This window comes from Bacillus sp. FSL L8-0193 (assembly GCF_037976065.1).
GTDB lineage: Bacteria > Bacillota > Bacilli > Bacillales > Bacillaceae > Bacillus > Bacillus paralicheniformis.
On the sequence record NZ_CP150261.1, the window covers coordinates 4271766 to 4329436 of the forward strand.

Consider the following 57671-nt stretch of genomic DNA (forward strand, 5'->3'; position numbering starts at 1 on the left):
TAAAAATTTAGACAAATTAAATGAGATAGCACCTACTGTTACTTATACATGGGGGAAAGTAGATTATTTAACTCAACACGTGGAAATTGGCAAGCTACTAAACAAAGAAAAAGAAGCCCGAGCATGGGTTGACGACTTTAAGCAGCGGGCAGAAGAAATCGGTGAAGATATTCGCACAAAAATCGGCAAGGATTCAACTGTATCTGTTATTGAAGCATATGGGAAAGATCTTTATGTTTACGGTAATAACTGGGCGCGCGGTACAGAAATCTTATATCAAACGATGAAACTAAATATGCCTGAAAAAGTAAAGAAAGACGCATTAAAAGCAGGGTATTATACGTTATCAGCTGAAGTGCTTCCAAAATATGCGGGAGATTATGTCATTTTAAGTAAGTACTCTGATGCGAATACATCTTTCCAAGAAACAGACACATACAAGAACATTCCAGCTGTCAAAAATGGACATGTCATTGAAATGCAAGGTGAAGGCGCATCATTCACTGACCCAATCACACTTGAAAAGCAACTAGCATTCTTTAAAAAAGCGTTTCTAGGAAACTAAGACTAGAAAAGCAGAGGTCTATTGAAAGGGGTTGGCCAAAGGGCAGCCCCTTTCCCATTCTAAGAAAGGAAAATGATGAGCTTTATGATAAGAAAAACTCAATCTTTTACCTCATTTGCCTTCAAACTCATCTTAGGAATTCTAGTGTTTATTGGTATGTTTTTTATGGCAATGGTATTTGGAGCTGCAGACGTTTCAGTTGAAGATGTATGGTTGGCTCTTTCGTCTTCTGCAACCGGCGATCATATTTCGATTATCCGTGATATTCGGTTACCTCGTGAAATAGCTGCGATTTTTGTTGGCGCAGCTCTTGCTGTCTCTGGTGCAATCATGCAAGGTATAACAAGAAACCCACTTGCTGATCCAGGTTTACTCGGATTATCTGCCGGGGCTTATGCAGCATTGGCTGTTACGATCGCTTTCATTCCATCAGCCAATTACTTTTTGACGATGGTTGCCTGTTTTATTGGAGCCGCACTCGGTGCCTTGTTGGTTTTTGGAATCGGTTCGATGAAAAAAGGCGGATTCTCTCCTTTCCGTATTGTATTAGCGGGTTCTGCTGTTTCCGCCTTTTTATACGCCATTGCTGAAGGGATTGGCCTTTATTTTAAAATTTCTAAAGATATCTCGATGTGGACAGCAGGAGGGATGGTTGGAACAACTTGGAATCAACTGCGAATCATCGTACCTTTTATTATCATTGGAATTGTTGTTTCCTTTTTCCTCTCGAGACAACTTACCATTCTCAGCTTAAATGAAGAAGTTGCCGTTGGCTTAGGTCAAAATATCATCAGAATTAAAATCCTTCTATTTATTATCATTATCATTCTCGCGGGAGCATCTGTTGCTCTGGTTGGCAATATGACCTTTATCGGTCTTATGATTCCTCATATTGTTCGGGCAATTGTTGGAACCGATTATCGTTTTATTTTACCAATGTCTGCAACTTGCGGAGCTACTTTTATGCTATTTGCTGATACACTTGGCCGTACCTTAAATGCACCATATGAAACACCTGTTATAGCCATTGTCGCTATGCTTGGTTTACCGTTCTTCCTGATCATTGTCCGAAAGGGAGGAAAAACACTCTCATGATACATTCAACATTAATTAAAAAACAGCGAATGATTTTATCGATTTCTCTCATACTCATCATAGCTACAGCTATTATTGGGATGGGAATAGGGTCTGCTAGTTTATCTTTTGACAGACTCATCCACACTCTATTAGGTCAAGGAACCTTTAAAGAGGAATTTATATTTTATTCTATTCGATTGCCTCGAATATTGATTACTTTATTAGCTGGGATGGCACTTGCTATATCAGGTGCTATTTTGCAAGGAATCACAAAAAATGATTTAGCTGATCCAGGCATTATTGGGATTAATTCCGGTGCTGGGGTTGCCATTGCCGTTTTCTTTTTATTTTTCCCGACTGAAGCTGGATCATTTGTTTATATGATTCCAATTGTTGGCTTTATAGGAGCGATTATAACGGGCTTCTTCATTTATCTGTTAGCCTATAACAAAAATAGTGGTATGCAGCCTATAGGCTTAGTCCTCATCGGGGTCGGATTCTCAACTGCACTTTCCGGAGCGATGATTGTCATTATTTCTTCTACTGAACGGACAAAAGTTGATTTCATCGCCAAATGGCTGGCAGGGAATATTTGGGGTACAGATTGGCCATTCGTTGGAGCGCTCCTGCCTTGGTTAGTCATCTTGATTCCGTTTACTTTGTACAAAGCAAATCGACTAAATCTATTAGGATTAAGCGAGCCTGTAACCATTGGCGTTGGGGTTTCCATTGAAAGGGAGCGGATCGTTTTACTTTTAACAGCTGTCGCATTAGCGGCTGCTGCCGTTTCTGTCACAGGAGGTATTTCCTTTATCGGATTAATGGCCCCACATATCGCCAAAACTTTAGTAGGACCCAGAAATCAACTATTTATCCCTGTTGCTATTCTACTTGGCGGTTGGTTCTTATTATTCGCCGACACAATCGGACGTAATATCATTGAAACCACTATACCGGCTGGAATCATGGTCTCATTAATCGGGGCACCTTATTTTATTTATTTGCTATTGAAAAAGTAAAATCCATAAAAACGAGGCTGTTCCAATGAGTCTCCAAAAATTCATTTCAAAATGGACCCATTAAATCAAACCCTTTGGTAGTCCATTTTGCAGAGGTGGTATGAAAGGAAGGCGTTTTCTCTTTTCAGACGACCTCTTTTATCTATTAGAGTGAAAATCTAAAAAAACCTCATTTACTTATGATACGCTCCCCACCTGATTCTCCATATCATGATAAATTGTTCTAGCAACACTTCTTCCGCAGCTCACAGTCATGTTTAATTCTTTGATCCAATGCCGTTCTGATCTGATTAACAGCCACCTTCTATCGAGGCTTGGCTACTAAGTTTTATTTCAACAAAAAAACGCTTTGTTATAGCTGCTTCCTTGTCATCATAGAGTCCGTGACAACCGCACGCCGCTTTTTCTGACTCTTTCTCCGGAAAATATTTGCATACTTATATCAATAGGCTGCCATAAATATGGTACTATTATTTTAAAAAAAGAGATTCAGAGGCTGAAACAATGAATGAACTTGTGTTTGAAAAGAGAGAATTTACTTCAGATCATGTCAATGTTGTAAAAGCAATGCATATAAATAACTATCCGATTGTGTACATCCTTTATAATGAGAAAAAGAAACCGACTGCATATATTGGGCAAACGGTTCAAGCTGCACGGCGTTTGAAGAATCATATAGATGATGAAAAGCGAAAGAAATTGAATCGCTTTATATTAATCGGGCATGAGAAATTTCATCAGTCTGCGACATACAATATTGAATCAAATTTAATTAACTATTTTATCGCCGATAACCGCTATCAGCTGCAAAATGTGAGCCAGACCAGGTCTAGGGAAATGCACAATTACTATCAGAAACCCTTTTATAATGAAAATATCTTTCAAGTCATTTGGGAGAAGCTGAGAAAAGAGAAAATTGTGAGCGATTCTCTTGAAAACCTTAGGAATAAAGACATTTATAAGTTATCTCCTTATAAGGAGCTCTCCCCTCAGCAGCTTGATATTAAAAATAAGATCCTTAATTTCTGTAAAGAACGTATACAAAAAGAAGGAAATCATGTCATTGTTATTGAAGGAGACGCCGGCACAGGGAAAAGTGTCCTGTTAAGCTCTCTGTTTAATACAATTCAAGATTTGGCGAAGAGCGAAGACTCTTTTTTGGAAGAAACAGATAATTACTTGCTGGTAAATCATAGCGAAATGCTGAAGACTTATAAAAGTATCGCCAACAGCTTACCGAATTTGAAGAAAAAGAGTCTCATGAAGCCAACACCTTTTATTAACGAGAAAACAAAGACGGGAGCAACAGCGGATATCGTATTAGTAGACGAAGCTCATCTGCTTCTGACAAAGGAAGATTCCTATAACAATTTCCGCTACCAAAACCAGCTGGATGAGATCATTAAGCGAAGTAAAATCACTGTTGTGATCTTTGATCCAAAACAAGTCTTAAAGATTAAAAGTTATTGGAACGATAGATTGCTCGAAGAAATCATCAATCAGTATGATGCGAAAACTGTGAAACTTACAGACCAAATGAGAATGAATGCCAATCCAGAAACGATGAAGTGGATTGACAGCTTTGTTGAAAAGAAAATTCTTTCTTTGCCGACTGAAGACTCCTCCTTCGAGCTAAAAATATTCGATGATGCTGCTGCGTTTAAGAAAGCCATTGAAAGTAAAAACAACAAAGACGGGCTCTCTCGGATTGTCTCGACATTTGATTATTTACATAAAAAAGATAAAAAGACGTACATCGTTGATGAAGAAGGGATTAACATGCCCTGGAACAGCACCCAGGATAAAGTGACATGGGCCGAAAATCCGACTTCAATTAAAGAAGTCGGCTCCATTTATACTGTTCAAGGGTTTGATTTAAATTACGTCGGCGTCGTTCTCGGCCCTTCCGTAAGCTATGATGAAGACAACGACGAACTGGTAATTAATACTTCCAAATACAAAGATACAGGGGCATTCATTTCTCGTACAGATTTGTCGCCAGAACAGAATGAACAAGTTAAAGAACAAATTATCTTAAATTCAATAAATGTCCTGATGAAACGGGGCATTCACGGCCTCTATATTTATGCGACAGACCCTAAATTAAGAAAAAGACTACTCGAGTTAGAAAGGGGAAAATCATCATGAGTGATATCCAAAACCTAATCAACGCAATCAACGAATTCAGAGATGAACGAAACTGGAGACAATACCATAACCCAAAAGACCTCGCCATCTCAATCTCCATCGAAGCAGCCGAGCTGCTCGAAGACTTCCAATGGATCAGCAGTGAAGAAGCACTCAAAGCCAATAAAGAAAACATCCGTGAAGAAATCGCAGATGTTTTAATCTACTTATTCATGTTATGTAACGATCTTGGACTGGATGTAAAAGAGATTGTGGAAGAGAAGATTGTGAAGAATGGGAGGAAGTATCCGGTTAATCATAATGGTTGAGACTCTCCTTTTAAGTAGAGAGAGCTTCTTTCCCAATTGAAGACCGCTCTCTCTATCTCCATGATGCGTTGATGATGATGGCGCTCTGCTCGTTTACTTACCGTAATCTCCCCACTTCATTTGCTTTTTAGCACCGTTCGCTAGCTCCCTGTTATTTTTTTAAAAAATGACATTTGTCACCCGATTTTCATGACATCACTTACTAAAATCCGCCTCCCTCAGCTTATACAATGGAATGAGTAAATCAGGAGGTGGTCTGTAAGCCATGAGCGATGTTGTGAGCTTGACGAATGTGACAAAGACATTCCGCCAAAAAACGGCGGTTAATCAGATAGATTTTTCAATTAAAAAAGGAGAAATTATAGCCATTCTAGGGCCAAACGGCGCCGGGAAAACAACAACGATTTCTATGATATTGGGGCTGTTAAAACCGACGGCAGGCAATATCACATTATTCGGTTCCATGCCGCATGAAAAACGGGTGCGTGAAAAAATCGGCACGATGCTGCAGGAAGTCAGCGTCATGCCTGGTTTGCGTGCAGGTGAAATCATCGAACTCGTTAGGAGCTACTACCCAAAGCCTCTATCCTTTCAAAAGCTTAGAGCGTTGACAGGTTTGACAGACAAGGATTTAAAAACACAGGCGGAAAAGTTGTCAGGCGGGCAAAAGCGGCGTCTCGGCTTTGCCTTGGCGCTTGCCGGTGATCCAGAACTGATGATCTTTGACGAACCCACGGTCGGAATGGATATCACTTCAAGAAACCGCTTTTGGCAAACGGTTCAAACGCTCGCAGAGCAAGGAAAAACAATCATTTTTTCTACACACTACTTACAGGAAGCAGATGATGCCGCGCAACGAATCTTGCTGTTTAAAGACGGCAGCATAGTAGCTGACGGGACGCCGCTCCAAATAAAATCAAGAATATCGAAGCATTCAGTTTCATTTATAGTCGATCCCGAACAGTCGCTTGAAAAGCTGTATCAGCACCCGGAAATCAAACAGATTTTTCGTAAAAACAACCGGGTTTACATCGACACGGCCAATACTGACAAAATATTGGAACTCATTTTCGCAGAAAAGATCGCCGCTTATGATATTCAAATTGAACGCGGAAACCTTGAAGAGGCGTTTCGCCAGCTGACAGGCAAAGGAGACGATGTAAAATGAATGTATTTCAGATGCAATGCAGAATGGAAATCAAAAGAATGCTTCGAAACCGATATTTTGTCTTTTGGTCATTGGCCATGCCGATTGCTTTTTATTATATTTTTACAAATGTCGTCAATACGAATGCTCCGGACCCTGCGGCTTGGAATGCGCATTATTTAATGTCAATGACAACATTCAGCATCATGGGCTCTTCGATCATGACGCTTGGCATCCGCATGGTTCAAGAACGGACCCAAGGATGGTCGACGTTCATACGTGTAACGCCTCTTCCCGACCATATTTATTTTATCGCTCAAATGGCGGGGCAAAGCGTCATTCATATTCTTTCGATTACAGTCATCTTCTTAGCCGGCGCCTTGATTAACGACGTTTCTTTATCCCCGTTGGAATGGTTCCTGTGCGGATTGTGGGCCCTGCTGGGCTCGCTCCCCTTCCTGGCGATTGGGACATTGATCGGGATGATGAAAAAGGTGGATACAGCAGCCGGAATCAGCAATGTGTTGTATATGGGGCTCGCTGTATGCGGAGGGATGTGGATGCCGCTTGAAATTATGCCAAAAATGATGCAGAATATCGGCTATTGGTTGCCGTCCTATCATTATGGCAGCGGTGCCTGGGAAATCGCTCAAGGTCAAATGCCAAACTGGAAAAGTATTCTCTTTCTATTAGTCTATTCAATCGTTGTTATGCTACTATCTAAATATATAAGAAGAAAACAAGAAGCGGTGTGAACAAGAATGAAAAAAAACTTCAGCATGTTTCCAAAACGGTACGGCTTTTTTCCCTATATCTTTTTAATCTATTTACTGCTGCCTATTTCTTATTTGACGAATCAGACCTCGGGGATCAAACAGCTGATCGGTTTTGGACTCGTGCTGCTTTTCTTAGTGACGTACCGCCAGCTTTTTTTTATTTCGCCGCAAAAAAAATTATTTACTTATTGGCTGGCCATCCAGCTTTCGATCATTTTGATCTACACTGTATTTTATGATATCAATTTAGTCTTTTTAGGCTTTTTTTCAGCGAACTTCATCGGCTATTACAGGGAAAAAAAGATATTTCGGCGCGGGCTTGCCAGCCTGGTTGTTGTATTGGTCGCCCCTTTTATCTATCATCTGCTGAAAGATCCATCCCTGCTAAATCGGCTCTTTTATTTTCTGCCCTTTCTTGTGATTATGCTCATTTCACCATACGGCATCCGCTCCATGAACCGCCGCATGGAACTGGAACAAGAGCTTGATGAGGCAAATCAGCAAATTAAGGAACTGGTCAAACGCGAGGAGCGTGTACGAATTGCCCGTGATCTGCATGATACACTTGGCCATACTCTCTCACTGCTGACATTAAAAAGCCAGCTTGTCCAGCGTACCATCGCCAGCGACCCCGAACGGGCGCGAAAAGAAGCAAGAGAAATGGAAACCACATCAAGAGCAGCTTTAAAACAAGTCCGGGAACTCGTGTCTGATATGAAAACGGCAACGATCGCAGAAGAGCTCATCCACATCCAGCAAATCCTGCGGGCTGCAGACATCACATTCGAATACATGGGAGGTTCCGATTTTTCAAATATCTCTCCTGTCACACAAAACATTGTCAGCATGGGTATACGCGAAGCCGCCACAAATATCGTCAAACACAGCCGCGCCACCCATTGCACCATTTCCATCTCTCAAACAGATGATAAAATAAGCATTACCATCAAAGACGACGGAATGGGGATGGATCAGCAAACACCATTTGGTAACGGCTTGCGCGGAATGAAAGAAAGACTTGCATTAATCGACGGCGCTCTCGACGTTTCAACCCATAACGGTACAGTTTTAAACATCACCGTTCCGATTGTAAAGAAAGCTGAACGAAAGGAAACAATCCAATGATTCGTTTATTTATTGCCGAAGACCAAAGAATGCTGTTAAGCGCGCTGGGGGCCTTGCTTGATCTTGAAGAAGACATGGAAGTGATCGGCCAGGCGACAAACGGCGAAGAAGCGCTCACCGCCATTCTCAAACTAGAACCGGACGTCTGCCTCATGGATATCGAAATGCCCGTCAAAAGCGGCTTAGAAGTGGCAGAAGAGCTGATGAAACGAGGCTCAAAAAGTAAGGTTATCATATTAACAACATTTGCCCGCCCCGGCTACTTCGAGCGCGCCGTCAAAAGCAATGTCCACGGCTACCTGCTCAAAGACGGAGAAATCGACGACCTCGCAGACGCCATCCGAAAATGCACGGAAGGCAAGCGAATCTTCAGCCCGGAACTCACCTTTGATGCCATCCGCAAGGTAAACCCGCTATCCGAACGCGAGCAGGAAATCCTGCGATTGGCGGCTTTAGGAATGACGACGAAAGAAATTGCCGCCGAGTTATTTTTGTCAGCAGGCACCGTCCGGAACTATATTTCTGAGATTATGCATAAGCTTGGTGCGAAGAACCGGACGGAGGCGGCGAAGGTTGCTGAGGGGGAGGGGTGGATTTGAGTGTAGTCTTTCTACACAACAAGAGAGAGGATTGATCAGTAATTGATTAATCCTTCCCCTAGTGTTTAACTGTTTCTTTATTGAATAAAATGGATCGAACTCCTCCGTAAATATGAATGGATAAAAGAATTAAACTCATTAGAGAATCACAGTAAAATTAACACGATGAAATGAAGTGCAACTCTTACTTATTCCCACAGGCAACCTCACAGATAATTGTATATCACTATAGATCGAGTACGAATGCTGTTATAAAATATTAGATTATTTAATCCGATATGTATCTGGGGAAAACCAGTACTTTTTCCTAAGATGTAATTATCAAAGTATAATAACAAATAAACACCGTTATATTATACTATGACTAAAAATATAGTTTACTATGAAAATTTCATTTTTCTAGTTTAAGCTTATATTTACGAGCATATCTAATCTTAGGGTCTATTATCTTATATAAGGTTCCTCCTGCTCTCTTTCTATCCAATGCTTTTACTAAACCTATTCTCTGCATACTAGTAATATAATTTTGCGTTGAGCTTCCTGTACCAGCTTCAGAATTTAACTGGTTTGCTGTAAATTCGTCACTAGTTAATTTTATTAAGTGATTAGAATACTTATATATATCCATAGAATTAGATCTTGCATTTTTAACTCTTGGATAATATTCAAAGTAATTAAATTCTTTAACGTATTTTTCCATTGCTAATTCAATATTTTTATTTTCTAATTTATTTTCATGCCAATTATTTAAAAATTGCTCTCTTAACATATAATTGAATATATGCCATAAATCCCTAGGGTTTTTATTTGACAATTCTTTAATTTCAGGAGTTATTTCAACATCTTCAAAAAAATCCTCAAATTTTATTGGATTACCATCTGTAAATACTTCAATTCTTTTATTAAAAACATGAACAAGCTCTTCATCTTTCCATTCAAGATCATAAAATTTATATTTCTGTGTTCTAACCGCGTGTTTGATATAATTAAAAGGTATTTTCCAAACAGAAGTTACTAATTGTATATCCTTGTTTTCTTGTAAGTTACTGCTACTCAACAAGGGCTTTATAAAATTTGCGATTTCTTGTGCATCACTCTCAAATCTAGTGTCCTCATCCAACTTATCCAAAAAAACTATTATTCTATCAAATCCTATTTTGTTCACTAACTTACAAACTCTTTTCAAAAAACTAAATCCTTTTTCAATATTATTGAAATTTTTTTCAACTTGGAATTCTAAATACGGAAAAATATTTTTCATTTGTTTTTCGTTAATTTGTGGTAACTTAGGATAGTGGGCGGTAATTATTGCATTTAAGGAACTTGTTGCTGCTTCTACACCATAATTCGCAAATAAGTGTATTATTTTACTGAATTTATTGGCTAATTTTTTCAAAAAGCTGAGTTGAATATTTTCTATTTTTTCAACTATTCTTTCTTTTGTTACTTCATCTAAGAATTCTGAAATTAAATATGAAAAGAATATTTTGTCATCTTCGCTTAATTTTCTTATTGCTTTCTTTTTAGCTATAGTATTTTCTACAAGTTGTATAGTAATCTTTTTTGCAATTAAATAATAATATTCGGATTCGTTTATTTCAGTCGTCGATTTTTTAAATTTAATTTCTTCAAAATTATCTATATAACAAATTAGTTTTTTCGAACGATCTAAAATCGATCTATCCAACTCCATTAAAACTGCTGTTTTACCTGTTCCTCTATTTCCAATTAAGGTTAATGTTTCACCTCTATCGAAAGTGTCTTTAATTAATGAATAATCAGCCTGTTTAACAAATAATTTTGAGCTAAATTCCACTTCTTTTTCACTTGTGTATTTATCAAATGGATAACTTTTTAAGTTATATTTTTTGTAGAAGTCTGAAAAGTCGATCAATGTATAAAACACCTCATTGACAAAAAATTTTATATACAATATTAATTTGTGAAAACCTAACTTAATTGACTTTCTCACCTCTATTATATCATTGCTAAAGAGAAGAAACTACTCTTTGGCAAATGGAAGTCTCTTATTTACATAAAAGGAAAGGAAGTAATAGATATGATGATTACTTCCCTTTATATTGTTAAAAATCCTGTCTATTTATGATAAGGCTCCCCCCGATTAATCCGAAACGCCCGATAAACCTGTTCCAGCAAAATCAGCCTCATCAGCTGATGCGGGAACGTCATCCTTGAAAACGACAGCTTTTCATCTGCGCGCTTCAGGACGGCGTCGCTCAAGCCGAGTGAGCCGCCGATGAGGAAGGTTACCTTGCTCTTTCCATATGTGGCGAGTCTATCCATATTATCGGCTAATTCTTCCGAACTTTTCATTTTTCCTTCGATTGCCAAGGCGATGACGTGGGCGTCGGGGCTGATTTTGGAGAGGATTCGTTCGCCTTCTTTGTCTTTGACGATTTTCATGTCCTGGTCACTTAAATTTTCCGGCGCTTTTTCGTCCGGCAGTTCGATGATGTCGACTTTTGCGTATGCCGAAAGCCGTTTGATGTATTCGTCAATTCCTTGTTTTAAATATTTTTCTTTTAGTTTTCCGATTGCTACGATTGATATATTCACAGGTCATCCCCACTTTAAGAACAAGTTATTCAGATGCATTATCCACAATTGTGGATAAAGGTTGTGTATTTAGTGTCCGATCATTCGTTCCCCACTATATATACTGCAGGCTTATCGCACAATTCACAGGTTGTGGATAAACTGTGTGTATGTTCGATTTTTCTGATTTCAGGGGCCAATTCTTCTTCATCCACATACATGTCAATGACGGTTTCAATATGCTCTTCGCAAGACTTCATAAAAGTCCCTCCAATATCTGTATCATTGGGCTCTTTTATAAAAAAAGCTCCTTATTCAATATACCCTATTTATGCACATGTTAGTAGGTTTTAGCATGACTTCGCGCGGTTATCCACAAGCTTTTTATATTCCTCTGGATAACTCTGTTTTCCCTAAATAAAAAACACCAGCTACCCTCGCTGATGCTCTAATCTTTTTTTATACTACTTCTCTTTTTTCCTGAACAACTAAAGAATGCTGATTCGTGATATGCTGCAAATATGAAACGTTAAGAATGAAAGTCCAAAACCCGTTAACCGGCTTTTTAGACAACCTCATAAACGATTTTCTAACCTTAAATGCACTAACTAGATTTATCGTCCAAAAAAGGAGAAATGAGAGCTGCGGGAGGAAGCTGTGTCCGGGGCGCAGCGGGAGAAGCAAAATGCTGTTGCTGTATGGCAGCAACTCTTCTCTTTGAAATGTGATTGAGTAAAAAGTCCAAAAAGGCTCCAAAATTGAAAAGACGCTTAGCAGCAGCGTCACTTTAATGGCGACATAGGGGAGCTTAATTTGGCATCGTTCTAAATTCTTTCTTCTTGAAAGAAACCAGTACGGGATGTATATGCCAGACGTTATGATTGTTAATAACACCGCATATATGGCTTTTATTTTCGGAAATTCTTCTAATTCCTTACTCATGCTGAAACACTCTTCTTTCCTTAAAACTGTTCTTCCAGGTCTTTTTATCCTTGTCATCTATACTTTTCCACTTTCCATATCAAAATGTACTATATTGAATGCAATAAATCAAAATCCATTGAAGTGTCAAATTGGGATTTTCTTAGGTATATGGATTCTTTTTTTTGACCTGAATAAAAAAACTATATCATTTTACCTAATCCTTATTTCGTGTTCACCTGCAGAAATTCGACAATCAATAGGACATTATTCGTCATATTTTTACCTTTGTAATATGCAATCTGTCATTGCGTAACATAAAGGGGTTCATTCGAATCATTTTGTCTTTTTTTCTTTATTTCCCACCTCTCTCAAATAGGAATAATGACATACTGTGTTTCATGTGGAACATTGGACATGAAAAAAGATCAAAGCTTCACAGCCTTGATCTTACAGCCTCTTGCTCATATGCAAATCCGTCGTCTCAAAATTCATTTTTTCATAAAGCCGCTTCGCCTTTTTATTATGGGCGAATACATGCAGGGACAGCTTTTGGACTCCTAATTGCTTTGCCTCTTCTTCTAAGACGGCTAAAGCCTGCTGGCCGATTCCCTGCCCTCGATACGCTTCATAAAGCCCGAAATCGTAAATAAATGCTTCCTTTTGAGGATGGTGCGGGTCAGCGTAGAGCCAAAGCCAGCCTGCGGCATCCTCGCTGTCTTCCTTGATTGACCATAGATGATGGTTGTTCGTTTCAATGCCGTTTGGCAAAAGAGCTGCAAATTGCTCTTCTGCTTTCTCCATCGCTTCCGCCACTGTCCATGTGCCCGCTTTTACTTTCTCCATGGCGTAATGCTGGATGGAATAGGCATGGTATGTCTTAAAGTCTTCTTCCGTCATTGGCATTAAACGGATTGCCGGTTTTTTTCTCGGTTTGTTTAAGTCAATTTTAATTTTTGATTTCAACATCAAATTGTGCTTCACTTCCTTGTTTATTGATCATGATGCTTTGCTCAGCCATTCGCTTTTCGGCTCGGAAAGTTTATTGATTCTGTGCTGAATGTAAATGACATTCAAAAGGAACGCAAAAATGGATCCATTCGCAGGTTCTTTGCCTGAGAGCTTGTTTAATGAAGCGGTCACCACCAGTGCGCAGTAAATCAAAACACCTGCGGACAGAATCAAAATCACGCGGTCGAGCAGCATATAAAGGCTGTAATGCATGTCAGGAAAAGCGATTTTTGCTGATATTCTAATTGGAATCGAAAATAAATGATAAAATATGATAGCTTTTAACGTGGTGTAGGGAATATCATGATAAGGCAGCAAATCGAAGCTTTTTTTCCTGGATAGAAACCAGTATGGTATGTAAACCCCCAGTGTGATCAGACATAGCACAAAAACGGACACGATACTTCTGCTCTTTACATTAGACAGCGTTTTCAACGCAGTCTGCACATTGTCGTTCATATCATTCCTCCGGACACTCGTTTTCCAAACAAATGAATTGAATGAATTTTTTCATAGCAGCGGCACACCCCCTCAATATATTCTTTTCTCCGCTTTTAGACAATATGACTTAGGTACCAATATGACAAATGTACTATTTTTTAAAAAGGATTGCCGCCTTCTCGATTAGCTGAAAAATGTGTGACAACCGTTTTTATGTCATAAGAATGAAACAAAAAACAAAGAGCCTGATTGGAATTCAGGCTCTTTTGTTTACCGCTGTATACTTTTTTGAAGAGAAATCTGCCAGTTGATGCCGGTGCCAATATGGTGTGTTTTGGCAAAGGATCCTTGATTGAGGGCAATACCCAGGCGGTCTAATGAATTGATATAAACAACCGGCTTACCGACCGGCATATCAGCAAACGACCGTCCAAAAGCCATCGTTTGCTGATAGACTTTGGTGTCCTCGTGTTTGATAACCACTTCCACAGGATCTCCGTATTGAACGTCAAGTGACTTGAACAGTTTACGGCTGATATTTGTCCAAAGGTTTCCAAACCGGATATCTAAAATGTCGATCGTTCCGGTTATCCAATCATTTTCGATATAAGCTTCCATGACCGGAAGTTTGACGATGGAATCTGTTGAAACTTCAGGACCGATCCGGTCGAAGCTGAGAATCCCGGCTGCCAGTCTTGCCCCGGTGTAAGCGTAAATGTCGCGTCCATGGAAAGTATGTGATTCGCCTGATCTCGGAAGCCTGTTTTGCGCTTCATCAAGATAGCGCACTTCGACAATCCCATTCTGCCGGCTGATATGGGTGAGTGTTCCGTTGTCCGGTGTGATGATATATTGATCGGAAGAGGTTCTGACTGCGACGCTGCGGCGTTCCGAACCGACACCTGGATCGACGACAGACACGAAGACAGTGCCTTCAGGCCAATAAGAAACGGACTGCAGCAGCCGATAGGAAGCCTCCCAAATGTGAAAAACGGGAATGTTGTGCGTCAAATCAAAAATCCGGAGTGAACTGTCAACTGAATAAGCCACACCGTACATCGCATTTACCGCCCCGTCATCAAGGCCAAAATCAGATTGTAATACAAGTGCATGCTGACTCATCCTATCTCCCTTTCCGCCCTGATTTTCGCAGTGAATCTGCCTTTGCCAAAATGTTTAAATCATCATATCGTACGCGAAATTGAAACGCAATATGATGTTTTGTCCATTTTTTAGAAACTCTCATTTTTATTGAAGCAAAAACCTCGATTTCACACCCTAAAAACCCGATTATTCATCCGGAAAGTCTTATTTTCCTCTCTAACTATCCCATTTTTGACTTTTGACGATCATTCCTCAGACTTGGCATAATAAAAAAACAGCCCGGCCGTACCGGCCAGACTGTCTTTATCAGCTTCCCAATTTGGATCGTGACAGCTTTACTTCTGTTGTTCTTTCTTTTCCGCCCCGCAGGTATTTGATTTTCACCTTATCGCCGACGTTTTTGGTGTAAAGCTTTTTACGCAGATCAACGATATCGTAAACGCGGTCACCGTTGAATTCGACGATGACATCAAGCTCTTTCAAACCGGCTCTGCCTGCAGGAGACACCGGCTGAACGCCCATTACAACAACCCCTGATGTTACGTCTTTCGGCAGTTTAAGCGTTTCCTGCCAGTGGTAGCTTGCAATATCGCCAAGTGATTTCATCTCAATTCCGAAATACGGCCGTCTTACTTCTCCGTACGTTTCCAAATCTTCGATAACCGGAATGGCAAGGTTGGCAGGGATGCTCAGACCGATGCCTTCGACGGCTGATTCAGCGATTTTCATCGAATTAATGCCGATGACTTTTCCATCAATATTAAACAGTCCGCCTCCGCTGTTGCCCGGGTTAATGGCAGCATCCGTCTGCAATACTTCGGCATTCCAGTCCGGCTGTCCGTCTCCGTTTGAATCGACCGGAACAGCGCGTTCGGTTCCTGAGATGATTCCTTGTGTAACAGACCCTGAAAACTGCAGGCCGAGCGGGTTTCCAATCGCGATGACAGGCTCGCCTGTCTTCACTTTATCAGAATCTCCGAATTCAGCAGCCGCTTTTATTTTATTGCTGCTGACTTGCAGGACGGCCAGATCCATCAGTTTATCACTGCCGATCAGTTTTGCCGGAATCCGCGTTCCGTCATTCAGACTGACTTCAATTTGGGATGCCCCTTCAATGACATGGTGGTTGGTCACAATGTGGGATGTTTTGCCGTCCTTTTTATAAATAACGCCCGAGCCTGTTCCCGCTTCGCTGTCTCCATCCCATACACCGGTTTTTTGGATGTTGATAACGCCGACAACAGAATCAGAAACCTTAGAGACCACTTGTGTGACTTCATTGTTCACGTTGACGGATACATTGCGGACCGCACCGCCCTGCTGAGCTCCTTGACCTCCGCGCGCTTCAATGACTTGCAGATTGTACGGCAGCCATCCCTGCTGCGAGAGATACGGCAGGGCAAACACTGTTAAAAGAGCGCCGATAACGGCGCCGACCAGGCTTGAAAACAAAAAGCTTCTCCAATTTCTCACCGGCTTTTCCCGAACGAATTTTTCCTCATCATGATTAAACTCCACTATATTCAAATCCTTTCAAGGAACGATATATGTATATAGTGTGGATCATCTGCCCGCAGATTAATCATTCAATCAGTAAAATTTACACCGCTACAAGAGGTGTCGGTTTCTTAGGATCGGTATCATATAAGTCAAACGTTTCTCCCGCTGCAAATCCTTTGGCAGCCAACGTTTGCTGGACGGACATTCTCGCCAGCTCTTTCATGTTGTTGTCCTGGCTTAAATGAGCCAAATAAATTCTCGATGTCTCATCACCGATTACATCAGTCATTGCGAGTGCTGCGTCCTCATTGGATACATGTCCGACGTCGCTTAAGATCCGGCGCTTGATGTTCCACGGATAGCGGCCCATTTGCAGCATGCCGACATCATGATTGCTTTCAAAAACAAAAGCGTTTGCCGAGCGGATAATGCCTTTCATTCTGTCGCTGACATAGCCCGTATCCGTAATCAAAGCGAGCTTTCGGCCATTGTAATGAAAAACATAAAACATCGGCTCTGCGGCGTCGTGGGATACGCCAAACGATTCGACATCGAGGGAGCCGAACGATTTGACGGTTTCCATTGGAAACACGAATTTTTGGCCGTTATCCATTTTGCCGATATGCCCTTCCATCGCCTTCCACGTTTTTTCATTGGCGTAAACGGGCAGCTCATATTTTCTTGCCAGCACACCAAGTCCTTTTATATGATCACTGTGCTCATGCGTAACAAAAATGCCGTCAAGCTGATCAAGCTTTCGATCAATTTGCGCCATCAGCCCTTCCATCGCCTTCCCGCTAAGTCCTGCGTCAACTAAAAAAGCGTGGTCATCGGTTTCCAAATATAAAGCATTACCGGTACTCCCGCTCGCAAGTACGCTAAATTGCAGGCTCATGGTTTCTCACTCCATTATGATTTTTCCTTTTTCTCTTGTGATTGAAGAAGCGCTCCATCCCGTGCATCCACGATAAATTCTTCGTGAATGGTTTTATCGTCCGTTTTGCGCTCCACTTCGATCCGCCAAACGGGCACGAAAATTTGCGCGCTTGCCAGCGGATACTGCGTGAAATAGCCAAGCTCGGCTGATTTAATTTTGCTGTACTTCTTCAAATAATCCGGATAGTACAAAGCTTCAACCGCTCCGACTGCGGAGATCAAACTTTCCGTTTTGACTTCTTTTATATCCTGCAGCATCGACTGCTTATATGAAACAACTTCGTTTTTATTATTCAGGTACAGAACGACTTCGCCCATCTCTGTGTTATCATCGTTTTGCCGATCCTGAAAAATGTAATTTCCATTATAGGTTTGGAAGAAAACGATCTGTTTTCCCGATTTATCGACTTTCCAAAGCTTGTACTTGTTGCCGTCGATAATCTCTTCGTTCACGATTTCCCTTGCTTTTGTCTCCATATCCGCTTTCGGAAGTGCAATGGGTGTTTCAAATTCCATTTCTATTTCCGTCAAAGCGTTCTCTTTTGCGGTATTCATTAACGCCTTCGGCTTTTGCCCTTTTAACGATTTAATCTCGCTTTGCTTAAAGACTCGCTTTTGTGCAGAGATTGAGGAACCTTTTGACGTCTCTTTAGACAAGTTGCCATATGAAATGTGGTCTGCTTTCATATCTTCCTGCAGCGTTGATTTTTCTAAAATCGGAAACTGATTGTTGCTGCGCTTATCAAAGTATTGAAAGGCCAAAAAGATATCAAGGATGAGGAAGACGATAATGAAGATTGTTTTTGTTCTATTCCACTCCACTCTCAATGCCCTCCTTCACCGCTGAATCTTTCTTTGATACCGGCTTTATCGTACCGTTTATTTTAATGCACCAAGTCGGTACAAGTTTTACAAGAGGGTCTTGTTCCTCTGATACTGAGACCATTTCATAGGCAGGAAAGATTTGCTCAATCTTATCAAAGTCATACTCTTCATTGTCTTGCAGGAACTGAATCAATTCTTCTCCGCTCATGATTTCTTTATCCTTTTTGCTGACCGGATTAGCGTTTGCGCCCAAGACATATGTTGGGTGTTTATAATCCAATATGTCGTTGTTTGCCCAGCGAAGTTCAATCGCTGTCGTTCCGAAAGGCTGGTTTTGGCTGTTAACGACCGGCAGCTGATCCATAAACAGATTAAAGTTGATCTGCTGATTTTCATTCAAGCCGAAAAATTGATAATCATCCGTCCAGCTTCCCGTGTCGTTTAAATATTTAAAGCTTTTATTGATCAGCTCTCCATTTTGATAAGCAGAACTCGGTTCCAGGTTGCGGTGCTGGAACTTAATCTGCCTGTTGTTCGAGTAGACCTCCAAAAGGCTTGTTCCATCCGTATATACCGGTCGGTTTAAGTTGGTTTCCTGCCGGACGGTTTGCGGATCATCAAATAAAGCTTTTTTAAAACGCGTCGGGCTGATCGTTTCTGTAAAATACTCTTTTTCAGACAGCTTCAGCCTATTAACCGGAAGCAAGACATCTCTGCGAGAATTGATTGCAAAGTCCTCGTAAAGAGGCATCTGCGATTTTTCTTTTTCAATGTCTGCAAGGATGTTGCGGTAATTTGCCGATTCAATCACCGCTTCAACAACCGTCTCTTTGCTGAAGGATACAAAGTAGATTTTTTTCATGCCCCGTCCTTCATTGAAAGGAAGAACGATTCTGTCAAAAGAGTTGTATTCATAAGAGTTGGCGGACCATTTGAAAAGCAGCTGCAGCACATCGATTGGAATATTGTCGCTAAAAACGAGATCCAATTTGGAGTCTTTATTTTTAGCGTACAGCCAGTTTTTGAACTGCTGCCTGTCAAATTTGTCCGAGATATCCTTTAACGATTTGACTTCCCATCGGCTCATGTCGTCCCAGAGCTGAGAATAGAGCGTCGTATCATTCAGCAAATAATGCTGTCCATTCTCATGAATGAACATTTGCTGCGGTTTGACGGCTTCATTTAGCAACTTTGTCTGATTTGTAATCGGCTGTTTATCGCTGACCTGAGCCTGTGAATCTTCCACTTTTTCGTAATTCCCCTGAAATCCCCAAATATTAAAAGTAAAAAGAAGACTGATCAAAACCAAAAGGGACAGTATTATCGTTTTAATTGTTTCACGCTTCATCCCAATCATCCTCTTGTTCTTCTTTATATGGCAGGGTAAATGTGATCGTTGTTCCTTTTCCTTCGATACTGTCGGCCCAAATGTCGCCGCCATGGGCTTGTACCATTTCTTTTGCGATCGCAAGACCAAGCCCCGTACCGCCGAGTCTTCTTGTTCTGGCTTTATCGACACGGTAGAAACGCTCGAAGATCTTCTCCATGTCTTTTCTCGGAATGCCGACACCTTCGTCTTTGACACTGATATAAAGAAGCTCTTCTTCTTCATTTACATCAACAGAGAACGTGATATGGCCTCCTTCAGGGGAATATTTCAATGCATTTGAAATGATATTATCCAGCACTTGCGTAATCTTGTCCGGATCGATTTCAACATACAATTCTCTATCCGGCAGATTGCTGATAAACTCAACATGCTGCTCTTTCGTCATTTCAAAGCGCTCAATAATCAATGAGAAGAAACGGATAAAATGAATCCATTCTTTATTGAATTGGTAGTCCTTGCTGTCAAACTTAGAAAGCTGCAGCAAGTCGTTGACAAGTCTGATCATGCGCTCTGTTTCATTCTGTGTCACATTCAAGAAGCGCGGCGCAATGTTTGGATCCTGCCACGCGCCTTCCGCAAGCGCTTCTAAATAGCTGCGCATTGTGGTGAGCGGCGTTCTGAGTTCGTGGGAGACATTTGCCACAAATTCTCTCCGTTCTTGATCGATCTGCTCTTGTTCTGTGACATCGTAAATAACCGCAATCAACCCATCAATCTTTCCGTGCTCTTTTTGGATGACCGAGAAATTGACGCGAAGCACAGACGTCCGTTCTTCCTGTTCAATTTCAAGAAGGAGCGAGTCCTGCTGTTCAACCAAATCTTCGAACGTGTATTCATCTTCAAGGCCGAGCAGTGAGGTGATCGGCATTTCGAGAGCCGTTTCACGTGAAACATTTAAAAGCTCCAGTGCCGGCGTATTAAGCAAAATAATCGCGCCATTTCGGTTTGTCGCGATAACCCCGTCTGTCATATAGGCAATAACAGAAGATAGTTTTTTTCGTTCGCCTTCTGTCATGGATTGAGCTTCTTTCAGCTCTCTCGTTAAATAATTAAACGTTGTGGCCAGCTGGCCGATTTCGTCGTTTCCGTACTTCCTGACTTTTCTTGAGAAATTTCCTTTCGCCAGTTCAATGGCCTGCTTTCTCATATCTGACAGCGGATGTGTAATCGTTCGCGCGACAAAAATTCCGAGGAATGCAGTGATTCCAAGCGCAATAAAAGTTCCAGACGCTAAAATGGTGTTGATCGTCCGGATTTGATTGTAGACATTATCCATCGATGCCACGACATAAATGGCCCCGATCGTCTCTTGATTCGATTTTTTAATCGGCGTGACTGAAATCCGCACTTTGCTGTCACGCTCCGGGTCGAAAAATTTGTTTTCGTACGGAATACCGACAAGCAGTGTCCTTTTAATAATGCCCTCTGTTGTCTTTTTCCCCGCCACCTCCCGGTTATAAGGATTGGAGGTCGCGATGACTTCATAGCTTTTATCAATCAGACTGACTTCGAGAATTTCGCCTTCCTTGCTGAAATCATTTAGAATCCGCTCTGCGTCTTCTTTCAAGGTAGTCGAGGAAGACGTGCTTCTATCCTTCGTCATTTCCTGTTCCAGATAATACGAGAGGTTGTTCACCCGCTGGTCAAGAGAGTCATTATATGATTTAAGAAGTGACTTCTCCATCTCATTGACAAAGTAGACGCCGATAATCTGCATGGCAACGATAATCAGCAGAACGTATATTAAGGTAAACTTAAAATGAATCGAGCGGAAAAAACTGACTTTATTCATTTCGGTATTAGTCCTGTTCCGGATTTCTCAAATAGTAGCCGACACCGCGCCTTGTGACGATCCAGCTTGGGTGACTCGGATTATCCTCGATTTTTTCGCGAAGGCGTCTGACCGTAACGTCAACTGTCCGGACATCTCCAAAGTAGTCGTATCCCCACACGGTTTGCAGCAGATGCTCACGCGTCATGACCTGCCCGATATGTTTAGCAAGGTAATGCAGCAGTTCGAATTCCCGATGCGTCAGTTCGATTGTCTCGTCTCGTTTTGAAACGACGTAGGCATCCGGAAAAATGACGAGCGATCCGATTTGAATTTCGTTTGAAGACGATTCTTCTTCGGCAGGAGCCGCTGTGTTCTGTCTTCTCAAGTTCGCTTTGACACGCGCGAGCAGTTCGCGAGTGCTGAACGGTTTTGTCACATAGTCGTCAGCTCCCAGTTCAAGACCGATGACTTTATCGATTTCCGAATCCTTTGCTGTCAGCATAATGATGGGCATATCATATTTTTTGCGGACTTCACGGCACACTTCCACACCGTCCTTGTTCGGAAGCATGATGTCGAGCAGAATCATATCAGGGTTGAGATCCTCAACCATCTGAAGCGCTTCATTGCCGTCGTATGCGCAATGGACTTCATAGCCCTCTTTTTTCAGATTAAACTCTAAAATATCAGCAATCGGCTTTTCATCATCTACAACTAGTATCTTTTTTTCCATTATTCGTTCCCCCTGGTTCAGAGTTTGGATACAATACAGCCAGCGGATGGCTGCCTAAGTTTTATATCAAGTACACTGCATGTCTTCATTAAAAAACACTTTCTAGAAAATAGATTTCTTATACATTATAACGTTTATGAAGCAAAAGTTAAAAAAATAGTTCAAAGGAAAACGTTTGGAAATTAAATCCACCTGCTATTTTTCCGCTTTTATCACAACAATTAAATTTTTGTGACTTTTTTTACTGAAAAATGAAACATCTTCCCCTTCAAGACCGTCTATATAGTAACGTCTTCTTCTTCGGCCGGGTTACCGGCCTCCCTTTTTTCCCCTTTTTATTCCTTCAGCATTTTATTTCCTTGTTTTCAGCTAAAAGAAAACGCATCTGCTTAAAAACAGACGCGCTTTAGAGTGGCTCGGGACGGAATCGAACCGCCGACACACGGATTTTCAGTCCGTTGCTCTACCAACTGAGCTACCGAGCCAGGTATGTAACTTTTTTAAAATGGCGGTCCGGACGGGACTCGAACCCGCGACCTCCTGCGTGACAGGCAGGCATTCTAACCAACTGAACTACCGGACCTTGCATATTTACAGTACCTGCTTCGGAGAAGAATCGTGGTCTCCTCCGGAGCAAGCGGGGATTTAGCAATTACGCTAAAGTAAATCAATGACCCGTACGGGATTCGAACCCGTGTTACCGCCGTGAAAGGGCGGTGTCTTAACCGCTTGACCAACGGGCCAGGGAAATGGTGAGCCATGAAGGACTCGAACCTTCGACCCTCTGATTAAAAGTCAGATGCTCTACCAACTGAGCTAATGGCTCAAGATTAAAATACACCCTTAGATTTAATCTGAAATAACGACGTCCACATCTCAGGAAGCTTTTTCGAGATGTCTCTCGATGTGTACGCTGAAGCGAATTCTCCGAAGCTTATTCGGACGTGCTCTACCAACTGAGCTAATGGCTCGTTTCGTTGTTTTCGCAACAACGAGATTTATATTATCATAGAACGAACAGAAGTGGCAATATATTTTTTTATTTTTTTCTATTATTTTTTCCCTTCGTGATGATACTCCGCCCCTTCGCGGTTCAGCCAGTGCATGATTCCGTTCGGATGGAATACAGACAGCAGCCGGTCAGCTTCATGAAGCGGCATCCACTTGGCTTCAACAATGTTCTCGTCAAACGTGATGCCATCCGGACGATCGGTGATCCGGGCTCTAAAGACGATGAAATATACATGCTCGCCGCCGATAATCGCTTCATTTATAGCTAATATATCAAGAGGCTGAATTCCATAGCCTGTTTCTTCCTTCATTTCTCTCGCCGCGGCTTCTGTTAGCGATTCTCCAGCTTCCACCTTGCCGCCCGGCAGCGTCCACGATTGATTTTTCTTATTTTTCACCATCAGGATGTTTCCGTTCTCTTCCACGAATGAATATACAACATCGACACGTTCCACCCGTTTGCCCTCCTTGTCCTTGAAAAACAAAGCCCCTGCGAACTGCAGAGGCTCTTCTGGAATTTAGTTCGGACGATAAACGCTTCTCACCACATTTGTTTGAGAGCGGTCAGGACCGACTGAGAAAATAGAAAGCGGAATGCCTGTCAGCTGAGAAACTCGCTCTAGATAATGGCGGGCATTTTCAGGCAGATCGCTCAAGCTTTTCGCTCCTGTGATATCTTCTGTCCAGCCCGGCATTTCTTCATAGACAGGCTCACATTCAGCGAGCGCTTTTAAGCTTGCCGGGAACTCTTCGAGGATCTCGCCGCGGTATTTGTAAGCGACACAGATTTTCAATGTTTCAATACCGGTCAATACGTCAATTGAATTTAATGAAAGGTCGGTAATTCCGCTGACGCGGCGGGCATGGCGGACAACCACGCTGTCAAACCAGCCGACGCGGCGCGGGCGCCCTGTAGTTGTTCCGTATTCGCGGCCGACCTCACGGATTTGGTCTCCGATCTCATTGTTCAGCTCTGTCGGGAACGGCCCGTCTCCGACACGCGTTGTGTAAGCTTTCGATACACCAACGACATGCTGGATTTTTGTCGGTCCCACACCTGAGCCGATCGTTACGCCGCCGGCGACAGGGTTTGAAGATGTAACAAACGGATATGTTCCTTGGTCGATATCAAGCATAACCCCTTGCGCCCCTTCGAATAAGACGCGGCGGCCGTCATCAAGCGCGTCGTTTAAGACGACGGACGTGTCGCAGACATATTGTTTGATCTGCTGGCCGTACTCATAGTATTCGTCTAAAATGTCTTCTATTTTAAATCCTTCCGCATCGTACATTTTTTCCAGCAGACGGTTTTTTTCTTCTAAATTGCGGGCGAGCTTTTCTTCAAAGACTTCTCTATCCAGCAGATCGGCGATGCGGATTCCGACGCGAGCGGCTTTGTCCATATAAGCCGGGCCGATTCCTTTTTTCGTCGTGCCGATTTTATTGGCCCCTTTCCGCTCTTCTTCGACCGCATCAAGCTTTAAATGATACGGCAGAATGACATGGGCCCTGTTGGAGATTCTCAAGTTGTCCGTGCTGACGTTCCGCTCATGAAGATAAGCCAGCTCCGTCACCAATGCTTTCGGATCAACAACCATTCCGTTGCCGATCACACACGTTTTATCCTTATAAAAAATACCGGATGGAATCAAATGCAGTTTGTACGTTACCCCGTTGAATTTAATTGTATGTCCTGCGTTATTTCCGCCTTGGTACCGTGCGATTACCTCTGCGTTTTCGGAAAGAAAATCGGTGATTTTGCCTTTTCCTTCGTCACCCCACTGCGTACCTACAACAACTACTGAAGACATATCCGTGCACCTCCGTTAACCTTTTCAAACGATATCAATATCAAACACATTCAGTTTATCAGTGTCATCCCGCAAAGTCAATCGGAAATCCGAACATTAATTTTAACACCAAACACATTTGTTCGTTATTATAAAGCAAATTTCATATATTTTCTTTTTAATAGACAGTCTGTAAGTCAAATCTTAAAAATAAGCGTTTTTCTTGGACAAAGACACATAAAAAACCGGCAACACAAATATTCAATAAGTAAGGAGGGAGATGCCGATGGAGACGGTATTAATTTTTGCATCTGTTTTATCGCCGATTATTTTGGCGCTGGTCGAATTGGTGAAGAAGACGTTCAAGGTGCCGAAAAACTTGATTCCGCTCGTTTCACTCTTGATAGGTTTGCTGATCGGGGCCGCAGCATATCCTTTTACAGACCTTGAACTCGTGCTCCGTTTATGGTCCGGAGGACTTGCCGGATTAACCGCAACGGGGTTATTTGAAATCGGTAAAAACCGCAATGCAAGAAAAAAGAAAAATCCCTGAGAGCATGTCTCAGGGATTTAAGCACCAGGCGCAACACCCGCGTCATCAAACCGGCGTTCCAGGTTGACGAACTTATTGTATTCTTTTACAAAAGCGAGTGAGACGGTCCCGACCGGGCCGTTCCTTTGTTTTGCAATAATGATTTCAATGATGTTTTTATTCTCAGATTCTTTGTCATAGTAATCATCGCGGTACAGGAACGCAACGATATCGGCGTCCTGCTCGATACTTCCCGATTCCCGGATGTCCGACATCATCGGACGCTTGTCCTGGCGCTGCTCGACGCCCCGGGAAAGCTGTGAAAGGGCGATGACTGGAACTTCAAGCTCCCTCGCCAGCGCTTTCAGTGCACGGGATATTTCCGACACTTCCTGCTGACGGTTGTCACTTGATCTGCCGCTTCCTTGGATGAGCTGCAGGTAGTCGATTAAAATCATGCCGAGGCCGTTCTCCTGCTTTAACCGTCTGCACTTGGAACGGATTTCGCTGACGCGGATCCCCGGTGTATCATCGATGAAAATACCGCTGTTTGATAAGCTTCCCATCGCCATTGTCAGCTTGCCCCAATCTTCTTCCGTCAGGTTTCCGGTCCGGAGATTCTGGGCGTTGATGTTGCCTTCCGCACAGAGCATCCGCATGACCAGCTGTTCGGCGCCCATCTCAAGGCTGAAGATCGCGACGCTTTCATCGGTTTTAGTCGCCACGTTTTGGGCGATGTTTAAGGCAAAAGCAGTTTTACCGACTGACGGACGGGCGGCTACGATGATCAAATCGTTTCTTTGAAAGCCCGCCGTCATTCGGTCAAGCTCGGTAAAACCTGTCGGGATCCCGGTGATGTCCCCTTTTCTGTTGTGGAGCTGTTCGATATTATCGTAAGTTTGAACGAGCACATCTTTAATATTTTGAAAGGCCCCGGAGTTTTTGCGCTGGGCGACTTCCATAATCGTTTTTTCTGCTTCGCTTAAGAGGTCTTCGACTTCATCCTCCCTTGTATATCCGTCTTGAGCAATCGTCGTTGCCGTACGGATCAAGCGGCGGAGAATCGATTTTTCTTCCACGATTTTCGCATAATACTCTATATTAGCCGCTGTCGGCACAGAATTTGCAATATCCGTCAAATAAGAAATACCGCCAACCTCTTCCAAAAGGTCCGTGTTCGCAAGCTCTGATGTCACCGTCACCAGGTCTACAGGCTCGCCGCGGTCTCCAAGAACAAGCATGGCGTTATATATTTTTTGGTGCGACATTCTGTAAAAATCATCTGGAATCAAGACTTCTGACGCCAAAGTTAAAGCTGATGGTTCTAAAAAAACAGCACCTAACACGGCCTGTTCGGCTTCGATATTTTGCGGCGGCAGCCTGTCATTCAGAAGATCTGTCATGTTAAGCACCGTCCTCCCATTTAAAAATAATCCAACGTCTATTTTACCATTTTTACAGAAAAAAAGTAGACTCGCTTTTTGTAGAAATATTTTCATAGAAAGGGAGAACGACAATGAGGATGTTTGCTCCCCTGATTTATCCGGGAAAACAAATCAATAACATGTTTGGGGAGGTTGTTTTTCATGAAGGTCTATATGGTGACACCAAATGCCGAGACGGACGGATGGTTTTTGAAACTGGAAGATACGGCGCCTGTTGAGCTTTATGACACAAGGACAGAGGCCGTAGAAAAAGGAGAAGAGATGGCGAAAGAGAATCGTCCTGCGAAGCTTGTCATCTATGACCGGCAGGACAACAAAGAAGACGAACGGTCTTATTAAACACCTCGGCCGAGGTGTTTTTTTATTCCACTATTAATCCAGCCGGCTGTTCCAATTGTTTTTCAAAAGCATGCTGACCATCAAATCGGTCGCATGTTGGTACAAATCCCATTCTTCATAGGCCGCAAATTTCATCCGCAGCGTTTGCAGCACATTGCGCATATCTTTGTATTCTTCAAATGTGTAAAGCCCTTTCGCTCTGATCTGCTGTTCATACAATTTCTTTTTCAGCACAGATAATGTCGAATTCAAGACGATCACCTCCTCTTTATTTATATCGCTTTTTTCTTTTTCTTCCAACTCACTTGTCATATGATGTTACAATATATATCGGAGTCAATATTCACTGTTGCGTACTCTGTACGCTGGGGTACAATATAAAATGGAGGACTTTATGAAACCTTTACAAATATCTGCCGAAACGGCGCAAAAACTTTCGGAAAGCTTAAATCTTCCTCTTGAACAAATCATGCATATGCCGCAGCATATCCTGCTTGCGAAAATTGCCGAAATTCAGAAGCAAGATCAAAAAAGTAACCTTGGATGATGTTCCGGGTTTCTTTTTCATGTCACTTTTCCACCTGAAAGCAAAGGAGAATACAGCATGCATTACATTGACGCTCGACGCCCCCGTTTGAACAATATCTTATTGATTGCAGGAATCATATTTATCGCTTTTAATTTAAGACCGGCTATTACATCTGTCGGGCCATTGATCAGTTCGATCCGCTCGGATATGGATTTGACGAACGGCATGGCCGGCTTCTTGACGACGCTGCCGCTGTTATCTTTCGCCGTCCTGTCCCCCATCGCCCCTAAGCTCGGACAGAAGCTGGGCAATGAGAGAACCCTCTGGGTCGGATTGGTCATCTTATTGATCGGGATTTTGCTGCGCTCTTACGGAGAAGCTTTCACACTATTTGCGGGAACCGCATTGATCGGAGTCGGCATCGCCATCTCCAATGTGCTCTTGCCCAGCCTGATCAAACATAAATTTCCTGACAAAGCGGGAATTATGACAAGTTACTATACGACAGCCATGTCGATTTTTGCGGCGCTCGCCTCAGGGATCAGCATTCCGCTGTCGCACGGTTTAGCGTGGGGATGGAGCGCATCGCTTATGGTCTGGGCCGGTCTCGCGTTTGTTGCGATTTTGATCTGGGTTCCCCAGCTCCGCTATCATGATACGGGAAACCGTACGGTCAGCTTAAAGACGGACGGCCAAACGGTCTGGCGCTCGAAAATCGCCTGGCAGGTCACATTCTTTATGGGCATACAGTCGTTCTTGTTTTACTGCACGATCGCCTGGCTGCCTGAAATTCTCCGTTCGCATGGGATGAGCATGTCGCTTGCCGGCTGGATGCTGTCGCTGATGCAGTTTGCCAGCCTCCCGTCGACATTTTTGACTCCGGTTCTTGCCGGACGGTTCCGAAACCAAAAAAGCATCGTGCTGGCCCTTGGCATCCTATACTTGGCGGGGATGTCAGGGCTATTGTACGGAGGCAATACAGCGATGCTGACGCTGTGGGTCATTTTAATCGGAATCGGACAAGGATCCAGCATCAGTTTAGCCTTGACTTTAATCGGGCTGAGAAGCGAAAATGCCGATCAAGCAGCGGCATTATCAGGAATGTCGCAATCAGCCGGATATTTGCTGGCAGCGATTGGTCCAAGCTTTGTCGGTTTTCTTTACGATCACATGCACTCATGGAACGGACCGATTTTACTGTTCATCGGTGCGCTGGTCGCTTTAATCGGTGCAGGACTCGGTGCGGGAAGAAATCAATATATTTATGCTAAAGCAGCATAACGAAGCCGGCAGATAAGCCGGCTTTTTTTTGGAACATAACCTGACAACACAGCGGCTAAATGAAGTGTGATGCTGTATGATCAGATTTGACAAAAATAATTCTCTTAATGGTCTAGACAACTAGAGTTGTAATGTTCTATACTGATGATAACGTTTTCAAGAAAGGACTTTTGACTGTGAAAACCAACCCATCCCAACGCTATATGTTTAAACATCTTCATATTTACAGTGAAAATGGAATGATAGAAGACGGATTTCTTCTGACGAACGGGGAAAAAATCGAGGCTTACGGACCAATGACTGATATTCCCGCTTCCGCCGCAACAGCAGAACAACTGACATTTCCGGAGAACTTCAAAGTGCTGCCGGGCATGATTGATGTTCATATTCACGGAGCAAACGGCGCAGATGTCATGGACGGAACAGCCGAGGCTTTGCAAACAATGGCCGAAGCCCTGCCGAAAGAAGGAACGACAAGCTTCCTGGCGACGACGATGACCCAGGATAAAGCCACGATCGAGCATGCGCTGGCAAACGTTCACCGCTATAAGGAAGCAGGCGGCCAGCCCGGGACCGCCGAAGTATTAGGCGTTCACTTAGAAGGCCCTTTTATTTCAGAAAAGCGGTGCGGCGCCCAGCCGCCGGATGATATTATCCCGCCGGATCTTTCGTTATTTAAAGAATGGCAGCGCATCTCCGGGAATAACATTAAATTAGTCACACTTGCGCCAGAGCTGGAAGGGTCTTTGGAACTAATTTCCTTTTTGAAAGAAACAGGTGTCACGGCTTCCGCCGGCCACTCCGACGCCGGACTCAAAGAAATGGCAGACGGGATTAAGGCCGGCATCTCCCATGTCACCCATTTGTTCAACGGCATGCGGGGGCTGCACCATCGCGAGCCGGGGACGGCCGGAAGCGCCCTTCTGCATGATGAACTGAAGGCCGAAGTCATAGCCGACGGCATTCATGTTCACCCTGCGGTCGTCAAGCTGGCATTTCAGCAAAAACAGAAAGAAGGCATCATTTTAATTACGGATGCCATGCGCGCAAAATGCTTAAAAAATGGAACCTATACATTAGGCGGACAGGAGGTGTTCGTGAAAGGCGAAAAAGCCGTCTTAGAGGATGGTACGCTTGCCGGCAGCATCTTGAAGATGAACCAGGCTGCTCTGAACATGATGGATTTTACAGGATGTTCACTCGAAGATATCGTGTACATGACAGCGGTCAATCCCGCCAAGCAGCTTCATGTGTTTGACCGAAAAGGCAGCATACGAAGCGGGAAAGATGCCGATTTGATCATTTTAAATGAAAAAAATGAAGTTGTGATGACGCTTTGCAAAGGCGTGATTGCTTTCAGCAAAAGGGAGGTTTCACCATGAAAATCATTGAAGCTAAAGATTATCAGGACATGAGCCAAACGGCCGCCCGACTCATCATCGAGAAAGTAAACCGCTTATCTGCGCCTGTTCTCGGCCTTGCAACCGGAGGAACGCCTCTCGGCACATATCAGGTTTTAAGGGAAGACCATGCGCATAACAAAACGACTTACAAGCACGTCTATACCGTTAACTTAGACGAGTATGTCGGCGTTTCTCCGGATTATGAAAACAGCTATACATTCTATATGAAAAAACAGCTTTTCGATCACATTGACATTCCGCTCAGCCATACCCATCTTCCGGACGGAATGGCTTGTGACCTGGACGCTGAATGCAGCCGCTATGAAGCGCTGATCGAGCGGCTTGGAGGCATTGATCTCCAAGTGCTCGGCCTCGGCTTGAACGGCCACATCGGATTTAACGAACCGGGCACCCCATTTTCATCGAAAACGCATACAGTCGAACTGACACAATCAACGAAAGAAGCCAATGCCCGTTATTTTGATTCTTATGACGCCGTCCCGTCGCAAGCCATAACGATGGGCATTTCCACGATCATGAAAAGCAAGCAGATCCTGCTGCTCGTTTCAGGAGAGAAAAAAGCGGGCATCCTGGCGAAGCTTCTCAGTGAAGAACCAAATGAAGACACGCCCGCTTCTGTCTTAAAAACACACCAGAACGTCGTTATCATAGCGGACAGCGATGCTTTATCAATCGTGAAAGAAAGGGGTATGGCCTTTTGATCAAAAAAGATTCCCACATTCCGATTTACTATCAGATTGAGACCGAGATTAAAAAGCTTGCCGAAACAAAAGATTTGAAGCCCGGCGACCTCATTCCTTCTGAAAGAGAGTTTGCAGAAAAATATGAGGTAAGCAGGATGACCGTCCGGCAGGCAGTCAACAATCTCGTCAATGAAGGCATCCTCGTCCGACAGCGGGGAAAAGGAACATTTATTGCCGAGCCTAAAATTGAGCAGCCTCTCAAAGGATTGACAAGCTTTTCCGAGGACATGAAATCAAGAGGCATGAGACCCGGCACAAAAATGCTCGGCTTCGGCGTCATTCCGTGTGACCAGAGCACAGCGCGCAAACTGGAGATACATGAAGGGGCTTCCGTCTATGAAGTCAAACGAATCCGTCTCGCCGATGACATCCCGATGGCTTATGAAATCTCCTATTTGCCCGCCGACCTTATCAACGGCCTGACAGAAGACATTATGAGCGCATCTTTGTATGACTATGTCGAAAATACGCTCTCCCTTACGATTGACCGAGCCGCACAAACACTCGAGCCGGCGATTGCCTCTCCGGCAGAGAGCGAGCCCCTCGACATCGAGGAAGGCGCACCCGTCCTGCTCATCGAACGTTTGAGCTATTTGGACGACGGCAGACCGTTTGAAGTAGTCAAATCCGTTTACAGAGGCGACCGCTATAAATTCGTCATCGATATGAAGAGGGAAGAACAATGAAGAAGACAGAGGACACGAACGACAAAAGCAAAGCACTTGATGAAATGAATGCTTTAGATATCGTCACCTTGATGAATGAGGAAGACTATACAGTCCCTCGCGCCATTACGCCCTGCCTTCCCCTGATCGCTGAGGCGGCGGATACGATTGTCAGCCGTTTTAAGCAAGGCGGAAGAGTGTTTACAGCTGGCGCCGGCACAAGCGGCAGAATCGCAGTCCTTGATGCCGCAGAACTCTCGCCGACATTCTCTATTGACGAAAGCCGTTGGACCGGCCTGATCGCCGGCGGATATGACGCGATGTGGACGCCTCTTGAAGAAAATGAAGATGACCATGAAAAAATCGTCGCCGAACTGAAAGCGCAATCATTCTCGGAAGATGACGTCTTAATCGGCGTCACAGCGAGCGGCTCGACACCTTATGTCCTTGGCGCATTATCCTATGCCAAACAGCTCGGAGCCGCGTCTGTTTCGATCAGCTGCAACGCGGATACAGAAGCGGGCAAATTAAGCGATATCGCGATTGAGGTGCAAACAGGACCGGAAATTATCCGCGGTTCAACGCGGCTGAAAGCAGGAACCGCTCAGAAGATGATCTTGAACATGCTGTCAACAGCTGCAATGGCGAGGCTTGGCCGCGTCTACCAAAACGAGATGGTGAATATGAGGCTGCTCAATCAAAAATTGGCCGGGCGAGCTGTCACCATTCTGATGAATACCACCGGATTATCACAGAATGAGGCCCAGCAAGCTTTAAAAGAAAGCGGCAATGACATCAAGGCAGCGATCTTTATGGTGTTGACAAACGGAACACTTGAAGATGCCCGCCGCTGTTTATCCCATGAAAATGGACATTTGAAAAAAGCGATTCAATATTACCGAAAGGGGTTTTAACTATGTTGGGATTTCTTCAAAATATCGGCCGCGCGCTCATGCTGCCGATTGCCGTTCTTCCTGCTGCGGGCCTCCTGCTCGCCTTGGGAAGAGAAGACCTGTTAAACATTCCGTTTATCGCCGCTTCAGGACAATCGATTCTTGACCAACTGCCGATCATCTTTGCGATAGGCGTTGCAATCGGTTTGTCAAAGGATGGCCACGGGGCCGCCGCACTATCCGGAGCCATCGGTTATTTTGTCCTGACAGGCGGCTTAGCAGCCATCAATGAGAACCTGAACATGGGCGTTCTCGGCGGAATTATTTCAGGTGTAGTCGCCGCCGTCATGTATAACCGCTTTAAAGATGCAAAACTGCCTGACTGGCTCGGGTTTTTCGGCGGAAAACGAAGCGTTCCGATTATGACTGCCTTCTGTTCCATTATTCTTGCAGGGATTTTCGGCTTCGTCTGGATTTACGCACAGCAGGCCATTGACGCCATTGGCGGCTGGATTATCCATGCTGGGGCATTGGGAGTCGGCATATTCGGTCTTTTAAACAGACTGCTCCTGCCGCTCGGCCTTCATCACATTTTAAACAATATGGTTTGGATGGTCTTTGGAGAATTTGCAGGCAAAACGGGTGACATGAACCGGTTCTTTGCCGGAGATCCAAGCGCCGGCGCATTTATGACAGGGTTCTTCCCGATCATGATGTTCGGTCTTCCTGCGGCATGTCTGGCAATGATCGCGGCCGCGAAAAAGCATCGCCGCAAAGCAACGGCCGGATTGCTGATCGGATTGGCGTTCACATCATTTTTAACAGGTATCACGGAGCCGATTGAGTTCACATTCATGTTTTTATCGCCGCTTCTCTTCGGTATTCACGCCTTGTTAACCGCAAGCGCCATGACCGTGACCAATATGCTCGGTATCCACCACGGCTTTACCTTTTCAGCCGGGACGATCGACTACCTTTTAAACTTTGGAATCGCCACAAAGCCGCTGCTTTTGCTGCCGCTCGGTCTTGTATACGGCATTATTTATTTCATCATCTTTTATTTCCTTATTACGAAGCTCAATTTGAAAACGCCTGGACGAGAGGAGGACGATGACCAGGAAAACACACCTGTCAGCCCTGACACAGGATCGTCCAAATACGATACCCTTGCGGACAAATACATCGAAGCGCTTGGAGGAAAAGAAAACATCGAGACGCTGAACAATTGTGTAACCCGCCTCCGTCTCAAGGTCCGCGATGCTTCCAAACTGGATGAAAGCACGATGAAAGCCATGGGAGCAAAAGGATTCGTGAAGCTTAATCAGCACGATGTACAGGTGATCATCGGTACAGACGTTGAATTCTTGGCCAATGAAATGAGAAAACGCACTGAATAAAAGATAAGCCCCTTCTGCACTTTGCATGAAGGGGCTTTGTTATTTTATGATTGCTCTTTCACGTGAACTTTCAGTGTTGCTTGTACTTCTGGATGGAGTTTCACGGGAACATTTGTATATCCCAATGAGCGAATCGCATCGTTTAATTCGATTTTACGTTTGTCGATTTTTAACTGGTGGCTTTTTTGCAGCGCGTCCGCGATTTGTTTGCTTGTCACGGAGCCGAATAGACGGCCGCCTTCTCCGGACTTGGCTGAAAGTTCCACCGTGATGTCCTCAAGTTGTTTTTTCAGCTCTTTCGCATGTTTCAGTTCTTCAGCCGCTTCTTTCTTCTCTTTTTTCTTCTGGCCTTCAAGCGCGCTGATATTGGATGATGTCGCTTCAACAGCCAGCCCTTTTTTGATCAAAAAGTTGTGCGCGTATCCATCCGCTACATTTTTTACTTCGCCTTTTTTCCCTTTGCCTTTAACATCCTGTAAGAAAATTACCTTCATTTCTGAATGCCTCCTTCGAAATACTCGTCAATCGCTTCTTTCAGTCGGCGGAGCGTTTCTTCAACCGTGATATCGGTCAGCTGTGTCGCGGCATTGGTTAAATGACCGCCGCCCTCGAGCGCTTCCATGATGATTTGAACATTCACTTCGCCGAGCGACCTCGCACTGATGCATACCGTATTCTCGTCTCTTCTCGCCACAGCAAATGACGCTTCGACATCACTCATGGACAGAAGAGAATCCGCGGCTTGCGCAATGATAACCTGGTCAAAATATTCGTCCGCCTCATCGTCCGGCAGCGATGCGATGGCGATGCCGTTTTGATAGAAAACGGTATGCTGAATCAGCTTCGCCCTTTTAATATAATGATCGGCTGTTTCTTTTAAAAACTTTTGCACCAATACGGTGTCAGCGCCTTTTGCGCGCAAATATGACGCCGCATCGAACGTACGGGAACCGGTGCGCAGCGAGAAGCTCTTCGTATCGACAATAATCCCGGCCAAAAGGGCTGTTGCTTCGATCATGTTAATTTTTAAGCGCTTCGGCTGGTACTCGAGCAGCTCTGTCACAAGCTCTGCTGTAGATGAAGCGTACGGCTCCATATAGACGAGCAGCGGGTCTTTAATAAACTCTTCCCCTCTTCTATGATGATCGATAACGACGATATTTTCAATTTTATTGACCAGCCTTTCTTCAATGACAAAGGAAGGCTTATGTGTATCAACGATCACGAGCAGCGTGTCGTCTTTCGCAATCTCAAGCGCCTCTTCCGGCGTAATAAACCTGGACCACAGTTCTTCGTATTTTTTAATTTCCCCGATCAGTCTTTGAACGCTTGAACCGATCTGATTGGAGTCGATCACGACAAAACCGTCTTTGCCGTTTGCTTGAGCGACCTTCAAAATCCCGATGGCTGATCCGATCGAATCCATATCGGGAAACTTATGACCCATGATAATCACATTGCTGCTTTCAGAGACAATCTCCTTGAGAGCGTGTGAAATGACCCGGGCTCTGACGCGCGTCCGTTTTTCCATCGGATTCGTCTTGCCGCCGTAAAACTTCACTTTCCCGTTCGGCTGCTTGATTGCCACCTGATCTCCTCCGCGTCCCAGCGCCAGGTCAAGGCTGGATTGCGCCAAGTCGCCAAGCTCTTTCAATGATGCAACAGATGCACCGATTCCGATGCTTAACGTCAAGGAGATCGTATGAACGGATGTCTTCTCCCGAACTTCATCAAGGATCGAAAACTTTGATGCTTCAAGCTCGCTTAATATGTGTTCGTTTAATACACCGATAAACCGCTCAGAGGAAACCCGTTTTAAGAAAATGCCGTACTCTTGGGCCCACTGGTTCAAAAGCGATGTCACTTCACTGTTTATCGAGCTTCTTGTCTGGTCATCAAGCCCTTGTGTCACATCGTCGTAATTATCGAGAAAGATGTAGGCAAGGACCGTTCTTTCATTTTCGTATTGTCTCTCAATCTGCGTCTGCTCTGTGACATCGAAGAAATAAAGCAGCTTTTCTTCCCGTTTGATAACCACATTAAATTTCCGCTCATTCAGCGTAATCGTTTCTGTGTCCACTTCCTGCTTAATCAAAGGGACGACAGATTCACAAGTATCATAAAGCGACCGGCCGACGAGCGTATTTTCATTAAAGCATGACGCCATAAAAGGATTGGCCCACTCGATATAGTACTGATCGTTAAACAGCATGATCCCGATCGGCATTTCGAGCAGCGCCTCTTCCCCGACTTTTTTCAGACGGTAAGACAGCGTCGATATATAATCGTCCAGCTCTTTTCTGATTTGGGAGTCCGCCCGTCTCAAAAAGTACAATATGACACCCAGAATCAGAACGCCGGCCGCTCCTGCCACCCAATTAAAATAAATGTTGATGAGGACAGAAATGATTGTGACGACGATTAAAGAATATATGGGGTATCGAAATAACGGTTTTTCATAAAAACTTGGCACTCAAATCAACTCCTCACCATTGGAGAACATCGTGGCTACGATTTTTTTACTCTTTCTCTCAAGTTAAAGCCTATGTCAATTATACCTAAGATGCGAACAAGGTACATCAGGGGCGAAAACAACCCGATAATTAAAAAAAGAACCGGCAGGACAGTTGGCAGTTTCTTGGCATGGCAAAAGTAAAACACAAATGAAAACCCTTGAATGATCAAGACAAAGCCCATGATGAGACTCGCATTTAGCAGAATGGAGTAATATATGCTGCCCTCTTCAACGGGAGCCAGCGACAGAAGAATCGTCAATAAATAGATCCAAATCATGCTTTGCGGAAGCCTCATATCCCTGAACGGTTTCAAAGACGGTATTTGGATGATGCGCCGAAGCACCGGCTTGGCGAGCAGGTGATTCAAAAACGCGGTGATTCCGGAAAATATCACAATGGCTGTCGGATATAAATATTGCGCCTGTTTGAATTGTTCATTCAGCAATTCGATCTGTTTAGCCGCTTCTTTATCATTTCCAAACTGTTTGATACTTGATTCAAAGGTTTTGATTGTTTCATTATATGCTTGATTGGCCGTCTCTATTAAGTTTAACCCGAGAAACTGAATGCTGATGAAAAGCAGCAGCACGATCGAAATCATGTATGTAACAGCTGATGCAGCAATCGCTTGGGCTGGCTCTTTTCTTCTGTAGAAAAAGCCCATGATCACACCCGCAGCACTTACTGGAATAGCAAACATCAGCCCGCCTAAGGAACCGGCAATCAACGAAACGGGTAAACTGACCAACCCTACCGAAATCCCGGGCTTTAGACCGTGCCTGATTGTTTGAACCATGGCAGGCAGCGGCAGCGTCAATAAAAGAATGGTTCCGATAAAAGGCATATAGAGGCTGATCATCAGCAAAACGGCAAAAATACTGACCATGATAGCGCCTTCTACTAAAGCTCTTGTTTGTTTCACTTGTTCACCTCGTATGTTTAAATGTCATGAATCAAAAAGAGCAGCATAGACGACTGCTCTTTTCTAACGCCGAAAATTTCATTTTCAAATAAAGACGATGAGATGAGCAGGTCTCGGCCTTTTCTCATTGTTTCTTTATTCTAACATAAGGTCAAATCGCAAGTAAAACGATCATAAGGCTTGAGAAAACGAGTAAATGTTCCATGTGAAACACTGTCAGTCGAGAAACCCCGACTTCTCTTTATTTTTCTTTCTCGCTTTTCTGATCAACAACAATATAATCAAAATTGCGATCAGAAGCGTCACGCGAAGCCCGCCACTCAAGAATAGAAAAAAGTCCTTCAACACATCCAACACATTGATCACCTCTCATTGTTGTCACTTAGATGCAAAAATCCCGTATTATTTGATTTCCCCTTTCCAAAACGGTCTAAAACGTCCCTCCGATTCTTCTATTAACCTTTTGACGGCAATGGGCATATGCTGACTAAGAAAAAGCAATAAAGGAGAATCTGCATGACAACAAAAACATTGGCTTGGCATGAAACGATGGAGTTGCATGAACTGATCGCGGCCCAGTCTGTCGGATTGGTCAAGATCAAGAAAAGCATGAAAAAAATCAGCGATCCTCAGTTAAGACAGCTTTACAGTGTTTCAGCGAAGGCATTGGAGCAAAATTTAAGGGAGCTTCTTCCCTTTTTGCCAAAAACCCCGGCATTTCATCGGGAGGAAGAACGGGCCGACCTGTATTTTGATGCGGGTGATCTGTTGGTATTGGCGAAAACGACCGTTCGAAACTATGCGATTGCGATCACGGAAACGGCGACGCCTGAACTCAGGAGAGTGTTTGTTAAACAAATCAATGCGGCTATTAAATTGCATGAGCAAATTTTTTATTTTATGTACCAAAAAGGCTTATATCCCGCCTATAATCTCGTTGACCTGCTAAAAGGCGACGCCATGCACGCGCAAAAAGCGATATCGATGAGATAAACAAGCCAGCAAGGATAGGATCCTTACTGGCTCTGTTTTAGGCTATTTTACAATTAAAACCGGACACTTCACTCTTTTCGCTACTTTATGGCTGACACTTCCCAGCACCATTTCCTGCAAAGTGTTCAGCCCCCTGCTTCCGATAATCACGATATCAACATCATGATGGTTGGCGTACGATACTATCGTCGGGCCCGGCTCCCCGTGCTGCATCGTCATTTGATAGGGAACGGCCGATTGTTTTAATTTATTTTCTATCGACAGCAGCCTGCTGCGCCGTTCACGTTCGAGTTCTGCACGGTTTTCGCTATGCAGAACTTCATGTTTTGCTTTCGCATAATCCAATACATAAATAACGTCAACGACCGCCTGCTTTGACATGGAAGCCAAATGAATCGCATGATCGGCCGCTCTTTCAGAATGCTTTGAGCCGTCAGCAGCCAGCAATATATTTCTATACACCCTTCATCACCCGTTTCTTAGTGATTTGACACTGAACGATGAGGCTGATCATAAGTTGCCAGTTTTTCGACCAGCTTCCAGCTGGACTCATTTAAACCAATCAAGTCAACGTCTATTCCCTGATCTTTCATTTTCAAAACGACTTTATCGATAGCCGCCACAGCGGAATCATCCCATATATGGGCCTCTGAAAAATCAAGAATGACCTTTTTCGTTTGCTCATCCGTTTTAAAAGACTTTACGAAATCTTGAACAGATGCAAAGAAAACTTGTCCTTTGATGATGTACTTGATCGCATGTTCTTCTGACGTTTCTTCAATCTTCAATTTAGAAATTTTCGCCACGAAGAAGATCGCGCTCAAAATAACACCGGCGAAAACCCCTTTTGATAAATCGTGGGTCGCCACAACGGTAATAACGGTCACAAGCATGACAATGGAATCCGTTAGCGGCACCTTTCTTAACATGCTGAACGAAGACCAGTCAAACGTACCGATCGATACCATAATCATCACACCGGCTAAGGCCGCCATCGGAATCTGTACGACCCAGTCGCCCAGCACCATGATCAAAAACATTAAGAAAACGCCGGCAACCAAAGTGGACAAGCGGCCTCTTCCTCCTGATTTCACATTGATCACAGACTGGCCGATCATCGCGCATCCCGCCATGCCTCCGAAAAACCCGGCGACAATGTTGGCGATGCCCTGTCCGCGGCTTTCCTTGTTTTTATCGCTTTCCGTATCCGTCATATCATCAACAATAGAAGAGGTTAATAATGACTCAAGCAAGCCGACGATGGAAAGCGCAAATGCTGTTGGAAAAATAATGGCCAACGTCTCAAAATTGAAAGGAATATTGGGGATCATAAAAGCAGGCAATGATTGCTTTATTTCTCCCAAATCACCGACAGTGCGCAAATCAAAATGGCCAAAAATAGCAAATGCAGTCATCGCAATAATAGCAACAAGTGCAGATGGAACGGCTTTTGTAAAGCGGGGAAGAACATAGATAATCAACAACGTAATCCCGACCACAACATACGTCATATTCGAAACTCCAACAAAATGAGGAACCTGCGCCATAAAGATTAAAATGGCGAGCGCATTTACGAAACCTACCATAACCGACCGCGGAATAAATTTCATAAAGCGCGCAATCTTCAGCACCCCAAATATCAATTGGATGATTCCCGTTAAAATCGTAGCAGCAAATAAATAATCAAGCCCGTGATCCCTGACCAAAGATCCCATCAAAAGAGCCATCGCCCCGGTCGCGGCTGATATCATCGCCGGACGGCCGCCCGTAAAGGAAATGACAACAGCAATACAAAAAGATGCGTACAAACCGACCATCGGGTCTACACCCGCAATGATGGAAAACGCTATGGCTTCAGGAATGAGAGCAAGCGCTACGACGATACCCGAAAGGATATCCCCCCGTACATTAGAAAACCATTCGCTATTTAATTGTTTAACATTCAAAGATTCAACACCTCGTTCGTAATCATTTGCTTCTAACTCTCATAGAAGCCATCTGTTTTTAACATGTTTCACTTTAGCAGACCTGTATCAAAATGTCTATATGGTTTTTTTTCCGCGGCCGTTTACTCCCCGCAATCCCGTGGAAATGAACACGAAGAAATTAAGAATGTAATTTTGAAAAGAGTCCAATCTAATCATTAGAGGAGGTTTCAATATGGCGCAAGAGCTGGAAAAACGACCGGGGCATACAAGATGGTATATTTCTTCTTTATTAAGCAGCATGATCATTTTAAATTACTTTGACCGTGTTGCTATTTCAGTCGCGGCTCCTGCGATACAGGATTCCTTTCAATTGACGGCAACCCAATTAGGCATTGTCTTTTCTATCTATACCTATTCATACACGCTGATGCAGATTCCGGTCGGGAGTCTCTTGGACAAGTACGGCGTTGCCTGGGTAACAAGGGTCGGAATGACCGTATGGAGTTTTCTAACCATTATATTGGCTTTTTTACAGGGGAAATTGCTTCTTTATATTGTCAGATTTTTAATCGGGCTGACGAGTGCTTCAGCATTTCCTGCCGCTTCCAAAGCCACGGCCTTATGGTTTCCGCAAAATGAGCGCGGTCTTGCCAATTCCCTGTTCGACTCAGCGGCCAAGTTCGCAAATGTCATCGGTGCGCCTCTCGTTGCCTTTTTAGTCACGACATTTGACTGGCGAGCCGCTTTTTTAACGATTGGAATCATCAATGTACTATTTACCGTATTTTTCTGGATGTACTATGAACAACCCGATCGGCACAAACGAATCTCAAAAGAGGAGCTCCATTACATTCAAAAGCATAATGCCGTATCAGAGGAAGACATCTCGGAACGGACGCTCATTGCTTTAAAAGCAATGCTTGCAAACCGCAAAGCATGGGGGCTGATGATCGGATTCACGGGTTATGGCTATACATTCAACCTGCTCTTAACCTGGCTCCCGACTTTCTTTAAAGAAACATACGGAATGGATATTATGTCATCGGGGCTGTTTACTGCGGTTCCCTGGCTGATATCGACGATTTCCGGAATCGTTGTGGGCGGATGGCTCGTCGATTTTTTAATTCAAAAGGGGCATTCGAATACAAAAGTATACCAGACCATCATCGCAATCGGCATGAGCCTTGGATTTGCCTTTTTGGGAGCTGTCTTCACGCACAACATCACGATCGCGATCATCTGCATTTCCGTCGGCTTAGCCGGAATATCTGCGACTGCGCCCGTTGGCTGGTCGATATCAGCTGATATTGCACCGGCTGGTTCCATCTCTCTGCTTAGCTCAATGGTCAATTTGGCAAATAACTTATTCGGAGGGATTATCGCGGTTTCTTTAACGGGTTATCTGGTCGATGTGACCGGTTCATTTACGCTCAGCTTTCTAGTAGCCGGGTTTGTTTTACTGCTTGGACTCGTGTTCTACCTTGCAGTCCTCGGCGACATCAAACGGATACAGATTGACAAGCAGGAAACCTGAATGCTGCAGGAAACGACCCGGTTTTTGATGAATAAAAAAAGAACAAGACCGTATTGGGTCTTGTTCCTTTTATCGGCTTACTCGCCTGCTACGTATGGAAGTAAAGCCATTTGACGAGCGCGTTTGATTGCAACAGTCAATTTACGTTGGTATTTCGCGCTTGTTCCTGTTACACGGCGTGGTAAGATTTTACCGCGCTCAGAGATAAATTTTCTAAGAAGATCTACATCTTTGTAGTCGATGTGCGTAATGCCGTTAGAAGTGAAATAACACACTTTACGGCGTTTCGCACGACCGCCTCTGCGTCCTCCTGCCATCGTTATTTCCCTCCTTTCTATTCTGGTTTTGTTTTATTCGTCCGTCATCCATTAAAATGGCAAGTCGTCATCAGAGATGTCAATCGGCTTTCCATCGTTTGCGAATGGATCGTCATTGAAGCTGTTGCCTTGATTGCGATTCTGATTGTTTTGACTGCCGCCGAATGGAGCCGGTTCATTCTGTCCGCCGCCAAAGTGTTGGCCTCCCTGGCCTCCGCTGTAACCGCCTGAACCAGAACCGCCGCCTTTAGGCTCCAGAAATTGAACACTTTCAGCTTGAACTTCCGTAACGTATACACGCTGTCCTTGCTGATTTTCATAGCTGCGCGTTTGCAAACGTCCATCTACACCCGCAAGACTTCCCTTTTTAAGGAAATTCGCAACGTTTTCGGCTTGTCTTCTCCAGACAACACAGTTGATGAAATCAGCTTCACGTTCACCCTGCTGATTCGTAAACGTACGATTGACAGCAAGCGTAAAGGTGGCAACAGCTGCACCGCTTGGAGTATAACGAAGCTCTGGGTCCTTTGTCAGTCTGCCGACTAAAACAACTCGGTTAAGCATATTGAGAGACCATCCTTTTGCTTTAGAGTATATAATTCAATTCTGTTTATTCTTCTTCTTTAACCACGATGTGGCGAATGATGTCATCACTGATTTTAGCTAAACGGTCAAATTCTTGAACTGCTTCAGCTCCAGCTTGAACGTTTAAGATTTGGTAGAATCCGTCGCGGAAATCGTTGATTTCGTACGCAAGACGGCGTTTTCCCCAATCTTTTGTTTCAGTGACCTCCGCACCGTTAGTTGTTAAAATGTTGTTAAAACGCTCAACAACAGCCTTTTTAGACTCTTCATCAACGTCTGGGCGGATGATGTACATGATTTCGTACTTTCTCATTTGTATTTGCACCTCCTTTTGGACTAAGCGGCCCATTATATTGGGCAAGGAGCAATAATCCTATTACTCACAATTTTATATTATATCAAAGCTCTTGTCCTATTTCAACCGCGTTATACATTAAAACGGAAATGAATGACATCGCCGTCTTTCACAATGTATTCTTTCCCTTCAAGGCGGACTTTTCCGGCCTCTTTTGCTGAGGCCATGCTTCCCGCCTCCAGCAGATCGTCGTAAGCAACCGTTTCCGCACGGATAAATCCGCGTTCAAAGTCTGTATGGATGATGCCCGCACATTCAGGGGCTTTCATTCCTTTTTTAAATGTCCAGGCTCTGACTTCCTGTTCTCCCGCTGTAAAATAAGTGGCTAGTCCAAGGAGGGAGTAAGACGCTTTAATCAGCTGATCCAGACCGGATTCTTCGATGCCGAGTTCTTCAAGGAACATCGCCTTCTCTTCGCCTTCAAGCTCTGCGATTTCGGACTCAATTTTGGCGCAGACGACGATGACTTCCGCGTTTTCAGCAGCAGCAAATTCCCGGACCTTCTGGACGTACTCGTTTCCTGAAGGATCAGCCACTTCATCCTCGCTGACATTCGCTACATATAAGACAGGTTTTGTCGTCAGCAGATGAAGCTGCTTCAACACCTTTTGCTGCTCTTCCGAGAACTCGACAGAACGGGCCGGCTTTTCCTCTTCAAATGCCTCTTTTAACTTTGTCAAAATCTCAAATTCAAACACGGCTTCTTTGTCTTTTTGCTTGGCCATCTTTCCGACCCGGCCGATCCGCTTCTCAACGGTTTCAAGGTCAGCCAGTATCAGCTCAAGGTTGATCGTCTCGATATCCGAAATCGGGTCTACTTTCCCGGACACGTGCGTGATATTGTCGTCGGCAAAACAGCGGACAACATGGCAGATTGCGTCCACTTGGCGGATGTGGGACAGGAACTTGTTTCCGAGCCCTTCTCCTTTTGATGCTCCTTTTACAATGCCGGCGATATCGGTGAATTCAAATGCGGTAGGGACCGTCTTCTTCGGATTGACGAGTTCTGTCAGCTTTTGCAGACGCTCATCAGGAACCTCTACGATTCCGACGTTTGGATCAATCGTACAAAACGGGTAGTTGGCCGATTCTGCCCCGGCCTGAGTAATTGCATTAAATAAGGTTGATTTCCCAACGTTAGGCAAACCAACAATCCCAGCTGTTAAAGCCATTGTTTCATCTCCTCTATAATGAACATCCATGTGTAGTCGTAAATGTTAAACCTGCAACAATTATAAGGATGATTACAGTAAAAGACAAGCTGACAAAACTTGCTTTTCACTCATACAAACTAGGTGAAAATTCATTTTTCGTTGAGATCGAAAAAAAAAGCATGAGGGGGGTCCGCTAAGATTAAGATTCGGACTCCTCATGCTTAACTAATATCTTTTTCAGCTTTCTTTGAAACTCTTTACGCGGGATCATGACACTGTGTGAACAGCCTTCGCACTTAATCCGGATATCCATTCCCATCCGAATGATCTTCCAGCGGTTCGTCCCGCAAGGATGCGGCTTTTTCATTTCGACCACGTCATTCAGGCCAAATTCTTTATCGGCCAACATCTTTCACCTCTTTGCTTCCTTGTTGTGATCTTATTGTACAAAAAACTACAGCGAAAGAGCAATTCTTCATAACCATAAATATATTTATTTCCATTTACTTAAAATTGGATAAAGTAAAATATTTACCAATAAATACAAATTTAATAACCCGTAAATTGGATATAAAAAAGCGATTAAATTTGAAAAGCCGATTGATGTAAAAGGCACCATGATCGACAGGAGCAGGAGGACGATTACCCATCTCGGCCAGTTCACAAGTGACAGAAAGCGGCTGGACAGCCCGAGAATGCTTGAGATCGTCGTTGTGTAGATCGCGACGCAAAGAACAGCCGTCATAAAAATAAAAATCGGAAAAGGCGCGCCCTCCAAAACCGCGAATAAAGGAATTTCATAATGGGCCAGTTCACCGGCAAGCTCTACAAGGGTCTCATTGTACATGTATGAAATAGCGCCAAACACCAGGCCGCTTAATATGCTGGCAATCTTCGCTTCTCCGACTCCCTTCATCTCTTTGCCGACCGCAGACAATACAGCGACAACAGATAATATGTTCAGCGAAGTGAATGCGATCCCGGCAGGCCAGTTGTATTGATGAGTCAAATTGAGCAGCCACGGCTGATGATGAGCGGTTTGAAAAGAAATCAGCGCATACAACAGCCCAGCCACCAAAATCGGGATTAAGTAGCTGTTAACGGACAATATGCCATTAAGCCCCCAGAAAAACAACAACCCTGTGCATAAACAAAATAAGATGACGCCCGTCCAAAACGGGATATGGAAGATTTGCAGCGTTACCCCGCCTCCTGCAATCATCACAATCGTCGTCGTAAACAAATACAGGATAATCAACACATCGTATACTTTAGCCAGCAGCGGACCGATTAATGTTTCGAGCACAGGCAGAAAATGCTCTGATTTTTGTTCGTAGCTGATCTTCATCACAATATAGGTTGACAGGCTGAACATGATCGTAAACAACAGGATAGCCAGTCCGCTTTCATCACCAAAAAACTGCCATATTTCCTGGCCGGACGCATATCCCGCACCTATTAAGCTTCCTAAAATAAGAAGCATCCACTTCATCCCGGCTCTCCACACGATTTGCTCACCCCAGCAATATAGTTTTTAAGCTTGTTTCTCCGCTCATGACACTATATTGCCGGTCCTCTATAAAAATTCATGAAACTCCTTTCGACTTTTCTCATTCAAATGAATAAATTATATCAATATAATAAAGTAAATTATCATATCTTCTTTTAGTAAAGTATTTTTTTCGGCTGACCAAATCGTTTCATCCAAAGCATAAAAAAAGAGACAGCTGGATATACTGTAAACAACCATTCATACTCGAAAAATACACCAAGGCACTGCTGTTACCATGATGACAAGGATGTGAAGCCTATGAATCGAAAAGGCGGAATTTTTTCTCAAGAACCAATAAATGAATATATTTCTCATTCGGATCCGCTAGCTGTGAAACAAATAGAGAAAGTTCTTTCCGTCTATTTAAAGGAAGCCGAAGACCGGCCCATCGTGATCGTTTGCATCGGTACAGACCGCTCCACCGGAGATTCGCTCGGTCCCCTCGTAGGAATGAAACTCTCCGCAAAACAGCTGACACGTTTTCATGTCTATGGAACACTTGCCGACCCGGTTCACGCCGTAAACTTAAATGAAAAGATTGATCATATTCATCAGCAGCATCAAAATCCATTTATAATCGCGATCGATGCCTGTCTTGGACGAACCAAAAGCGTGGGATCTTTTCAAATCGGCAAAGGACCTTTGAAGCCGGGAGCAGGCGTTCAGAAAAGCTTGCCTGAAGTCGGCCACGTGCATATTAACGGAATTGTCAATGTCAGCGGCTTTATGGAGTATTTTGTCCTGCAAAATACAAGGCTCAACCTTGTCATGAGCATGGCAAATGTGCTTGCTGACGGGTTGTCGCATCTGGAGAAAGCCGGGTGGCAGCGACGCCATGTGTCACCAATTCAAAAAATGACCGGAAGGATGTCATAAAAAAACCATCTGTACATGATCAGATGGTTTTTAAGCTTATGCGTCTTCTTGGGCCAGCAATTCGAGAATACGCTCCAAGTCTTCATTTGAGTAAAATTCGATTTCGATTCTGCCTTTTTTCTTTTGCTTTTTAATGGTCACCGGTGTTCCAAAATAGTTTCGCAAGTACGACTCTCGTTCTTTGATTACTGCATCTTTTACTTGTTTCGGCTTCTTTGTTTCACGTGGAACATCAGCATTCAACTGTTGAATTAACTTTTCAAGCTGGCGAACGTTCAGCTGTTCGGACACGACCTTTTGAACAAGCGGCTCAAGCTTTTTCTTGTTTTTCAATCCAAGCAATGTTCGGCCATGGCCCATCGATAACGTGCCGTTGTCGATTAACTTTTGAACGTCTTCAGGTAGTGTCAGCAGCCGTAAGTGGTTGGCGATGTGAGGCCTGCTTTTTCCAAGCCTTTTTGCCAGCTGTTCCTGGGTCATATCGAGATGTTTGAGCAAAGATTCATAGGCTTTTGCTTCTTCAAGCGGAGACAGGTCTTCTCGTTGAAGATTTTCCAATAGGGCAATCTCCATCATCAGGGATTCCGACAGCTCGCGCACAATCGCAGGAATGGTTTCCAATCCGGCTTTTTCAGCAGCCCGGTAGCGGCGTTCTCCGGCTACAATATCATAGCCTTTAATTGACTTTCTGACGATGATGGGCTGCAAAACACCGTGTTGCAAAATGGACTCCTTCAAATCTTTTAACGATTGGTCATCAAACGTTTTTCTTGGCTGATAAGGGTTGGGCCGCAAGTCTTGCAGCTTAATTTCCTCAACCGTTTCTTCGGATAAATCAACATTTGAAAACAATGCATTAATCCCTTTTCCGAGACCTTTAGGCATTCGCAGCCACTTCCTTTGCTAATTCTAAATAGACTTCCGCTCCTCTGGAACGCGGATCATATAAAATGATCGGCTTTCCATGGCTCGGCGCTTCACTGAGCCGGACATTCCGTGGGATAACGGTTTGGTATACTTTATCGCGGAAGTACTTTTTCACTTCTTCGATGACCTGTATGCCTAAATTCGTTCTTGCATCAAGCATTGTCAGCAATACACCGTCTATCATCAGATCCGTATTTAAATGTTTTTGTACGAGCCGGACAGAGTTGAGCAGCTGGCTCAGCCCTTCCAGCGCATAATATTCGCACTGAACCGGAATCACGACGGAATCGGACGCCGTAAGCGCATTGATTGTAAGCAGCCCTAATGACGGCGGACAGTCAATAATCATGAAATCATAGTTTTGTTTAACAGATTCCAAAGCCCTTTTCAGCCGGACTTCACGGGAAATGGTCGGAACGAGTTCAATTTCCGCCCCCGCAAGCTGAATCGTTGCAGGAATGACATCCAAGTTTTCTACGGATGTTGTTTTGATGACATCTTTTACATCTGCATCATCTACTAATATATCGTACACACATTGATCAACATCAGCCTTTTCAACGCCGATACCGCTTGTTGCGTTTCCTTGCGGGTCTATGTCGACTAACAAAACCCTTTTCCCGATGTAAGCTAAACAAGCTCCCAGGTTAACAGAGGTTGTCGTTTTACCAACGCCACCTTTTTGGTTTGTGATCGCAATAATTTTCCCCACAATGTCACCTACTTTCACATTGAACAAGTTTCTCTCATTTCTCTATTTTAACAAAAAAAGAATCGGCCGTTTGCTTTTTTTGAATTTTTGTTTTTTCAAAGAGATCCGTTTTTTCTATTTTTCGACATAAAGAAACCATTTTTTTATCTCAGAAAAAAGAGAAGAGATATTCAAGTGAAATGAAAGATAGTTTTATTATTATATTAATATAAAAAAATCCCCCTGTCTTAGGGGGATTTCAATCAATCTGCTGCGGGCATTTTCCGGGTAGCGATGGCAATTCTGTTCCAGGCATTTATTGTGATGGCTGCCATGATCAGTTCGGCTGTTTCAGCTTCTGTAAAATGGGTCCTGACTTCGTTGTATACTTCATCCGGCAGCCCGTGCTCGCCGATTCGCGTAACGGCTTCAGTCAGCGCCAATACCGCCCGCTCTTTTTCCGTGAAAAAAGGCGCTTCCCGCCATGCATTGAGCGCATATATCCGCTGTTCCGTCTCACCGTTCTGCCTTGCATCTTTCGTATGCATATTTAAGCAGAAAGCACATCCGTTCAGCTGTGAAGCCCGGATTTTGATCAGTTCCTTTAAAATGGGATCAATGTTTGAGGAAGCCTGCGCTTTTTCAAGCTCCAGCATTCCTCTGTAGCCCTTAGGGTTTACTTTTTCCATTTGAAATCTCGTTTCCATGTCTATTCCTCCTTTAAGTGTTTCACTTATATAACAAGTGAGGAACGACGTTTGTGACAGAAAACGTTATATTTTAATGTTCTTCAGTTTATCGGGGTTTGACACGATAAACACATTTTTGACGGAATCGCCTTCCGGGTTCCAAGCAAAGCAAACAGCGTAAGCCGGGCGGTTGTTTTTCATGATCAAAACGCCCTTTTGGCCATTGATATCGACAGGCATAAAGCGACCGGAAAAGCTTCCCTTTGAAACAACTCCCGTAAAAAAAGCATAAATGCGGCTCTTTCCATAGATCGGTCTCAACGCGCTGCGTACTTTTCCGCCGCCATCTGTATACAATACGGCATCTTCAATCAATGTTTTGGAAAACTCCTCAAAGTCACCGGTTTTCGCTGATTCGATAAAAAGCCGGGCCAGTTGCTGTTCTTCAACCGGCTGTGATAATACCGAAATATCCCCATTTAGCTTCTGTTTCAGCCGGCTGTGGATTTTACGGCAGTTCGCTTCAGACTTCCCGATTATGGACGATATTTCCTTATAGTGATATCCAAATACTTCTCTAAACAACAAAACGGCTCTTTCCACAGGATTTAATCGGCTCATAACTACCAGAAAAGCGTAGGAAACCTTTTCTTTTTCTTCAACGTATTCCGCCGGACTTTGAGCTGAAAGTGCCACCTGCGGTTCCGGAAGCCATTCCCCGATATATACCTCTCGCTTCTTGCGGGCAGACTGCAGTTCATTTATGCAGCGGTTTGTGATAGATTTCGTCAAATATGCTTGAATATGGTCAATTTGACTGATATCTTTTTCCTGAAGGTCTGCGAACAATTCCTGGACGATGTCCTCTGCATCTTGCAAAGAACCGAGCATACGGTAAGCAATTGAAAAAAGCAATGAATGATATTGTCGATAATATTCCATAGATGCTCCCCCATAGATATTTTGCCTAAAAAAATAAAAGCTCTATAGGGAGCTTTTATTTCGGTATCTTGATCGTAAACTGAATATATTCTTCAAATTCCTCTTCTTCCGTATTCAGTTTGACGCCGCTGTCTTCCACCATTGATAAGGACTGGCGAATCGTATTCATCGCGATTCTTGCGTCTCTGCTGTACGCTTTTCTCTTTGGTTTCGGCTTGCGTTTATCCTGCTCAAGCATTTTGACGACACGGTCTTCGGTTTGCTTTACATTTAAATTCTTTTCAATGACTTCATGTAACAGCTTGACCTGAAGGTCGGGCTGTTTCAACGGTATGACCGCTCTTGCGTGGCGCTCTGAAATTTCTTTTTTCAAGATCGCTTCCTGCACCTCTTCCGGAAGCTTCAACAGTCTGAGCTTATTGGCGATTGTTGACTGGCCCTTTCCAAGCCTTTGTGCAAGGGCTTCCTGCGTCAAATCGTGAAGCTCTAAAAGCCTTGCATAAGCATGCGCTTCTTCAATCGAAGATAATTCTTCCCTCTGAAGGTTTTCGATAAGAGCGACGGAAGCGGTCTCCGTATCTGAAAAATCCTTAATAATAGCGGGAACCTTCTCCCAATCGAGCGTTTGAACCGCCCGCCAGCGCCGCTCTCCGGCTATGAGTTCATATTGGCCTTCCCGCTCTGTTTTTCTGACGACAATCGGCTGGATAATGCCGTGTGTATGAATGGTTGCAGCTAATTCTTTAATTTTTTCTTCTGAGAAAATGGTGCGCGGCTGAAAACGGTTAGGAATTATATCGCCTACTGGAATCTCTTGAATTTCTTCTTTATTCGTATCATGTTCAGCAATCTCTGCTTCTTCTTCCTTGTCGCCAAGTCCGAAGAGACGAGAGAATGAATGCTTCATGTACCTACACCACCTTTAAACACTGCCATTTTTATAATTCTATTTTCTCATGAATTTTCCTTCTGTGACATTACGAAATTTGAAGAAAACGAATAATTTAACCTTCTATAGGAGATTTATTAGGTGTTCCAGGCTTTCTTGGAAATTTCTTCGGTGTCTGCGATTGTTTTTTGATGACAATGATGTTTCTGTCGCTTTCTTCAATTGGCAGCTGAAAAGAATGTACGGTTTCAATTTTGCCTCCAAGCATTTTGATGGCTTTTTTGCCCGTTTCAATTTCTTCATCAGCCGAAGCTGCTTTTAATGCTACGAATAAACCGTCTTTTTTCACAAGCGGAAGGCAGAGCTCGCTGAGAACCGAAAGGCGGGCGACAGCGCGTGCCGTCACGACGTCATAGCTTTCCCTGTGGTCTTTCGATCTTCCGAATGTTTCCGCACGATCATGGTAAAAAGCTGTGTTTTCCAGCTTCAAAGCATCTGACAGCTGATTCAAAAAGTGAATCCGTTTGTTCAGCGAGTCAACGATTGTGACGTGAAGGTGAGGAAAACAGATTTTTATCGGAAGGCTTGGAAATCCGGCGCCCGCTCCAACATCACAGAGACTGTTCATCTTTTTGAAATCAACATAAAAAGAAGCGGCAATGGAGTCGTAAAAATGTTTTAAATACACTTCTTTTTTCTCGGTAATCGAGGTTAAATTCATTTTTTCGTTCCATTCAACAAGCCATTCGTAATAGGTCTCAAATTGCTCCAGCTGGAAGGAAGAGAGGGAGATGCCTTTCTCCTCCAAACCGGCTGTAAATTGCTCAATGTTCATGCCGTCACCCTTTCTATTCCGCAACCTTGGCAATCCGTCCCTGCTCTAAGTAAACGAGCAGAATGGAAATATCAGCAGGATTGACGCCGGAAATCCGTGAGGCCTGTGCGACCGACAGCGGTCTGACCTCTTTCAATTTTTGGCGCGCTTCCGTTGCAATGCCTTTGATCGCGTCATAGTCGATTCTGTCAGGAATCTTTTTGTTTTCCATTTTCTTTAGTTTTTCGACCTGCTGCAAGGACTTTTCAATATATCCTTCATATTTAATTTGAATTTCAACTTGTTCAGCAACGTCGCCGGCGACTTTTTGTTCAGGCGGCGCAAGAGCAGTAACGGTTTCATAATTCATTTCCGGCCGCTTCATCAGGTCGGTCGCGCGTATGCCGTCTTTGAGCTCACTGCCGCCCAATGAACGGATATATTCCTGATTTTCCTTTGTCGGTTTGATAATAACAGAATGAAGGCGTTTTTTCTCTGCTTCAATGGCCGCTTTTTTCTCTTGGAACTTTTGATATCGTTCTTCAGAAATCAAACCGATCTGATAGCCGATCTCGGTCAGGCGCAAGTCTGCATTGTCGTGACGCAGAAGGAGCCTGTACTCCGCACGTGAAGTCAGCAGGCGGTACGGTTCGTTTGTTCCTTTCGTTACAAGGTCGTCGATCAATACGCCGATATAAGCGTCAGAACGGCTGAGAATGACCTCTTCTTTGCCAAGCGCTTTCCGGCCCGCATTGATGCCGGCCATAATTCCCTGTCCGGCCGCTTCTTCATAGCCTGATGTTCCGTTAATCTGTCCGGCTGTGAAGAGTCCCGGAATTTTTTTCGTTTCCAGTGTCGGCCACAGCTGTGTCGGTACGATCGCATCATATTCAATCGCGTATCCTGCCCGCATCATTTGCACATTTTCAAGACCGGGAATAGTTGAAAGCATTTTTCGCTGCACATCTTCAGGAAGGCTTGTCGACAATCCCTGGACATAGACTTCCTGGGTGTTGCGCCCTTCAGGTTCAAGAAAGATCTGGTGTCTCGGTTTGTCGTTAAAGCGGACAACCTTGTCTTCAATTGAAGGACAATATCTTGGCCCCGTTCCTTTAATCATACCGGAATACATCGGTGAGCGATGCAGATTGTTGTCAATGATTTCATGCGTTTCCGGGCTTGTATATGTGAGCCAGCACGGAAGCTGATCTGTAATATATTCCACTGTCTCATACGAAAAGGCCCGCGGCACTTCATCGCCGGGCTGAATTTCCGTTTTGCTGTAGTCAATTGAGTGGCTGTTGACCCGCGGCGGCGTCCCTGTTTTAAAACGGACGAGATCAAAGCCGAGCTCATCAAGATGCTCAGACAGCTTGATGGACGGCTGCTGATTGTTCGGCCCGCTGGAGTATGACAGATCGCCAAGAATAATTTTTCCTCTCAAAAATGTCCCCGTCGTCAGAACCACAGTCTTAGAACGGTACTCCGCCCCTGTTTGGGTTACAACGCCCCGGCATTCCCCGTCTTCAATAAGAAGGCGTTCGACCATTCCTTGCAGCATGGTCAAATTCGGTTCATTCTCAAGTGTCTTTTTCATCTCGTGCTGATATTGGAATTTGTCAGCCTGAGCCCGCAGCGCCCGGACGGCAGGTCCTTTTCCAGTATTTAAAAGCCTCATTTGGATATGAGTTTTATCGATATTTTTAGCCATTTCCCCGCCGAGCGCATCGATTTCGCGGACGACGATTCCTTTTGCAGGTCCGCCGACAGACGGGTTACATGGCATGAAAGCAACCATATCAAGGTTAATCGTTAAGACAAGCGTTTTTGCGCCTTGTCTGGCTGACGCCAGCGCCGCTTCAACACCGGCGTGTCCGGCGCCGACGACAACGACGTCATATTGGCCTGCTTCATAGCCCATATGCTTTGTTCCTCCTTTATTTTCCTAAGCAAAATTGAGAGAAGAGCTGGTCGATCAGGCTTTCGTGTACAGCATCGCCAATGATCTCTCCGAGAACTTCCCAGCATCTTGTTAAATCAATTTGAACCATATCGATCGGGACATCGTTTTCGATGCCCTCCAATGCGTCAGTAATGGCGCGCTTCGCCTCATGCAGCAGTGAGATGTGCCTTGTATTGCTGACATATGTCAAGTCGCCGCTCTCGATCGTTCCTGTGAAAAATAGCGATTGAATGGCTTCCTCCAGCTCATCAATCCCTTCCTCTTTCAATAAGGATGTCGTGACGACAGGCTGGTTCCCCGCCAATTCCCGAACGCGATCAAGATCAAGTCTTTGCTCAAGATCGGTCTTATTGACGATGACGATGATGTCCATGCCCTTCGTTGCTTCAAAGAGCTTGATGTCTTCTTCCGAAAGGGTCTCACTGTAATTGAGGACAAGCAAAATCAAGTCAGCTTCTTTTAATACCTGTCTTGAACGTTCAACGCCGATTCGCTCGACGATGTCTTCGGTCTCGCGGATCCCGGCTGTATCGACAAGACGCAGCGGCACGCCTCTGACATTCACATATTCTTCAATGACATCCCGCGTCGTACCCGGAATGTCCGTTACAATCGCTTTTGTCTCATGGACGAGACTGTTTAAAAGCGAGGACTTGCCGACATTTGGCCGCCCGATGATAACCGTCGAGATGCCTTCTCTTAATATTTTACCCTGCTCTGAAGTCGTCAGCAGCGCCTCGATTTCCTTTTTGACCTTTGTCGCCTTTTCAATCAGCATCTTATGGGTCATTTCTTCGACATCATCGTATTCCGGATAGTCTATATTCACTTCAACATGGGCCAACGTTTCAAGAATCTCGGCTCTCAACCGTTTGATCAGTGAAGACAGCCTTCCTTCCATCTGATTCATGGCCACATTCATAGCGCGGTCTGTTTTGGCCCTGATGAGATCCATGACAGCTTCAGCCTGGGAAAGATCGATTCTTCCGTTCAAAAAGGCTCTTTTCGTAAATTCCCCCGGTTCCGCAAGGCGCGCTCCCTCTCTCAAAACGAGCTGAAGCACCTGGTTGACGGTTACAATTCCGCCGTGGCAGTTGATTTCTACAATATCTTCCCGCGTAAAAGTTTTCGGCGCTTTCAGTACTGAAACCATGACTTCTTCCACGACTTTTTCCGTTTCAGGATCAACGATATGACCGTAGTTAATCGTATGTGAATCGACGGAACTCAGCCTTTTCCCGCGAGGTCCTTTATATACTTTATCGGCGATCGCAAGAGCCTCAGGGCCGCTCATCCGGACGATCGCAATCGCCCCTTCTCCCATCGGCGTTGAAATCGCAGCGATGGTATCCATGGCTTTCACCTCTCTTTTTCATTCCTCTATCTATTATCCCCATTTGTCCGGGTCATCTTCCAAACATCGTATATGGATGAAAAACTTTTATTGTAATCAAAATTTAAAGATATCATAGTTTCAATTGAAGTGGAAGTGACTTGAACCGTTATCCACAACCGTTCTAAGCCATCATTACTTACTTTAACTTATCCACATGTGAATAACAATTAAATTTCATTTTCATCAACAGCTTACACCGAAAAAACTAAAGCTTAAACCGATTTGGTCTGCATTTATCGATTTTGCAACGGCAAAAAACCGAAGCCCCAATTTTGGGAACTTCGGTTTTCATGTTATTTTTTATATGAGATGACAAGGTGCCGGTTATGGTCTTCTCCGGTAGAATAAGTTTCGATATGCTGCGAGTAGCCCGCAAGCGTATCATGGATGACTTTGCGCTCACTGGAAGGCATCGGCTCCAGATGAATGTCTTTTTTCTGCCTGGCCGCCTGGTCAGCAAGCTTCAATGCAAGCTGAGCGAGTGTTTCCTTCCGCTTTGCGCGGTATCCCTCGGCGTCAACCACCGCTTGGATATATCTGTCGGAATGACGATTGAGCACGAGCTGCGTCAGCGTTTCAAGGGCATTTAAAGTTTGTCCTCTTTTTCCAATTAAAAGGGCTGTTTTATCGCCTTTTAACTGAAAAATCACTCGTTTTGACTCCTCTTCTGCCGTTACCTGGGCTTGTATTCCCATATTCGAAATCACATTTTCCAAATACTGTTTTGCTTCTTTAACCGGGTCTATTTTTTCCCGAATGTTCACGACTGCAGACCGATGACCGAAAATGCCGAATAATCCCTTTTTTCCTTCATCAACTACGTCGACTTCGACATCATCTGCATGAAGGCCCAGCTGTTCAAGCCCGGATTGCACTGCTTCATCGACGGTACGTCCAGTAGCAGTCAGTTCCTTCACTTTTTCTTACCTCCGGATTTTTTTCCTCCGGCTGCCGCTTCCTGCCTCTCTGCCTTTAAATCAGGCCCTTTGATAAAGAAGGTTTGAGCAATCATGAATAAGTTACCGACTACCCAGTACAGGGAAAGAGCCGCCGGGAAACTGACCGCAAATACAACGATCATGATCGGCATCAGCCAAAGCATCATCGCCATCTGCGGATTTTGTTGCGCTGTTCCCGCCATCATCAGCTTTTGCTGAATGAATGTGAACACACCGGCGAGAATCGGCAAAATGAAATACGGATCACGCTCCCCAAGGTCAAACCATAAAAAGCTGTGTTCTGCGATTTCCCGCGTTCTCATAATGGCATGATAGAATCCGATTAAAATCGGCATTTGAATTAAGATCGGGAAACATCCGGCAAGCGGGTTAACCCCGTGCTTCTGCATGAGAGCCATCGTTTCCTGTTGAAGCTTCTGCTGCGTTTTTTGATCTTTAGAACTGTATTTTTCGCGAAGTTTTTGCATTTCAGGCTGGAGAGCCTGCATCGCTTTCGAACTCTTCGTCTGCTTGATCATCAGCGGCAAAATTAAAAGTCTGATTAAGATCGTGACGATGATAATCGCGAGTCCGAAGTTTTCATTCGTTAAATTTGCTACATACGTGATCAGCTGTGACAGCGGGTATACGATATACGTGTTCCAAAACCCTTCGCTTTCTGCAGTGATCGGCTGGTTGATTTCCGTACATCCAGCTAACAGCACGATAACGCCGATCATACTGAACAATAATAAAATTCGCCTCTTCAACAATATTTCCTCCTAAATCTTCATTCTTCAACCGGTGTTATTCGGTTATGACCATTAAAAAGACATACTTTCTCGTATTTTATCATCTTTCTCCCCGAATGGGCGACGACATTTTTCAGGAGCTAAAGGAAGCGCTTAAAAATGAGGGCCATAACATCTTTTTAACCCGGACTATGATGGCTGATTCGGTTTTTTCCGGTAGACAAACGACTTTCTGAAAAGGTGCTGCAAACTTTTTTTCGTCTCTTCATATGACAATTCAGCTGCAGGCTTTCTTGCGATGATAATGTAGTCATTTTCTTGTTTTAATAGATCCCGCTCTTCCTGGATGACCTGGCGAATCAGCCGCTTTACCCGGTTGCGCACGACTGCGTTTCCGATTTTCTTGCTGACCGACAGTCCCACCCGAAACTCTTTCGCCTCAGGCTGGTGAAGCACATATAAAACATATTGCCGGTTTGCCATCGATTTGCCTTTTTTAAATACTTTTTGAAAATCTTCATTTTTCTTTAATCGATTTCGCTTTTTCATATCTTCTTTCACTCCGATAACAAGCTGGCAAATGGGCCTGGTCATTCCTCTATGTAAAAAAGACCACTGACATTATTCAGTGGCCTAAGCTGATAATACTTTTCTTCCTTTGCGGCGACGACGTGCTAATACAAGACGTCCATTTTTAGAACTCATACGGCTGCGAAAGCCATGAACTTTGCTGCGCTTACGGTTATTTGGTTGAAATGTTCTTTTCATGTATGACACCTCCCTCGAGGAATAGCTGTTAAAGACAGTCTAATTTATTATATTGGGATGAGCAGTTCATTGTCAACTTCGCTCACACATTTCTTTTTTGCACCATAATAGGATAACACATATCAATTTTCTTCGAAAGCCTAATTTCATTTTTCCTCAATTTTAG

62 protein-coding genes and 4 tRNA genes (1 of these 66 only partly in view) are annotated in these 57671 nt (G+C 44.0%); 21 read left to right on the forward strand and 45 right to left on the reverse strand.

Going from position 1 to position 57671, the window contains the following annotated elements:
- The 9 genes from MHH76_RS21355 to MHH76_RS21395 all read left to right on the forward strand — a co-directional run.
- On the forward strand, window positions 1-565 hold the 3' portion of the coding sequence (locus MHH76_RS21355) for an iron-hydroxamate ABC transporter substrate-binding protein (RefSeq protein ID WP_041817479.1). 356 nt of this gene lie to the left of the window's left edge; only the last 565 of its 921 coding nucleotides appear in the window; its start codon lies off the left edge, out of view; the stop codon is at window positions 563-565.
- Window positions 566-649: 84 nt separating this feature from the next.
- Complete coding sequence (locus MHH76_RS21360) at window positions 650-1660, forward strand: iron ABC transporter permease (protein WP_025810509.1); 1011 nt, start codon at window positions 650-652, stop codon at window positions 1658-1660.
- Entirely contained in the window at window positions 1657-2661 is a 1005-nt protein-coding gene (locus MHH76_RS21365) for an iron ABC transporter permease (protein WP_025810508.1), read from the forward strand. The genes MHH76_RS21360 and MHH76_RS21365 overlap by 4 nt, the downstream gene beginning before the upstream one ends.
- A gap of 504 nt (window positions 2662-3165) precedes the next feature.
- Window positions 3166-4809, forward strand: coding sequence for a DUF2075 domain-containing protein (locus tag MHH76_RS21370; RefSeq protein ID WP_043054523.1), 1644 nt, complete (start codon window positions 3166-3168; stop codon window positions 4807-4809).
- Window positions 4806-5117: a nucleotide pyrophosphohydrolase gene (locus tag MHH76_RS21375; protein WP_020453604.1), complete on the forward strand. Its 312-nt coding sequence runs from the start codon at window positions 4806-4808 to the stop codon at window positions 5115-5117. Before MHH76_RS21370 ends, MHH76_RS21375 begins: the two co-directional genes overlap by 4 nt.
- A gap of 265 nt (window positions 5118-5382) precedes the next feature.
- Window positions 5383-6285 (forward strand): ABC transporter ATP-binding protein, encoded by a 903-nt coding sequence (locus MHH76_RS21380; protein WP_020453605.1) that lies wholly within the window; start codon window positions 5383-5385, stop codon window positions 6283-6285.
- Window positions 6282-7019, forward strand: coding sequence for an ABC transporter permease (locus MHH76_RS21385; protein ID WP_026580403.1), 738 nt, complete (start codon window positions 6282-6284; stop codon window positions 7017-7019). The genes MHH76_RS21380 and MHH76_RS21385 overlap by 4 nt, the downstream gene beginning before the upstream one ends.
- A 6-nt stretch (window positions 7020-7025) precedes the next feature.
- Window positions 7026-8165, forward strand: a complete 1140-nt coding sequence (locus MHH76_RS21390) for a sensor histidine kinase (RefSeq protein WP_035338104.1) — start codon at window positions 7026-7028, stop codon at window positions 8163-8165.
- Entirely contained in the window at window positions 8162-8764 is a 603-nt protein-coding gene (locus MHH76_RS21395; RefSeq protein WP_043054524.1) for a response regulator transcription factor, read from the forward strand. The genes MHH76_RS21390 and MHH76_RS21395 overlap by 4 nt, the downstream gene beginning before the upstream one ends.
- Window positions 8765-9155: 391 nt before the next feature.
- On the opposite strand, the gene MHH76_RS21400 is transcribed toward MHH76_RS21395, so the two are convergent.
- The 19 genes from MHH76_RS21400 to MHH76_RS21490 form a co-directional block, all read right to left on the reverse strand.
- Window positions 9156-10658: a hypothetical protein gene (locus MHH76_RS21400; RefSeq protein ID WP_043054525.1), complete on the reverse strand. Its 1503-nt coding sequence runs from the start codon at window positions 10656-10658 to the stop codon at window positions 9156-9158.
- Window positions 10659-10861: 203 nt separating this feature from the next.
- Window positions 10862-11341 (reverse strand): 23S rRNA (pseudouridine(1915)-N(3))-methyltransferase RlmH, encoded by a 480-nt coding sequence (gene rlmH / locus MHH76_RS21405; protein WP_043054526.1) that lies wholly within the window; start codon window positions 11339-11341, stop codon window positions 10862-10864.
- Between the two features lie 80 nt (window positions 11342-11421).
- On the reverse strand, window positions 11422-11580 hold the full coding sequence (locus MHH76_RS21410; RefSeq protein ID WP_003177948.1) for a CxxH/CxxC protein: 159 nt from the start codon (window positions 11578-11580) through the stop codon (window positions 11422-11424).
- A 199-nt stretch (window positions 11581-11779) separates the two neighbouring features.
- The gene (locus MHH76_RS21415) at window positions 11780-12262 is read right to left on the reverse strand and encodes a DUF4234 domain-containing protein (RefSeq protein ID WP_043054527.1); all 483 of its coding nucleotides are present in this window, start codon (window positions 12260-12262) and stop codon (window positions 11780-11782) included.
- Window positions 12263-12691: 429 nt separating this feature from the next.
- Window positions 12692-13210, reverse strand: a complete 519-nt coding sequence (locus tag MHH76_RS21420) for a GNAT family N-acetyltransferase (protein ID WP_043054528.1) — start codon at window positions 13208-13210, stop codon at window positions 12692-12694.
- A 30-nt stretch (window positions 13211-13240) separates the two neighbouring features.
- Window positions 13241-13711: a hypothetical protein gene (locus MHH76_RS21425; protein WP_020453614.1), complete on the reverse strand. Its 471-nt coding sequence runs from the start codon at window positions 13709-13711 to the stop codon at window positions 13241-13243.
- A gap of 252 nt (window positions 13712-13963) precedes the next feature.
- Window positions 13964-14815: an S-adenosyl-l-methionine hydroxide adenosyltransferase family protein gene (locus MHH76_RS21430; protein WP_043054529.1), complete on the reverse strand. Its 852-nt coding sequence runs from the start codon at window positions 14813-14815 to the stop codon at window positions 13964-13966.
- Between the two features lie 288 nt (window positions 14816-15103).
- Complete coding sequence (locus MHH76_RS21435; RefSeq protein ID WP_026580409.1) at window positions 15104-16315, reverse strand: trypsin-like peptidase domain-containing protein; 1212 nt, start codon at window positions 16313-16315, stop codon at window positions 15104-15106.
- 82 nt (window positions 16316-16397) lie between these two features.
- On the reverse strand, window positions 16398-17192 hold the full coding sequence (locus MHH76_RS21440) for an MBL fold metallo-hydrolase (RefSeq protein WP_003177960.1): 795 nt from the start codon (window positions 17190-17192) through the stop codon (window positions 16398-16400).
- A gap of 14 nt (window positions 17193-17206) precedes the next feature.
- Window positions 17207-18055 (reverse strand): two-component system regulatory protein YycI, encoded by an 849-nt coding sequence (gene yycI / locus MHH76_RS21445; protein ID WP_020453617.1) that lies wholly within the window; start codon window positions 18053-18055, stop codon window positions 17207-17209.
- Window positions 18042-19406 (reverse strand): two-component system activity regulator YycH, encoded by a 1365-nt coding sequence (yycH, locus tag MHH76_RS21450; RefSeq protein WP_043054530.1) that lies wholly within the window; start codon window positions 19404-19406, stop codon window positions 18042-18044. Before yycH ends, yycI begins: the two co-directional genes overlap by 14 nt.
- Window positions 19396-21240 (reverse strand): cell wall metabolism sensor histidine kinase WalK, encoded by a 1845-nt coding sequence (walK, locus tag MHH76_RS21455; RefSeq protein ID WP_020453619.1) that lies wholly within the window; start codon window positions 21238-21240, stop codon window positions 19396-19398. Before walK ends, yycH begins: the two co-directional genes overlap by 11 nt.
- Before the next feature lie 7 nt (window positions 21241-21247).
- Window positions 21248-21955: a cell wall metabolism DNA-binding response regulator WalR gene (gene walR, locus MHH76_RS21460; protein WP_003177967.1), complete on the reverse strand. Its 708-nt coding sequence runs from the start codon at window positions 21953-21955 to the stop codon at window positions 21248-21250.
- Window positions 21956-22367: 412 nt separating this feature from the next.
- Window positions 22368-22440, reverse strand: a tRNA-Phe gene (locus MHH76_RS21465).
- 21 nt (window positions 22441-22461) lie between these two features.
- Window positions 22462-22538: transfer RNA gene (locus MHH76_RS21470), tRNA-Asp, on the reverse strand.
- An 88-nt stretch (window positions 22539-22626) separates the two neighbouring features.
- Window positions 22627-22698, reverse strand: a tRNA-Glu gene (locus MHH76_RS21475).
- A 7-nt stretch (window positions 22699-22705) separates the two neighbouring features.
- Window positions 22706-22781, reverse strand: a tRNA-Lys gene (locus MHH76_RS21480).
- 226 nt (window positions 22782-23007) lie between these two features.
- Window positions 23008-23421 (reverse strand): NUDIX hydrolase, encoded by a 414-nt coding sequence (locus MHH76_RS21485; protein WP_043054531.1) that lies wholly within the window; start codon window positions 23419-23421, stop codon window positions 23008-23010.
- A 63-nt stretch (window positions 23422-23484) separates the two neighbouring features.
- The gene (locus tag MHH76_RS21490; RefSeq protein ID WP_020453621.1) at window positions 23485-24777 is read right to left on the reverse strand and encodes an adenylosuccinate synthase; all 1293 of its coding nucleotides are present in this window, start codon (window positions 24775-24777) and stop codon (window positions 23485-23487) included.
- Between the two features lie 265 nt (window positions 24778-25042).
- Here MHH76_RS21490 and MHH76_RS21495 point away from each other — a divergent pair, with 265 nt between their 5' ends.
- Window positions 25043-25309, forward strand: coding sequence for a holin (locus MHH76_RS21495; protein WP_020453622.1), 267 nt, complete (start codon window positions 25043-25045; stop codon window positions 25307-25309).
- 17 nt (window positions 25310-25326) lie between these two features.
- Here the strand turns inward: MHH76_RS21495 and dnaB are convergent, their stop codons facing one another.
- Complete coding sequence (dnaB, locus tag MHH76_RS21500; RefSeq protein ID WP_020453623.1) at window positions 25327-26691, reverse strand: replicative DNA helicase; 1365 nt, start codon at window positions 26689-26691, stop codon at window positions 25327-25329.
- 183 nt (window positions 26692-26874) lie between these two features.
- On the opposite strand from dnaB, the gene MHH76_RS21505 reads away from it, so the two are divergent.
- Window positions 26875-27072, forward strand: a complete 198-nt coding sequence (locus MHH76_RS21505) for a DUF2188 domain-containing protein (protein ID WP_020453624.1) — start codon at window positions 26875-26877, stop codon at window positions 27070-27072.
- A gap of 33 nt (window positions 27073-27105) precedes the next feature.
- Here the strand turns inward: MHH76_RS21505 and MHH76_RS21510 are convergent, their stop codons facing one another.
- Window positions 27106-27324: a hypothetical protein gene (locus MHH76_RS21510; RefSeq protein ID WP_025810497.1), complete on the reverse strand. Its 219-nt coding sequence runs from the start codon at window positions 27322-27324 to the stop codon at window positions 27106-27108.
- Between the two features lie 142 nt (window positions 27325-27466).
- Between MHH76_RS21510 and MHH76_RS21515 the strand changes: the two genes are divergently transcribed.
- The 7 genes from MHH76_RS21515 (at window position 27467) to nagE (ending at window position 34004) form a co-directional block, all read left to right on the forward strand.
- On the forward strand, window positions 27467-27619 hold the full coding sequence (locus MHH76_RS21515; RefSeq protein ID WP_020453626.1) for a YycC family protein: 153 nt from the start codon (window positions 27467-27469) through the stop codon (window positions 27617-27619).
- Between the two features lie 57 nt (window positions 27620-27676).
- Complete coding sequence (locus MHH76_RS21520; RefSeq protein WP_020453627.1) at window positions 27677-28882, forward strand: MFS transporter; 1206 nt, start codon at window positions 27677-27679, stop codon at window positions 28880-28882.
- 131 nt (window positions 28883-29013) lie between these two features.
- The gene (gene nagA / locus MHH76_RS21525; RefSeq protein ID WP_025810496.1) at window positions 29014-30264 is read left to right on the forward strand and encodes an N-acetylglucosamine-6-phosphate deacetylase; all 1251 of its coding nucleotides are present in this window, start codon (window positions 29014-29016) and stop codon (window positions 30262-30264) included.
- Window positions 30261-31007, forward strand: a complete 747-nt coding sequence (nagB, locus tag MHH76_RS21530) for a glucosamine-6-phosphate deaminase (RefSeq protein WP_020453629.1) — start codon at window positions 30261-30263, stop codon at window positions 31005-31007. The genes nagA and nagB overlap by 4 nt, the downstream gene beginning before the upstream one ends.
- Complete coding sequence (locus MHH76_RS21535) at window positions 31004-31735, forward strand: GntR family transcriptional regulator (protein WP_020453630.1); 732 nt, start codon at window positions 31004-31006, stop codon at window positions 31733-31735. Before nagB ends, MHH76_RS21535 begins: the two co-directional genes overlap by 4 nt.
- The gene (gene murQ / locus MHH76_RS21540) at window positions 31732-32628 is read left to right on the forward strand and encodes an N-acetylmuramic acid 6-phosphate etherase (RefSeq protein ID WP_020453631.1); all 897 of its coding nucleotides are present in this window, start codon (window positions 31732-31734) and stop codon (window positions 32626-32628) included. Before MHH76_RS21535 ends, murQ begins: the two co-directional genes overlap by 4 nt.
- A gap of 2 nt (window positions 32629-32630) precedes the next feature.
- The gene (gene nagE / locus MHH76_RS21545; protein ID WP_020453632.1) at window positions 32631-34004 is read left to right on the forward strand and encodes an N-acetylglucosamine-specific PTS transporter subunit IIBC; all 1374 of its coding nucleotides are present in this window, start codon (window positions 32631-32633) and stop codon (window positions 34002-34004) included.
- Window positions 34005-34048: 44 nt separating this feature from the next.
- Here the strand turns inward: nagE and rplI are convergent, their stop codons facing one another.
- The 4 genes from rplI to MHH76_RS21565 all read right to left on the reverse strand — a co-directional run bounded on the left by rplI (window position 34049) and on the right by MHH76_RS21565 (window position 37799).
- Window positions 34049-34498, reverse strand: a complete 450-nt coding sequence (gene rplI / locus MHH76_RS21550; protein ID WP_020453633.1) for a 50S ribosomal protein L9 — start codon at window positions 34496-34498, stop codon at window positions 34049-34051.
- On the reverse strand, window positions 34495-36477 hold the full coding sequence (locus tag MHH76_RS21555; protein WP_020453634.1) for a DHH family phosphoesterase: 1983 nt from the start codon (window positions 36475-36477) through the stop codon (window positions 34495-34497). The genes rplI and MHH76_RS21555 overlap by 4 nt, the downstream gene beginning before the upstream one ends.
- A gap of 35 nt (window positions 36478-36512) precedes the next feature.
- Window positions 36513-37442, reverse strand: coding sequence for a YybS family protein (locus tag MHH76_RS21560; protein ID WP_023856807.1), 930 nt, complete (start codon window positions 37440-37442; stop codon window positions 36513-36515).
- Between the two features lie 216 nt (window positions 37443-37658).
- Window positions 37659-37799 (reverse strand): hypothetical protein, encoded by a 141-nt coding sequence (locus MHH76_RS21565; protein ID WP_020453636.1) that lies wholly within the window; start codon window positions 37797-37799, stop codon window positions 37659-37661.
- 159 nt (window positions 37800-37958) lie between these two features.
- Between MHH76_RS21565 and MHH76_RS21570 the strand changes: the two genes are divergently transcribed.
- The gene (locus tag MHH76_RS21570; protein ID WP_023856805.1) at window positions 37959-38435 is read left to right on the forward strand and encodes a spore coat protein; all 477 of its coding nucleotides are present in this window, start codon (window positions 37959-37961) and stop codon (window positions 38433-38435) included.
- Window positions 38436-38477: 42 nt separating this feature from the next.
- Here MHH76_RS21570 and MHH76_RS21575 read toward each other — a convergent pair whose 3' ends face one another.
- Together MHH76_RS21575 and MHH76_RS21580 are read right to left on the reverse strand one after the other, a co-directional pair.
- A complete protein-coding gene (locus MHH76_RS21575) occupies window positions 38478-38897 on the reverse strand; it encodes a universal stress protein (RefSeq protein WP_020453638.1) in 420 nt (139 codons plus the stop codon).
- 17 nt (window positions 38898-38914) lie between these two features.
- Window positions 38915-40381: a SulP family inorganic anion transporter gene (locus MHH76_RS21580; RefSeq protein WP_020453639.1), complete on the reverse strand. Its 1467-nt coding sequence runs from the start codon at window positions 40379-40381 to the stop codon at window positions 38915-38917.
- Window positions 40382-40595: 214 nt separating this feature from the next.
- Between MHH76_RS21580 and MHH76_RS21585 the strand changes: the two genes are divergently transcribed.
- Window positions 40596-41897, forward strand: coding sequence for an MFS transporter (locus MHH76_RS21585; protein WP_023856804.1), 1302 nt, complete (start codon window positions 40596-40598; stop codon window positions 41895-41897).
- A gap of 77 nt (window positions 41898-41974) precedes the next feature.
- Here the strand turns inward: MHH76_RS21585 and rpsR are convergent, their stop codons facing one another.
- From rpsR to MHH76_RS21615, 6 genes are all read right to left on the reverse strand, one after another.
- Entirely contained in the window at window positions 41975-42214 is a 240-nt protein-coding gene (gene rpsR, locus MHH76_RS21590) for a 30S ribosomal protein S18 (protein WP_003178022.1), read from the reverse strand.
- Between the two features lie 51 nt (window positions 42215-42265).
- Entirely contained in the window at window positions 42266-42778 is a 513-nt protein-coding gene (gene ssbA, locus MHH76_RS21595; protein ID WP_003178024.1) for a single-stranded DNA-binding protein SsbA, read from the reverse strand.
- A gap of 46 nt (window positions 42779-42824) precedes the next feature.
- Window positions 42825-43112, reverse strand: a complete 288-nt coding sequence (gene rpsF / locus MHH76_RS21600; protein WP_020453642.1) for a 30S ribosomal protein S6 — start codon at window positions 43110-43112, stop codon at window positions 42825-42827.
- Between the two features lie 113 nt (window positions 43113-43225).
- Window positions 43226-44326, reverse strand: a complete 1101-nt coding sequence (ychF, locus tag MHH76_RS21605; RefSeq protein ID WP_020453643.1) for a redox-regulated ATPase YchF — start codon at window positions 44324-44326, stop codon at window positions 43226-43228.
- 181 nt (window positions 44327-44507) lie between these two features.
- Window positions 44508-44714 carry a DUF951 domain-containing protein gene (locus MHH76_RS21610; RefSeq protein ID WP_011201785.1) on the reverse strand — a complete coding sequence of 69 codons (207 nt, stop codon included), beginning with the start codon at window positions 44712-44714 and terminating at the stop codon, window positions 44508-44510.
- An 87-nt stretch (window positions 44715-44801) separates the two neighbouring features.
- Window positions 44802-45815, reverse strand: coding sequence for a GerAB/ArcD/ProY family transporter (locus tag MHH76_RS21615; protein WP_023856802.1), 1014 nt, complete (start codon window positions 45813-45815; stop codon window positions 44802-44804).
- Window positions 45816-46118: 303 nt separating this feature from the next.
- On the opposite strand from MHH76_RS21615, the gene yyaC reads away from it, so the two are divergent.
- Window positions 46119-46736, forward strand: a complete 618-nt coding sequence (gene yyaC / locus MHH76_RS21620; RefSeq protein WP_020453645.1) for a spore protease YyaC — start codon at window positions 46119-46121, stop codon at window positions 46734-46736.
- 36 nt (window positions 46737-46772) lie between these two features.
- Here the strand turns inward: yyaC and MHH76_RS21625 are convergent, their stop codons facing one another.
- The 12 genes from MHH76_RS21625 to rpmH form a co-directional block, all read right to left on the reverse strand.
- A complete protein-coding gene (locus MHH76_RS21625; RefSeq protein WP_020453646.1) occupies window positions 46773-47621 on the reverse strand; it encodes a ParB/RepB/Spo0J family partition protein in 849 nt (282 codons plus the stop codon).
- Window positions 47614-48375 (reverse strand): sporulation initiation inhibitor protein Soj, encoded by a 762-nt coding sequence (gene soj, locus MHH76_RS21630; RefSeq protein ID WP_020453647.1) that lies wholly within the window; start codon window positions 48373-48375, stop codon window positions 47614-47616. The genes MHH76_RS21625 and soj overlap by 8 nt, the downstream gene beginning before the upstream one ends.
- A gap of 242 nt (window positions 48376-48617) precedes the next feature.
- Window positions 48618-49061 (reverse strand): carboxymuconolactone decarboxylase family protein, encoded by a 444-nt coding sequence (locus MHH76_RS21635; RefSeq protein WP_020453648.1) that lies wholly within the window; start codon window positions 49059-49061, stop codon window positions 48618-48620.
- Window positions 49062-49127: 66 nt separating this feature from the next.
- The gene (locus MHH76_RS21640; protein WP_020453649.1) at window positions 49128-49985 is read right to left on the reverse strand and encodes an RNA polymerase sigma-70 factor; all 858 of its coding nucleotides are present in this window, start codon (window positions 49983-49985) and stop codon (window positions 49128-49130) included.
- A gap of 55 nt (window positions 49986-50040) precedes the next feature.
- Entirely contained in the window at window positions 50041-50892 is an 852-nt protein-coding gene (gene noc, locus MHH76_RS21645) for a nucleoid occlusion protein (RefSeq protein ID WP_020453650.1), read from the reverse strand.
- Between the two features lie 97 nt (window positions 50893-50989).
- Window positions 50990-51709 carry a 16S rRNA (guanine(527)-N(7))-methyltransferase RsmG gene (gene rsmG / locus MHH76_RS21650; RefSeq protein ID WP_020453651.1) on the reverse strand — a complete coding sequence of 240 codons (720 nt, stop codon included), beginning with the start codon at window positions 51707-51709 and terminating at the stop codon, window positions 50990-50992.
- A gap of 13 nt (window positions 51710-51722) precedes the next feature.
- Entirely contained in the window at window positions 51723-53609 is a 1887-nt protein-coding gene (gene mnmG, locus MHH76_RS21655) for a tRNA uridine-5-carboxymethylaminomethyl(34) synthesis enzyme MnmG (protein ID WP_020453652.1), read from the reverse strand.
- A gap of 16 nt (window positions 53610-53625) precedes the next feature.
- Window positions 53626-55005 (reverse strand): tRNA uridine-5-carboxymethylaminomethyl(34) synthesis GTPase MnmE, encoded by a 1380-nt coding sequence (gene mnmE, locus MHH76_RS21660; RefSeq protein WP_020453653.1) that lies wholly within the window; start codon window positions 55003-55005, stop codon window positions 53626-53628.
- 335 nt (window positions 55006-55340) lie between these two features.
- Window positions 55341-55964, reverse strand: a complete 624-nt coding sequence (jag, locus tag MHH76_RS21665) for an RNA-binding cell elongation regulator Jag/EloR (RefSeq protein ID WP_020453654.1) — start codon at window positions 55962-55964, stop codon at window positions 55341-55343.
- Window positions 55961-56761 (reverse strand): YidC family membrane integrase SpoIIIJ, encoded by an 801-nt coding sequence (gene spoIIIJ / locus MHH76_RS21670; RefSeq protein WP_095291183.1) that lies wholly within the window; start codon window positions 56759-56761, stop codon window positions 55961-55963. Before spoIIIJ ends, jag begins: the two co-directional genes overlap by 4 nt.
- Window positions 56762-56926: 165 nt before the next feature.
- Window positions 56927-57286 carry a ribonuclease P protein component gene (gene rnpA / locus MHH76_RS21675; protein ID WP_020453656.1) on the reverse strand — a complete coding sequence of 120 codons (360 nt, stop codon included), beginning with the start codon at window positions 57284-57286 and terminating at the stop codon, window positions 56927-56929.
- An 84-nt stretch (window positions 57287-57370) separates the two neighbouring features.
- Window positions 57371-57505 carry a 50S ribosomal protein L34 gene (gene rpmH / locus MHH76_RS21680; protein WP_003178075.1) on the reverse strand — a complete coding sequence of 45 codons (135 nt, stop codon included), beginning with the start codon at window positions 57503-57505 and terminating at the stop codon, window positions 57371-57373.
- Window positions 57506-57671: the final 166 nt, after the last annotated feature.

What these genes read in the sequence shown, in the direction of transcription:
- MHH76_RS21385 (WP_026580403.1), top strand. Translation starts at nt 6,282, where the DNA reads ATGAATGTATTTCAGATGCAATGCAGAATGGAAATCAAAAGAATGCTT.
- rplI (WP_020453633.1), bottom strand. Translation starts at nt 34,498, where the DNA reads ATGAAGGTAATTTTCTTACAGGATGTTAAAGGCAAAGGGAAAAAAGGC.
- dnaB (WP_020453623.1), bottom strand. Translation starts at nt 26,691, where the DNA reads ATGACAGATCTTCTGAATGACAGGCTGCCGCCGCAAAATATCGAAGCC.
- MHH76_RS21420 (WP_043054528.1), bottom strand. Translation starts at nt 13,210, where the DNA reads ATGTTGAAATCAAAAATTAAAATTGACTTAAACAAACCGAGAAAAAAA.
- MHH76_RS21375 (WP_020453604.1), top strand. Translation starts at nt 4,806, where the DNA reads ATGAGTGATATCCAAAACCTAATCAACGCAATCAACGAATTCAGAGAT.
- rpsR (WP_003178022.1), bottom strand. Translation starts at nt 42,214, where the DNA reads ATGGCAGGAGGACGCAGAGGCGGTCGTGCGAAACGCCGTAAAGTGTGT.
- MHH76_RS21425 (WP_020453614.1), bottom strand. Translation starts at nt 13,711, where the DNA reads ATGAACGACAATGTGCAGACTGCGTTGAAAACGCTGTCTAATGTAAAG.
- MHH76_RS21390 (WP_035338104.1), top strand. Translation starts at nt 7,026, where the DNA reads ATGAAAAAAAACTTCAGCATGTTTCCAAAACGGTACGGCTTTTTTCCC.
- yyaC (WP_020453645.1), top strand. Translation starts at nt 46,119, where the DNA reads ATGAATCGAAAAGGCGGAATTTTTTCTCAAGAACCAATAAATGAATAT.
- ssbA (WP_003178024.1), bottom strand. Translation starts at nt 42,778, where the DNA reads ATGCTTAACCGAGTTGTTTTAGTCGGCAGACTGACAAAGGACCCAGAG.
- walR (WP_003177967.1), bottom strand. Translation starts at nt 21,955, where the DNA reads ATGGAAAAAAAGATACTAGTTGTAGATGATGAAAAGCCGATTGCTGAT.
- MHH76_RS21625 (WP_020453646.1), bottom strand. Translation starts at nt 47,621, where the DNA reads ATGCCTAAAGGTCTCGGAAAAGGGATTAATGCATTGTTTTCAAATGTT.
- walK (WP_020453619.1), bottom strand. Translation starts at nt 21,240, where the DNA reads ATGAATAAAGTCAGTTTTTTCCGCTCGATTCATTTTAAGTTTACCTTA.
- MHH76_RS21410 (WP_003177948.1), bottom strand. Translation starts at nt 11,580, where the DNA reads ATGAAGTCTTGCGAAGAGCATATTGAAACCGTCATTGACATGTATGTG.
- MHH76_RS21495 (WP_020453622.1), top strand. Translation starts at nt 25,043, where the DNA reads ATGGAGACGGTATTAATTTTTGCATCTGTTTTATCGCCGATTATTTTG.
- MHH76_RS21440 (WP_003177960.1), bottom strand. Translation starts at nt 17,192, where the DNA reads ATGAGCCTGCAATTTAGCGTACTTGCGAGCGGGAGTACCGGTAATGCT.
- murQ (WP_020453631.1), top strand. Translation starts at nt 31,732, where the DNA reads ATGAAGAAGACAGAGGACACGAACGACAAAAGCAAAGCACTTGATGAA.
- mnmG (WP_020453652.1), bottom strand. Translation starts at nt 53,609, where the DNA reads ATGGGCTATGAAGCAGGCCAATATGACGTCGTTGTCGTCGGCGCCGGA.
- MHH76_RS21640 (WP_020453649.1), bottom strand. Translation starts at nt 49,985, where the DNA reads ATGGAATATTATCGACAATATCATTCATTGCTTTTTTCAATTGCTTAC.
- nagE (WP_020453632.1), top strand. Translation starts at nt 32,631, where the DNA reads ATGTTGGGATTTCTTCAAAATATCGGCCGCGCGCTCATGCTGCCGATT.
- MHH76_RS21380 (WP_020453605.1), top strand. Translation starts at nt 5,383, where the DNA reads ATGAGCGATGTTGTGAGCTTGACGAATGTGACAAAGACATTCCGCCAA.
- MHH76_RS21395 (WP_043054524.1), top strand. Translation starts at nt 8,162, where the DNA reads ATGATTCGTTTATTTATTGCCGAAGACCAAAGAATGCTGTTAAGCGCG.
- nagA (WP_025810496.1), top strand. Translation starts at nt 29,014, where the DNA reads ATGTTCTATACTGATGATAACGTTTTCAAGAAAGGACTTTTGACTGTG.
- MHH76_RS21415 (WP_043054527.1), bottom strand. Translation starts at nt 12,262, where the DNA reads ATGAGTAAGGAATTAGAAGAATTTCCGAAAATAAAAGCCATATATGCG.
- MHH76_RS21370 (WP_043054523.1), top strand. Translation starts at nt 3,166, where the DNA reads ATGAATGAACTTGTGTTTGAAAAGAGAGAATTTACTTCAGATCATGTC.
- MHH76_RS21570 (WP_023856805.1), top strand. Translation starts at nt 37,959, where the DNA reads ATGACAACAAAAACATTGGCTTGGCATGAAACGATGGAGTTGCATGAA.
- MHH76_RS21430 (WP_043054529.1), bottom strand. Translation starts at nt 14,815, where the DNA reads ATGAGTCAGCATGCACTTGTATTACAATCTGATTTTGGCCTTGATGAC.
- MHH76_RS21520 (WP_020453627.1), top strand. Translation starts at nt 27,677, where the DNA reads ATGCATTACATTGACGCTCGACGCCCCCGTTTGAACAATATCTTATTG.
- rnpA (WP_020453656.1), bottom strand. Translation starts at nt 57,286, where the DNA reads ATGAAAAAGCGAAATCGATTAAAGAAAAATGAAGATTTTCAAAAAGTA.
- nagB (WP_020453629.1), top strand. Translation starts at nt 30,261, where the DNA reads ATGAAAATCATTGAAGCTAAAGATTATCAGGACATGAGCCAAACGGCC.
- MHH76_RS21515 (WP_020453626.1), top strand. Translation starts at nt 27,467, where the DNA reads ATGAAACCTTTACAAATATCTGCCGAAACGGCGCAAAAACTTTCGGAA.
- MHH76_RS21505 (WP_020453624.1), top strand. Translation starts at nt 26,875, where the DNA reads ATGAAGGTCTATATGGTGACACCAAATGCCGAGACGGACGGATGGTTT.
- MHH76_RS21365 (WP_025810508.1), top strand. Translation starts at nt 1,657, where the DNA reads ATGATACATTCAACATTAATTAAAAAACAGCGAATGATTTTATCGATT.
- rpsF (WP_020453642.1), bottom strand. Translation starts at nt 43,112, where the DNA reads ATGAGAAAGTACGAAATCATGTACATCATCCGCCCAGACGTTGATGAA.
- rpmH (WP_003178075.1), bottom strand. Translation starts at nt 57,505, where the DNA reads ATGAAAAGAACATTTCAACCAAATAACCGTAAGCGCAGCAAAGTTCAT.
- MHH76_RS21635 (WP_020453648.1), bottom strand. Translation starts at nt 49,061, where the DNA reads ATGGAAACGAGATTTCAAATGGAAAAAGTAAACCCTAAGGGCTACAGA.
- MHH76_RS21490 (WP_020453621.1), bottom strand. Translation starts at nt 24,777, where the DNA reads ATGTCTTCAGTAGTTGTTGTAGGTACGCAGTGGGGTGACGAAGGAAAA.
- MHH76_RS21360 (WP_025810509.1), top strand. Translation starts at nt 650, where the DNA reads ATGATAAGAAAAACTCAATCTTTTACCTCATTTGCCTTCAAACTCATC.
- ychF (WP_020453643.1), bottom strand. Translation starts at nt 44,326, where the DNA reads ATGGCTTTAACAGCTGGGATTGTTGGTTTGCCTAACGTTGGGAAATCA.
- MHH76_RS21585 (WP_023856804.1), top strand. Translation starts at nt 40,596, where the DNA reads ATGGCGCAAGAGCTGGAAAAACGACCGGGGCATACAAGATGGTATATT.
- rsmG (WP_020453651.1), bottom strand. Translation starts at nt 51,709, where the DNA reads ATGAACATTGAGCAATTTACAGCCGGTTTGGAGGAGAAAGGCATCTCC.
- yycH (WP_043054530.1), bottom strand. Translation starts at nt 19,406, where the DNA reads ATGAAGCGTGAAACAATTAAAACGATAATACTGTCCCTTTTGGTTTTG.
- noc (WP_020453650.1), bottom strand. Translation starts at nt 50,892, where the DNA reads ATGAAGCATTCATTCTCTCGTCTCTTCGGACTTGGCGACAAGGAAGAA.
- mnmE (WP_020453653.1), bottom strand. Translation starts at nt 55,005, where the DNA reads ATGGATACCATCGCTGCGATTTCAACGCCGATGGGAGAAGGGGCGATT.